The sequence below is a fragment of the Vibrio sp. MACH09 genome, from assembly GCF_033238805.1.
Taxonomy (GTDB): domain Bacteria; phylum Pseudomonadota; class Gammaproteobacteria; order Enterobacterales; family Vibrionaceae; genus Vibrio.
Window position 1 is genome coordinate 518114 of the sequence record NZ_BSFZ01000002.1, and the last position, 57389, is coordinate 575502.

The 57389-nt window shown below is 42.3% G+C and carries 61 protein-coding genes (2 of these 61 running past the window's edge); 22 read left to right on the forward strand and 39 right to left on the reverse strand.

The window, feature by feature from the left end:
* The 5 genes from CHJ_RS17545 to CHJ_RS17565 form a co-directional block, all read right to left on the reverse strand.
* On the reverse strand, window positions 1-905 hold the beginning of the coding sequence (locus CHJ_RS17545; protein WP_171753365.1) for a methyl-accepting chemotaxis protein. 1000 nt of this gene lie to the left of the window's left edge; only the first 905 of its 1905 coding nucleotides appear in the window; it begins with the start codon at window positions 903-905; its stop codon lies off the left edge, out of view.
* 409 nt (window positions 906-1314) lie between these two features.
* Window positions 1315-3270 carry a methyl-accepting chemotaxis protein gene (locus CHJ_RS17550; protein WP_317918450.1) on the reverse strand — a complete coding sequence of 652 codons (1956 nt, stop codon included), beginning with the start codon at window positions 3268-3270 and terminating at the stop codon, window positions 1315-1317.
* Between the two features lie 125 nt (window positions 3271-3395).
* Window positions 3396-4580 (reverse strand): diaminopropionate ammonia-lyase, encoded by a 1185-nt coding sequence (gene dpaL / locus CHJ_RS17555; protein WP_171753367.1) that lies wholly within the window; start codon window positions 4578-4580, stop codon window positions 3396-3398.
* Window positions 4581-4641: 61 nt separating this feature from the next.
* Window positions 4642-5028: a RidA family protein gene (locus CHJ_RS17560; protein WP_171753368.1), complete on the reverse strand. Its 387-nt coding sequence runs from the start codon at window positions 5026-5028 to the stop codon at window positions 4642-4644.
* A gap of 24 nt (window positions 5029-5052) precedes the next feature.
* Window positions 5053-5733 (reverse strand): transcriptional regulator, encoded by a 681-nt coding sequence (locus tag CHJ_RS17565; protein ID WP_171753369.1) that lies wholly within the window; start codon window positions 5731-5733, stop codon window positions 5053-5055.
* 328 nt (window positions 5734-6061) lie between these two features.
* Between CHJ_RS17565 and CHJ_RS17570 the strand changes: the two genes are divergently transcribed.
* From CHJ_RS17570 to CHJ_RS17580, 3 genes are all read left to right on the forward strand, one after another.
* Window positions 6062-7225: a M24 family metallopeptidase gene (locus tag CHJ_RS17570; protein ID WP_317917873.1), complete on the forward strand. Its 1164-nt coding sequence runs from the start codon at window positions 6062-6064 to the stop codon at window positions 7223-7225.
* An 18-nt stretch (window positions 7226-7243) separates the two neighbouring features.
* Window positions 7244-8821 (forward strand): BCCT family transporter, encoded by a 1578-nt coding sequence (locus CHJ_RS17575; protein ID WP_171755147.1) that lies wholly within the window; start codon window positions 7244-7246, stop codon window positions 8819-8821.
* Between the two features lie 105 nt (window positions 8822-8926).
* The gene (locus CHJ_RS17580; protein WP_317918451.1) at window positions 8927-10075 is read left to right on the forward strand and encodes a M20 aminoacylase family protein; all 1149 of its coding nucleotides are present in this window, start codon (window positions 8927-8929) and stop codon (window positions 10073-10075) included.
* A 63-nt stretch (window positions 10076-10138) separates the two neighbouring features.
* On the opposite strand, the gene CHJ_RS17585 is transcribed toward CHJ_RS17580, so the two are convergent.
* Together CHJ_RS17585 and CHJ_RS17590 are read right to left on the reverse strand one after the other, a co-directional pair.
* The gene (locus CHJ_RS17585) at window positions 10139-11230 is read right to left on the reverse strand and encodes a mechanosensitive ion channel family protein (RefSeq protein WP_317919207.1); all 1092 of its coding nucleotides are present in this window, start codon (window positions 11228-11230) and stop codon (window positions 10139-10141) included.
* Between the two features lie 98 nt (window positions 11231-11328).
* Window positions 11329-11850, reverse strand: coding sequence for an NADPH-dependent FMN reductase (locus tag CHJ_RS17590; protein ID WP_171755144.1), 522 nt, complete (start codon window positions 11848-11850; stop codon window positions 11329-11331).
* A 146-nt stretch (window positions 11851-11996) separates the two neighbouring features.
* Here CHJ_RS17590 and CHJ_RS17595 point away from each other — a divergent pair, with 146 nt between their 5' ends.
* Window positions 11997-12896, forward strand: coding sequence for a LysR family transcriptional regulator (locus tag CHJ_RS17595; RefSeq protein WP_317918452.1), 900 nt, complete (start codon window positions 11997-11999; stop codon window positions 12894-12896).
* 11 nt (window positions 12897-12907) lie between these two features.
* Here CHJ_RS17595 and CHJ_RS17600 read toward each other — a convergent pair whose 3' ends face one another.
* Window positions 12908-14056: a PLP-dependent aminotransferase family protein gene (locus CHJ_RS17600; protein ID WP_317918453.1), complete on the reverse strand. Its 1149-nt coding sequence runs from the start codon at window positions 14054-14056 to the stop codon at window positions 12908-12910.
* Window positions 14057-14176: 120 nt separating this feature from the next.
* On the opposite strand from CHJ_RS17600, the gene CHJ_RS17605 reads away from it, so the two are divergent.
* The gene (locus tag CHJ_RS17605) at window positions 14177-15049 is read left to right on the forward strand and encodes a GyrI-like domain-containing protein (RefSeq protein WP_171755141.1); all 873 of its coding nucleotides are present in this window, start codon (window positions 14177-14179) and stop codon (window positions 15047-15049) included.
* Here CHJ_RS17605 and CHJ_RS17610 read toward each other — a convergent pair.
* Window positions 15046-15924, reverse strand: coding sequence for a LysR substrate-binding domain-containing protein (locus CHJ_RS17610; RefSeq protein ID WP_171755140.1), 879 nt, complete (start codon window positions 15922-15924; stop codon window positions 15046-15048). The genes CHJ_RS17605 and CHJ_RS17610 overlap by 4 nt on opposite strands.
* A gap of 211 nt (window positions 15925-16135) precedes the next feature.
* Between CHJ_RS17610 and hisC the strand changes: the two genes are divergently transcribed.
* The gene (gene hisC, locus CHJ_RS17615) at window positions 16136-17197 is read left to right on the forward strand and encodes a histidinol-phosphate transaminase (protein ID WP_317918455.1); all 1062 of its coding nucleotides are present in this window, start codon (window positions 16136-16138) and stop codon (window positions 17195-17197) included.
* A gap of 35 nt (window positions 17198-17232) precedes the next feature.
* Window positions 17233-18000, forward strand: a complete 768-nt coding sequence (locus tag CHJ_RS17620; RefSeq protein ID WP_171755138.1) for an ABC transporter substrate-binding protein — start codon at window positions 17233-17235, stop codon at window positions 17998-18000.
* Window positions 18001-18077: 77 nt separating this feature from the next.
* Here the strand turns inward: CHJ_RS17620 and CHJ_RS17625 are convergent, their stop codons facing one another.
* A complete protein-coding gene (locus CHJ_RS17625; protein ID WP_317918456.1) occupies window positions 18078-18677 on the reverse strand; it encodes a LysE family translocator in 600 nt (199 codons plus the stop codon).
* A 177-nt stretch (window positions 18678-18854) separates the two neighbouring features.
* Between CHJ_RS17625 and CHJ_RS17630 the strand changes: the two genes are divergently transcribed.
* On the forward strand, window positions 18855-19337 hold the full coding sequence (locus CHJ_RS17630; protein ID WP_317918457.1) for an Lrp/AsnC family transcriptional regulator: 483 nt from the start codon (window positions 18855-18857) through the stop codon (window positions 19335-19337).
* 118 nt (window positions 19338-19455) lie between these two features.
* Here CHJ_RS17630 and CHJ_RS17635 read toward each other — a convergent pair whose 3' ends face one another.
* The 22 genes from CHJ_RS17635 to CHJ_RS17745 form a co-directional block, all read right to left on the reverse strand.
* The gene (locus tag CHJ_RS17635) at window positions 19456-20721 is read right to left on the reverse strand and encodes a cysteine desulfurase-like protein (protein WP_317918458.1); all 1266 of its coding nucleotides are present in this window, start codon (window positions 20719-20721) and stop codon (window positions 19456-19458) included.
* Window positions 20699-21337 carry a 2OG-Fe dioxygenase family protein gene (locus tag CHJ_RS17640; RefSeq protein ID WP_317918459.1) on the reverse strand — a complete coding sequence of 213 codons (639 nt, stop codon included), beginning with the start codon at window positions 21335-21337 and terminating at the stop codon, window positions 20699-20701. The genes CHJ_RS17635 and CHJ_RS17640 overlap by 23 nt, the downstream gene beginning before the upstream one ends.
* Before the next feature lie 265 nt (window positions 21338-21602).
* On the reverse strand, window positions 21603-21962 hold the full coding sequence (locus CHJ_RS17645; protein WP_317918460.1) for a DUF952 domain-containing protein: 360 nt from the start codon (window positions 21960-21962) through the stop codon (window positions 21603-21605).
* A 19-nt stretch (window positions 21963-21981) separates the two neighbouring features.
* On the reverse strand, window positions 21982-22398 hold the full coding sequence (locus CHJ_RS17650) for a VOC family protein (protein ID WP_317918461.1): 417 nt from the start codon (window positions 22396-22398) through the stop codon (window positions 21982-21984).
* Between the two features lie 54 nt (window positions 22399-22452).
* The gene (locus tag CHJ_RS17655; protein ID WP_317918462.1) at window positions 22453-22977 is read right to left on the reverse strand and encodes a GNAT family N-acetyltransferase; all 525 of its coding nucleotides are present in this window, start codon (window positions 22975-22977) and stop codon (window positions 22453-22455) included.
* 92 nt (window positions 22978-23069) lie between these two features.
* On the reverse strand, window positions 23070-23705 hold the full coding sequence (locus CHJ_RS17660) for a CatB-related O-acetyltransferase (RefSeq protein ID WP_317918463.1): 636 nt from the start codon (window positions 23703-23705) through the stop codon (window positions 23070-23072).
* A 261-nt stretch (window positions 23706-23966) separates the two neighbouring features.
* On the reverse strand, window positions 23967-24182 hold the full coding sequence (locus tag CHJ_RS17665) for a DUF6500 family protein (RefSeq protein WP_171755129.1): 216 nt from the start codon (window positions 24180-24182) through the stop codon (window positions 23967-23969).
* Between the two features lie 79 nt (window positions 24183-24261).
* Window positions 24262-24738 (reverse strand): GNAT family N-acetyltransferase, encoded by a 477-nt coding sequence (locus CHJ_RS17670; RefSeq protein WP_317918464.1) that lies wholly within the window; start codon window positions 24736-24738, stop codon window positions 24262-24264.
* 130 nt (window positions 24739-24868) lie between these two features.
* A complete protein-coding gene (locus tag CHJ_RS17675) occupies window positions 24869-25408 on the reverse strand; it encodes an isochorismatase family protein (RefSeq protein ID WP_317918465.1) in 540 nt (179 codons plus the stop codon).
* Window positions 25409-25502: 94 nt separating this feature from the next.
* On the reverse strand, window positions 25503-26009 hold the full coding sequence (locus CHJ_RS17680) for an AAA family ATPase (protein ID WP_317918466.1): 507 nt from the start codon (window positions 26007-26009) through the stop codon (window positions 25503-25505).
* Between the two features lie 215 nt (window positions 26010-26224).
* Window positions 26225-26650, reverse strand: a complete 426-nt coding sequence (locus tag CHJ_RS17685) for an N-acetyltransferase (protein ID WP_171755125.1) — start codon at window positions 26648-26650, stop codon at window positions 26225-26227.
* 169 nt (window positions 26651-26819) lie between these two features.
* On the reverse strand, window positions 26820-27434 hold the full coding sequence (locus CHJ_RS17690) for a LysE family translocator (RefSeq protein ID WP_171755124.1): 615 nt from the start codon (window positions 27432-27434) through the stop codon (window positions 26820-26822).
* A gap of 30 nt (window positions 27435-27464) precedes the next feature.
* The gene (catB, locus tag CHJ_RS17695) at window positions 27465-28094 is read right to left on the reverse strand and encodes a type B chloramphenicol O-acetyltransferase (protein ID WP_317918467.1); all 630 of its coding nucleotides are present in this window, start codon (window positions 28092-28094) and stop codon (window positions 27465-27467) included.
* A gap of 119 nt (window positions 28095-28213) precedes the next feature.
* The gene (locus tag CHJ_RS17700; protein ID WP_171755122.1) at window positions 28214-28795 is read right to left on the reverse strand and encodes a DJ-1/PfpI family protein; all 582 of its coding nucleotides are present in this window, start codon (window positions 28793-28795) and stop codon (window positions 28214-28216) included.
* A gap of 111 nt (window positions 28796-28906) precedes the next feature.
* A complete protein-coding gene (locus tag CHJ_RS17705) occupies window positions 28907-29248 on the reverse strand; it encodes an SH3 domain-containing protein (protein WP_317918468.1) in 342 nt (113 codons plus the stop codon).
* A gap of 144 nt (window positions 29249-29392) precedes the next feature.
* Window positions 29393-29782, reverse strand: coding sequence for a hypothetical protein (locus CHJ_RS17710; RefSeq protein WP_005500319.1), 390 nt, complete (start codon window positions 29780-29782; stop codon window positions 29393-29395).
* A gap of 108 nt (window positions 29783-29890) precedes the next feature.
* On the reverse strand, window positions 29891-30289 hold the full coding sequence (locus tag CHJ_RS17715) for a DUF6678 family protein (RefSeq protein ID WP_317918469.1): 399 nt from the start codon (window positions 30287-30289) through the stop codon (window positions 29891-29893).
* Window positions 30290-30358: 69 nt separating this feature from the next.
* Window positions 30359-31018: a hypothetical protein gene (locus tag CHJ_RS17720; protein ID WP_317918470.1), complete on the reverse strand. Its 660-nt coding sequence runs from the start codon at window positions 31016-31018 to the stop codon at window positions 30359-30361.
* Between the two features lie 142 nt (window positions 31019-31160).
* Window positions 31161-31745 carry a hypothetical protein gene (locus CHJ_RS17725; protein ID WP_317918471.1) on the reverse strand — a complete coding sequence of 195 codons (585 nt, stop codon included), beginning with the start codon at window positions 31743-31745 and terminating at the stop codon, window positions 31161-31163.
* Between the two features lie 102 nt (window positions 31746-31847).
* Window positions 31848-32282, reverse strand: coding sequence for an SMI1/KNR4 family protein (locus CHJ_RS17730; protein ID WP_317918472.1), 435 nt, complete (start codon window positions 32280-32282; stop codon window positions 31848-31850).
* A 140-nt stretch (window positions 32283-32422) separates the two neighbouring features.
* Complete coding sequence (locus tag CHJ_RS17735; protein WP_317918473.1) at window positions 32423-32701, reverse strand: hypothetical protein; 279 nt, start codon at window positions 32699-32701, stop codon at window positions 32423-32425.
* A 164-nt stretch (window positions 32702-32865) separates the two neighbouring features.
* Window positions 32866-33324 carry a GNAT family N-acetyltransferase gene (locus CHJ_RS17745; protein WP_317918474.1) on the reverse strand — a complete coding sequence of 153 codons (459 nt, stop codon included), beginning with the start codon at window positions 33322-33324 and terminating at the stop codon, window positions 32866-32868.
* A gap of 237 nt (window positions 33325-33561) precedes the next feature.
* On the opposite strand from CHJ_RS17745, the gene CHJ_RS17750 reads away from it, so the two are divergent.
* Window positions 33562-34527: an integron integrase gene (locus CHJ_RS17750; protein ID WP_317918475.1), complete on the forward strand. Its 966-nt coding sequence runs from the start codon at window positions 33562-33564 to the stop codon at window positions 34525-34527.
* An 84-nt stretch (window positions 34528-34611) separates the two neighbouring features.
* On the opposite strand, the gene CHJ_RS17755 is transcribed toward CHJ_RS17750, so the two are convergent.
* Both CHJ_RS17755 and narQ read right to left on the reverse strand, forming a co-directional pair.
* The gene (locus CHJ_RS17755; protein ID WP_171753380.1) at window positions 34612-35241 is read right to left on the reverse strand and encodes a response regulator; all 630 of its coding nucleotides are present in this window, start codon (window positions 35239-35241) and stop codon (window positions 34612-34614) included.
* Between the two features lie 67 nt (window positions 35242-35308).
* Complete coding sequence (gene narQ, locus CHJ_RS17760; protein WP_171753381.1) at window positions 35309-36994, reverse strand: nitrate/nitrite two-component system sensor histidine kinase NarQ; 1686 nt, start codon at window positions 36992-36994, stop codon at window positions 35309-35311.
* Window positions 36995-37244: 250 nt separating this feature from the next.
* On the opposite strand from narQ, the gene napF reads away from it, so the two are divergent.
* The 8 genes from napF to CHJ_RS17800 all read left to right on the forward strand — a co-directional run bounded on the left by napF (window position 37245) and on the right by CHJ_RS17800 (window position 43630).
* Window positions 37245-37760: a ferredoxin-type protein NapF gene (napF, locus tag CHJ_RS17765; RefSeq protein ID WP_171753382.1), complete on the forward strand. Its 516-nt coding sequence runs from the start codon at window positions 37245-37247 to the stop codon at window positions 37758-37760.
* Window positions 37744-37995, forward strand: a complete 252-nt coding sequence (locus CHJ_RS17770) for a chaperone NapD (RefSeq protein ID WP_253822083.1) — start codon at window positions 37744-37746, stop codon at window positions 37993-37995. Before napF ends, CHJ_RS17770 begins: the two co-directional genes overlap by 17 nt.
* Before the next feature lie 10 nt (window positions 37996-38005).
* A complete protein-coding gene (gene napA, locus CHJ_RS17775; protein WP_171753384.1) occupies window positions 38006-40492 on the forward strand; it encodes a nitrate reductase catalytic subunit NapA in 2487 nt (828 codons plus the stop codon).
* Between the two features lie 23 nt (window positions 40493-40515).
* On the forward strand, window positions 40516-41286 hold the full coding sequence (napG, locus tag CHJ_RS17780) for a ferredoxin-type protein NapG (protein WP_171753385.1): 771 nt from the start codon (window positions 40516-40518) through the stop codon (window positions 41284-41286).
* Complete coding sequence (gene napH / locus CHJ_RS17785; protein ID WP_171753386.1) at window positions 41287-42141, forward strand: quinol dehydrogenase ferredoxin subunit NapH; 855 nt, start codon at window positions 41287-41289, stop codon at window positions 42139-42141. It abuts the gene before it with no gap.
* The gene (locus CHJ_RS17790) at window positions 42131-42565 is read left to right on the forward strand and encodes a nitrate reductase cytochrome c-type subunit (RefSeq protein WP_171753387.1); all 435 of its coding nucleotides are present in this window, start codon (window positions 42131-42133) and stop codon (window positions 42563-42565) included. The genes napH and CHJ_RS17790 overlap by 11 nt, the downstream gene beginning before the upstream one ends.
* Before the next feature lie 8 nt (window positions 42566-42573).
* Window positions 42574-43155 (forward strand): cytochrome c-type protein NapC, encoded by a 582-nt coding sequence (gene napC, locus CHJ_RS17795; RefSeq protein ID WP_171753388.1) that lies wholly within the window; start codon window positions 42574-42576, stop codon window positions 43153-43155.
* 166 nt (window positions 43156-43321) lie between these two features.
* Window positions 43322-43630 (forward strand): hypothetical protein, encoded by a 309-nt coding sequence (locus CHJ_RS17800; RefSeq protein ID WP_317918476.1) that lies wholly within the window; start codon window positions 43322-43324, stop codon window positions 43628-43630.
* A gap of 16 nt (window positions 43631-43646) precedes the next feature.
* Here the strand turns inward: CHJ_RS17800 and CHJ_RS17805 are convergent, their stop codons facing one another.
* The gene (locus CHJ_RS17805) at window positions 43647-44786 is read right to left on the reverse strand and encodes a GGDEF domain-containing protein (RefSeq protein ID WP_317918477.1); all 1140 of its coding nucleotides are present in this window, start codon (window positions 44784-44786) and stop codon (window positions 43647-43649) included.
* A gap of 310 nt (window positions 44787-45096) precedes the next feature.
* Here CHJ_RS17805 and CHJ_RS17810 point away from each other — a divergent pair, with 310 nt between their 5' ends.
* Window positions 45097-47457: a Lon protease family protein gene (locus tag CHJ_RS17810; RefSeq protein WP_171753391.1), complete on the forward strand. Its 2361-nt coding sequence runs from the start codon at window positions 45097-45099 to the stop codon at window positions 47455-47457.
* Between the two features lie 123 nt (window positions 47458-47580).
* Here the strand turns inward: CHJ_RS17810 and CHJ_RS17815 are convergent, their stop codons facing one another.
* Window positions 47581-48333 (reverse strand): flagellar brake protein, encoded by a 753-nt coding sequence (locus CHJ_RS17815; protein ID WP_411861572.1) that lies wholly within the window; start codon window positions 48331-48333, stop codon window positions 47581-47583.
* Window positions 48334-48767: 434 nt separating this feature from the next.
* Here CHJ_RS17815 and CHJ_RS17820 point away from each other — a divergent pair, with 434 nt between their 5' ends.
* A complete protein-coding gene (locus tag CHJ_RS17820) occupies window positions 48768-49745 on the forward strand; it encodes a diguanylate cyclase (protein WP_317918478.1) in 978 nt (325 codons plus the stop codon).
* On the opposite strand, the gene CHJ_RS17825 is transcribed toward CHJ_RS17820, so the two are convergent.
* The 3 genes from CHJ_RS17825 to CHJ_RS17835 form a co-directional block, all read right to left on the reverse strand.
* A complete protein-coding gene (locus CHJ_RS17825; RefSeq protein ID WP_317918479.1) occupies window positions 49738-50787 on the reverse strand; it encodes an endonuclease/exonuclease/phosphatase family protein in 1050 nt (349 codons plus the stop codon). The two genes, CHJ_RS17820 and CHJ_RS17825, sit on opposite strands and share 8 nt — an antisense overlap.
* 160 nt (window positions 50788-50947) lie before the next feature.
* Window positions 50948-52630, reverse strand: a complete 1683-nt coding sequence (locus CHJ_RS17830) for a glycoside hydrolase family 13 protein (RefSeq protein WP_317918480.1) — start codon at window positions 52628-52630, stop codon at window positions 50948-50950.
* Between the two features lie 43 nt (window positions 52631-52673).
* The gene (locus tag CHJ_RS17835; protein WP_171753394.1) at window positions 52674-53714 is read right to left on the reverse strand and encodes a LacI family DNA-binding transcriptional regulator; all 1041 of its coding nucleotides are present in this window, start codon (window positions 53712-53714) and stop codon (window positions 52674-52676) included.
* Window positions 53715-53996: 282 nt separating this feature from the next.
* Between CHJ_RS17835 and CHJ_RS17840 the strand changes: the two genes are divergently transcribed.
* The 3 genes from CHJ_RS17840 to CHJ_RS17850 form a co-directional block, all read left to right on the forward strand.
* Window positions 53997-55346 (forward strand): ABC transporter substrate-binding protein, encoded by a 1350-nt coding sequence (locus tag CHJ_RS17840; RefSeq protein ID WP_317918481.1) that lies wholly within the window; start codon window positions 53997-53999, stop codon window positions 55344-55346.
* Window positions 55347-55441: 95 nt separating this feature from the next.
* The gene (locus tag CHJ_RS17845) at window positions 55442-56452 is read left to right on the forward strand and encodes a carbohydrate ABC transporter permease (RefSeq protein WP_171753396.1); all 1011 of its coding nucleotides are present in this window, start codon (window positions 55442-55444) and stop codon (window positions 56450-56452) included.
* Window positions 56453-57389, forward strand: the 5' portion of a protein-coding gene (locus CHJ_RS17850) for a carbohydrate ABC transporter permease (protein WP_317918482.1). 227 nt of this gene lie beyond the right edge of the window; only the first 937 of its 1164 coding nucleotides appear in the window; the start codon lies at window positions 56453-56455; its stop codon lies off the right edge, out of view. It begins immediately after the preceding gene.

A 57389-nucleotide genomic window follows, 5' to 3' on the forward strand; every position in this document is an offset into this window, starting at 1 on the left:
AGAAGTAAGGTATAAATGATCAGTGAAACAATCAGTGACACCAAAGTACTAATGATGGCGTTGTTTCGCGCTTCAGAAAGCTTGGCAAAAGCAATGGATTTGTCTAACTCGATTGATAGATACCATGTTTTATCACCGATATTGATTTGGTGAGAGAACAAGGCTTTATCTACATCATCAATGGTGTATTCCGTCGCGAGGGTGTTATTGCTAATAATATTTTGAGCCAGAGCTTGGAAATCGCTGTTTTCCGACAGAATAGAGGTGTTTTCAATCGCCGGGTGGTTAGAGGCTAGAACCGCGCTGTTTTGGTCAAGAATAAAGGCTTTTGCCCCTTCAATATCCACAGAGTCAACAATTTCGTTCAACTTCTCTAGAGTAATATCGGCGATAAGCGCACCGTTGGGGATTTTTTCCGCCACGCTGACCATGGTGGTGTTTGTCGTTTCATCTACATAGATGTCGGTAAATATAGGGCCAGATGCTCTTTGGGCATCTTTATACCAAAAACTGTCAGCAGGCTTATAGCTCTCAGGACCTTTGCCGTTATCCCAGCCATCAACATTGAGATCGTTGGTATAAGCGCTATTGTCACTATACCCTGAGGTAAGAATTTCAATACCACTCGCTCGACCATAAGAGATAAGGCGGTAAACCTCTCCCCCTTGGTAATCTTGGTTTTGGCGATAATCTTCTGCCATACCGTGGACAGAGTCAGCGATGGATTGCATAAAGTCTTTTACTTTCGCACTTTCTGATTTCGCTCTTTTTGCAGTAGATTCCGAGATGGCTTCTTTTAAAGAATCCCTTTCATTGCTGTAAGAGACATAGTTTGCTGTACCCACCGATAGTGTAAGTAGTACAGAAGAGGAGACAAGCAGCGCTTTTTTAAATCCTAATTTCATTATGATACCGTCGAATTTTTAGCGTGATAGAAAGCGAACGCATGAACTGCTAAGTTTCGCCCGAAGAATTTTCTGGAGTGTAACGTAAATGGCAATAGATTCTGTTATATGACTCGCATAAGATGAGATATGTGGCCCAGCTAGTATGTGAGAATTGTGATCAGAATTACAGTTCCTCGAAAAACATCTAAATCTTACACAACTGTCTGTTTTAAATGAAAGCTCATTATTTTCTCACTGGCTCATCCCTTTATAGGCAGTTTATTATTCTATTTAGAAAATTCGCTACATTGGTGGCCGTGGGCTGCTGAATCAATCATTCTGAGACCAATTTGTCGGGAAAATAAAAAAGAGGCCAGTAATAAATACTGACCTCTACGGTGTTTTTACATTGGATTATAGTGAAGGTTTACGTTCGAAAACGCGCAACAATGGTATTTAGTTGCGAAGCGATTCCACCTAACTCTTCAGAGTTTCCTTTAGCTCTTTTAGACATATCTTCTACCGCAACGGCATCTTGATGTATCTGATGAATATGGTTGTTAATATCTTCCGCCACTTGGTGCTGCTCCTCGGCGGCGGTAGCAATTTGTGTGTTCATTTGATGGATAACATCCACTGACTCAGAGATACCTTGGAAACTGCCTTGAACCGATGAGGTGATCTCTACGGTTGTCTGAGAGGACTCCAAGCTTCGATTCATGTGAAGTGCCACGCCTTTCGTCTGTTGTTGCAGACGTTTTACCAGCTCATCAATCTCTTGTGTAGAGTCAGATGTGCGTTTCGCTAATGCTCTAACTTCATCGGCAACCACTGCGAATCCACGTCCTTGCTCTCCTGCTCGCGCAGCTTCTATTGCAGCATTAAGAGCAAGTAAGTTTGTTTGATCGGCGATTTCACGAATAGTATCTAAGATAACGGTAATACTTTGGCTATCTTGCTCTAGGTTTTTAATTTCCAGAGATGATTGGCTTAGTACTTCAGCTAACTCATTTACGCTATCAACCGCTCGATTGATATGCTGCTGTCCTTGGTCAACCAAATGTTGTCCTTCGTTAGCAGAATTTGCGGCAGCTGTACATGAGTTAGAGACTTCATTTGCGGTGGCAACCATTTCATTGAAGGCGGTAGAGACCAGTTCAACAGCCTGATTTTGTCGCTCAGAGGTGTCTGACATTTCTTGGGCGATAGAGATCGCTTGTTCTGATGCTTGAGACATCTGCTGACCTGATTGACTGATCTGCAATACGATTTGTTTAATCGCGTCTAAGAACTGATTGAAATATAGGGCTAACTTTCCGGTCTCATCTTTTGAGTTTACCACGATGGTTTTAGTCAGATCCCCTTCACCGGATGCGATATCTTGCAAGCTACCGGAAACGACTTGCAAAGGCCCTGCAATACGGTTGGCAAAGAGTATTGCACCAACAATAAATAGCGCAGTCATAATGACGACCGTTATTATGATCAGCTGTATCATGTCATTACGTGATTGCATCACTTCATCGACGCTGATTAAACCGATAAATTTCCAGCCCAGTTTTTCTGACTTATAGATATTGGCCAGATAGTTCTGGTTGTTAATATTAACCTCAACCAATCCTGCATTCGTGTTGTTAAGCAGTTGGTAACTGTCGTTTAAATCGGACAGTTTCTTAAAGTTATTATCGGGTTGACCTACATCCACCAAAATGTTGCCTGACTCTTCAACCATCATTAAGTAACCATTTTGGCCGAGTTTAATTTCTTTAATGATATCGGTAAGGGTATTTAGTGAAACATCAATGGCAATAACACCATTGCTTTGACCATTTCGATCGCTAAAAGTCGTCGTGGTGCTTAAGATAACGGCATCATCTGGTTCCCAGTAATAAGCTTCACCGCGCTTAATGGATCCAAAATTATTGAGTGCATCTTTGTAGAATGGTCTGGTGCGAGGATCGTAATTTGCCGGACTTGAACCTGTTGGCCACTGCACAAATCCACCATGTTTTGTGCCCATGTAGATGTAAGCATAATCAGGGTGCGTTTGACCCATTTTATTGAATAATGAGTAGATATCTTGTTCAAGCCCCCCATTTCTCTCTGGTGTCATTTGAACACTATCTTTATCCATGTAATCGGTGATGCTGCTGTCCGCATCCAGCATAGAAGATTGTTCGGTAAGATAGGTTAAGTTCTCTTCTATGCCTTTAAAATAGAGAGCAATAGCGTTATCTACTTGGCGAATCTCGTTTCGGCTGCTGTTGGTAAAATTATCAAGTGCTTGGTTTCTTAAAACGTTAACAACAAAAGACGAAACAACAAGGATCGGAATAATACTGGCTGCAATAAGTGCAAGCAGGAGTTTTTTCTTAATATTCATATAGCCTTCTAATTATTCTAATAATTGGGATGGGACACATTAAGTGGTGGTGAAAGAAAAAATTCCCCTTAGTGTCGAAACAAAAAGGGGAATTTAAGGGCGTTTGTTACATTACTGCTGAGCGATTATTGCTCTAGCGGTAATTTGCCTTCCCACACTATTTGACGGTAGCGCTCAGGGTTGGTGTCACCTTCGGTGTTAAACACCATAACTATGGCGTTCTCGTCTAAACCAATCTCTTTTGCCGCTTTAATCCCATCTGGGTGTGTGGCTAATAGATAGAGTAAACCGGTTGTTATTGCTCCTGATTCACCACTGACTATTGCTGGGTCACCAGCAAGAGGGTTACCCAACATTCTCATACCTGTTGCCGACACTTTGTCGTCTACAGAAGCGAATTGTTGTGTACAGTCTTTTAGGATTGGCCAAGTGACAGGGTTTGGTTCACCACATGCTAGACCCGCCATAATCGAGTTTAGATCGCCAGTAACATTCACCATCTCACCGGCTTCGCTGGTGCCTGAACGGTAGATGCAGTCTGCGGCACTAGGTTCTGCAATAATGGTTTTAAATGTGTCGGAACCAAGTTTGTCTGCAAGGTAACCTAAAACACCACCAGCCATAGCGCCAACACCAGCTTGTAGTGCAACGTGAGTCGGCAATAATTCAAGCGCTTGTGCTTGTTCGACCGCTTCAGTGGCCATGGTCATATAACCTTGTGAAATCCATGTTGGGATCTTATCGTAACCTTCCCAAGCGGTATCTTGCACAAGCATCCAACCATTTTCGTTGGCAGTTTGGTTAGCTAGACGTACAGTATCGTCATAGTTAACATCAGTGACGATACAATCTGCACCCAAGCCTTTAATTCGCTTAACGCTTGCTTGAGAAGAGCCTTTTGGCATGTAGACAACGGCTTTTTGACCCATTTCACGAGCAGCCCAAGCGACACCCGTACCATGGTTACCCGCGGTTGCTGTAGTGAACACGAGTGGTTTGTCTAATTTCGAAGAGACGGTTTTTAGATTGATTTCGGAGATATCTTCCCCAAGGTGCTCTGCAAGCACTTTGCCTAGCGCGTAAGAGCCGCCAAGTACTTTAAAAGCATTCAATCCAAAACGCTTAGATTCATCTTTTACTAGAATCGCTTTTACGCCAAGTTTTTCTGCCAATTTTGGAAGAGAAACTAACGGAGTTGCTTGATAACCTTCAATTTGTTTATGGAAATCACGTACTTCTTGAGCAATTGCTTCATCAAAAAGTGGCGATGTTTTACCGGTATAAAAGGTGTTGTTTGATATTTTCAGCATAGTGAGTACTTTTAAAGAGTGGAGATAAAAGGGCCACTTTTCGTTGTGACCCAATCAGAAATTATTTGTTGATGTAAGCGATAGCTTCAACTTCAACAAGCGCGTCTTTTGGTAGGCGTGCAGCTTGAACACAAGAACGTGCTGGTGCATTCTCAGTACCAAATACTTCTGTGTATACTTCATTAAATGCAACAAAGTCTTCCATGTCAGATAGGAAACATGTGGTCTTTAATACGGTATTTAGAGAAGCGCCGCTTTGCTCAAGAATGGCTTTTAGATTTTCAAGTGATTGACGAGCCTGCTCTTTAATTCCACCTTCAGGAAACGCCATTGTCTCTGGAACTAAAGGAAGTTGTCCTGAAGTAAATACAAGTTCCTGAAACGCAAGTGCCTGAGAATATGGGCCAATTGCTGCTGGAGCGGAATCTGTGTGAATTTTAGTTTTCATTGCATTTCTCTCTGGTTTTAATTACTACGATCTGAACTCGCGGTTGTACTTGTAGATAGCATGGCGAGTTATTCCAAGGCGCTCAGAAACTAGAGCTGTTGCCTCTTTTAATTCAAATATGCCGTTATCAAACAGAAGTTTAGTAATGGCCTTATTTTTACCTTTTAAGTTGATCGTTGCATCGTTTTCAATTTCGAGAATTGCATTTTCAAGTGCATTCTCAATCACCTCAGACGGTGATGAGCTAAAGTTCTCATGAACACCTACATGAGTGCTCGTTGACATATCTGGCATCAATGTTTTGATGATGTCAGGAAATGGATGAGACAGGTTCATGTTGATACAGAACAGTCCAATAGCTTTGCCATTTTCACCCGCAAGCACACAAGTTGTTGATTTTAATAAAGCGCCATCTTTAGCGTTGGTAAAGTAACTTTTTGGCGTTACGTTCCCAGTCTTCTCGAAAGCGTTGAGCATTTTTAATCCCATATCGGTAATAGGGGAGCCGACTTCTCGTCCGGTATGGTGACCGTTAACGATTTTCACTACAGATTTTTCAAAGCTTTCGAATGAATGGATCACCACTTCACAGTGGGGACCAATAAACTCTGCAATGGTCTCTGCGAGACGAAAATTGGACTCTAAATACTCTCTATCTCCATCTGTAAAAACAATATTGAATGATTTATATGCGGAAGCGTTCATTTCAGGCCACTAATGTTAACTGTATCTGATGAGCATTGTCTTAATTTCACGCTCAAATTGCAACTAAACGATCAACTCTTTAGAGCTATATCACTACACTTCCGGATTCAGATCAAGATCAAAGTTACCTAAATGGAACTGAATGTGACAAATGTCATTCTTTTAAGCACTGAAATTGTATTTCCGTCAACTAATGGTAACTTTAAGGGGTTGGTCACATTAATTGGGTGAATTATCAGTAAGAATGTTCACCGTAGCGTAAACAAAATTTAACTAAAAAGCTTTTTTGCTTATTAGCTGAGCCAAATAATATAGATAAGAGGTTTTAATGGATTTTCTAAACAGAGGCTTTGAACAAGCCGAATTTGAAAACAGAACACAAAGAGCTCAAAAAATCATGCACGAGCAGAAGCTAGATGCGATGATTTTTACCACTGAGCCGAACGTTCGTTACTTTACCGGCTTTCATACGCAATTCTGGCATAGCCCTACTCGTCCTTGGTTTGTTGTGGTTCCAGCTGAAGGTAAACCTACCGCTATTATTCCTGAAATCGGCGCAAGCGGCATGGCGGGAACTTGGATTGATAACATCATCACTTGGCCATCACCACGTCCAGAAGATGACGGTATCAGCCTAGTTGCAAGTGTATTGAACTCACTACCATGTAAGCACGGTCGTGTTGGTGCCACTCTTGGTATCGAATCTCACCTACGTATGCCAGTGAACAACTACCTTGCGTTAACCACTATGGTGAAAAAAGAGTTTGTTGATGTTTCTCTTGCCGTTCACGAGCTTCGTCAAATTAAATCTCAAGCTGAAATCGAAAAAACACGCGAGATCTGCCGCATCACTAACGTGGGTTTTGCAAAAATTCCAGAATACGCCAAAGCGGGTATGTCTGAGCGTGAAATCTGTAAGCAGTTCCGTATTGATATGCTTTTAGAAGGCGCAGATGAATGTCCGTATATCATTGCAGGCTCAGGCCCAGATGGTTATGACAGCATCATAATGGGTCCAACTGATCGCGTTATTGAACACGGCGATGTGCTTATCATTGATACGGGCGCAGTACGTGATGGTTACTTCTCTGACTTTGACCGTAACTGGGCATTTGGTGACGCAAGCGAGCAGACCAAAGCCGCTTACCGTGCAACGTATGAAGCGACGACGAAAGGCTTTGAAGCCGCACGTCCGGGTGCAACAACAACAGATATCTACAACGCAATGTGGAAAGTACTGGAAGCCAACGGTGCACTAGGTAACGACGTAGGTCGTCTTGGTCACGGTTTAGGTATGGAACTGACAGAGCGTCCTTCTAACACCGCAACAGACAACACTGTGCTGAAACCTGGCATGGTAATGACACTAGAACCAGGCATGGTGTACGCACCTGGCAAGTCTATGGTTCATGAAGAGAACATCGTAATCACAGAAGATGGTGCGGAATGGTTAAGCGAGCGTGCTGAACCAGAACTCATCGTAATTAAATAATTCGCAGGAGAACTGATAATGTCAGCGAATCAACCACAACTAAAACAAGGCCGTATGCTGTTCACCAGTACTATTGGCTTTATCTTGCTTATTGTAGCAGCAGGTATCTTATTCCCAGATAAACTGTACTCAGTAGGTATTGGCACTATGAACTATCTAACGGATACATTTGGTTGGATATATATGGCCGGCTCATTTGCTTATGTAATGCTAATGTTCTTCTTCGCGTTCAGTAAATACGGCAACATCAAGTTTGGCCCAGATGATGCTAAACCTGAATTTAGCACCTTCTCATGGATCGGTATGCTGTTCTCCGCTGGTATGGGTACAGTAATGCTTTACTGGGGTGTTGCAGAACCTGTTTACCACTATATGAACCCACTATCTACAACAGGTATTGACCCACAAACAGCTGAAGCAGCTGAGTTCGCAATGAAGCAAAGCTTTATTCACCAAGGTATTCAAGCTTGGGCTGCGTTCTCTGTTGTAGGTCTTGTTCTTGGTTACCTTATGTACCGTAGAAAAGAGAGTGGCCTAATCAGTAACATTCTAATCCCTTGGGGTCGTGGTAAAGCGAACGGCAACTTAGGTAAAATTGTTAACCTTATTTGTGTATTTGGTGCGATTGCAGGTATCTCTACGTCTCTTGGTCAAACAGGTCTGTCTTTAGGTATTAGTTTCTCTTACCTATTCGGTACGCCGGATGCTCCATGGGTTATCTTCCTGCTTGTTGGTGTAGTTGCGTTAATCACGATTATTTGTACAACGACGGGTCTAGAAAAAGGTATCAAGCTTCTTTCTGACTACAACGCATACTTGTTGGTTGGTTTGATTCTACTTGTTGCGATTGTTGGTCCTACTACAACAATGATCAACGTTTACTTTGATTCGATTGGTAACTACCTAAATGACTTCTTCCAAGATGGTCTAATGCTACCTACGTTTGCAGCAGAAGAAGAAGCGGGTTGGATCCGTGGCTGGCCTATCTACTACTATGCTTGGGCGATTGCATGGGCACCGTTTGTAGGTCCGTTCATTGCACGTGTATCTAAAGGTCGTACAGTACGCGAATTCGTACTAGGCTCTATGATTATCCCATGTATCGGTATCTTCATCTGGGTTGCGTTCTTCGGAACAATTGGTATCCAGTCTGAGCCGGAAGTACTGAAAGCTGCTGCTGCATCGTCTAAAGCCGCTACATTTATTGTGCTTCAAGATTACCCAATGGGTACAGTTATCTCAATTGGTGTTGTTATTGCTCTATTTACTTGTTTCATCACATCGCTTAACAGCTCAACGTTTACGTTGGCAAGTATGTGTGAAGATGGTTCTGAGAACCCAAGTAACAAAATGAAAATCATCTGGGTTATCGCTCAGTGTGCAATGGCTCTTACACTGATGATGACAACCAAAACAGGTATCGACATGCTGCAAAGTATCAGTCTGATATTTGCTCTTCCACTGATGTTTGTACTTTTCCTATGTATCTGGAGTACATTCAAGATGTTCCGTGAAGAGTTTGCTGATGAACCAGTACAAGTTGCTGCTGACGAGCAAACTAAAATTGAGTTAGAGAAAGCTGATCAAGTAGGCTAATTACTAATCAGTTATAAGACATAGCCCCTGACTTTTTAAAGTGCAGGGGCTCATTTATATCTACAGTTATTTATACATATAACGACATCTATGTGAGAGGTTCGGATGACAATTGAACAACAAGTTATCGAATGGCGTCACCATATTCATAAGCACCCTGAGTTTGGTTTCGAAGAAGTGCTAACATCTGCATTTGTTGCTGAAAAGCTGGAAGAGTTTGGTCTGGAAGTACATCGCAACATTGGTAAAACAGGTGTGGTAGGGATCTTAAAGTGTGGCGATAGCGAACGCTCTATCGGTCTTAGAGCCGATATGGATGCGCTTCACATAGAAGAGAAAAACACTTTTGATTACGCCTCAGTACATGAAGGCGTTATGCATGCTTGTGGACATGATGGTCATACGTCAATGTTACTTGGTGCGGCAAAAGTATTATCGGAATCACGCAATTTTGACGGTACGGTTTATTTTATCTTTCAGCCGGGTGAAGAACACGGTGTTGGCGCTAAAGCCATGATTGCTGATGGGCTATTTACACGCTGGAACATTGATGCAGTTTATGCGATGCATAACTTACCCGGAATTCCTGAAGGGAAGTTCGTCACTCGTCCTAGCTCTATTATGGCCAGTGAAAGCAGTTTTGAGATAGATATCATTGCCACAGGTGGACACGCTGCTCTACCACATATGGGAACCGACCCTATTGTTGTCGGTGCGCAAGTCGTGACGGCAATTCAAACCATTGTCTCTCGTCATCTTAGTTCTATTGATGAAGTTGCGGTTATTTCGGTGACGGAATTTGCCACCAATGGCACCGTGAATGTTATTCCATCGCGCGTAAAAATTAAGGGTGACACTCGCAGCTTTACGGATACGGCACTTCATAAAATTGAAAAGGCGATCGAAAGAGTGGTTGCTGGTCAATGTATGTCTGCTGGTGTGGAGTACGAATATGAGTTTATTAATACTTTCCTATCTACCATTAACACTCCGGAAGAGACAGCTCATGCTGTGAAAGCGGCTGCGGCGGTGGTGGGAGAAGAGAATGTTGTTGATAACTGCGACCCGTTTACCATTAGCGAAGACTTCTCCTTTATGCTGAGAGAAGTGAAAGGCTGTTATATTTTGGTTGGAAATGGCCAAGGAGAGTGCGGTGGTACAGCACTACATAACCCGCATTATGACTTTAATGATAACATCCTTGTTAAAGGGGTTAACTACTGGAAAACGCTGGTTGAACAACAGTTAAAATAAGCAAAAAATAGATAATAAAAAGCGCCCAACGAATCGTTTCGTTGGGCGCTTTTTGCTTTTAATCTACTGCTGCATCAAGGTTTGCGGTTCAGGTGTCTGCTCTATTTTCAGAGTCTGCGTCGGGAACGCAACATCGGCGTTGTGCTTATGAATAATTGCCATGATTTCTAGTAGCACATCTTGCTTTACTTCATGAAAGCGAACCCAGTTGACCGTCTTGGTAAAGGTATAGACAAAGAAATCCAAAGACGATGGGCCAAACGCGTTAAAATTAACGATTAGGGTCTGCTTCGAGTCAATATCAGGGTGGTTTTCTAGCATCGATTTTACATCTTTAATTATCGCATCGATCTTATGGGTATCATCATAGCGTAGGCCGATGGTTTCATATATCCGGCGATTGAGCATGCGAGAAGGGTTCTCCACCACAATACTACTGAATACGGAATTAGGCACGTAAATAGGACGTTTATCGAATGTTCGTATGATGGTCATTCGCCAACCAATGCGCTCCACCGTTCCTTCAATCTGTCTATCGGGCGAACGTATCCAGTCGCCAACCTTAAAAGGGCGATCAAAATAGATCATCATGCCGCCAAAAAAGTTAGAAAGCAGATCTTTTGCGGCCAAACCGACAATCAAACCACCCACCCCACCAAAGGTAAGTAAACCTGACAGGCTTAAGCCTAGAGTCTGCATGACAGAGAGGCAGCCCATCACGATAAACAGTAAACGAATTACTTTAGCAATGGCCTGTACGGTCGTTTCATCGCGCTTTTTTTCTTTAAGAAACTGTTCTTCGATATTGTTAACAAGGCGAATAGTTATCCAGATGAAGATAACAATCACCAGCAGGATTTTTAAGGTGCTCAGCCAATCGAGGGTGTGATTGACATAACTTTGCAATATCAGGCCAATGGATACCGTGGCAGGCCAGAGCCAAATTAAGCTACTGATGGGGGTTTTTAGGGAGCTAATTACCACGTTATCCCAGTTAAGTTTGGTCTTTTCGGCAATCAATTCAAGGCGGCTATAGAGGATTTTCCAACCAATCCAAGCAACGAAACTGATGCAAGTAATAACGAGTACGTCATTCCCCCATTGGTTTTGTTGAAGCGAGAAGTATGCCTGAAGTTGTGTAATGAGCTGATCCATCATAATCCGTTATTTTATACTGATGGAGTAGAAACTAGCAGAAATTGAGGCGCTTCTCTATAGCAAGCGCCATTCACTTATCATTGTCGAGAGAGCGGTTAGATTTCTGAAACAATCGCCTTTAGCTGTTGTTGTAGGTCCGCATTGGTGAGTTGGCTCGTTTCCATATCAAAATTGTCGTAGAAACTTGGTACTGATAGCGCTCCTTTTACTTCGGCAGCGAAATAGGGCGCAGAGCCTTGCGCGGCGGCAAGAACATTAGCAGCACCACCGGGACCTGGAGAGGTCGCAAGCAAAACCACTTTTTTGTTTTGAAACACTTTTTGATCAATTCTGGATGTCCAATCAAATAGGTTTTTATACGCGGCGGTGTAAGAGCCGTTATGTTCTGCAAATGAAATGACCAGTACATCAGCTTGACCAATTTTGTTGAAGAAAGCGTGTGCCAATTCAGGTTGACCCAACTCTTTCTCTCTATCTTCGCTGAAGATAGGCATTTCGTAGTCGTTTATATCAAGTCGTTCAACATGCGCCCCAGCAATTTGCGATGCGGCGTAATTTGCTAACGTTTGGTTAATGGAGTTTCTGCTGCTGCTGGCTGCGAATGCGAGTACTTTCATATTAGTCACCTTTGTAAAAAATTTTTATATTGAGCGTTTGTGTGAATACACTATAGACTTAACTCAATTTGTTATTAATATGGCAAATGAGGAATGATTATTTCCATATGACTCGGAATGGCACTATCTGATGGGAGAAAATACGCATGGCGCAGAGAAATTTGCTCGATGGCATGGTGATATTTACAGAAGTGGTAAAAGCGGGCAGTTTTACCCTTGCGGCAGAAAAAACAGGCCACTCAACCTCATTTATCAGTAAAGAGGTGAGTAAGTTAGAGGAGAGGCTAGGGGTACGTTTAATGCAACGAACCACCAGAACGCTGAATTTAACACCTGAAGGACAACTGTATTATCAACAGTGCCAGCAAATCATTGAAGATGCTGTACAAGCGGAGAATGCGATAAGTGGCAAGTATGGTGAGCCGAGAGGAACATTAAGAGTGAGCTGCCCGGTGAGTTTTGGGGTCTCAATCTTGCGCCCGGTGCTGGCAAAATTTACTGAAAAATATCCCCGAATCTCTTTAGAGATCGACTTAGATGATCGCAAGGTTGATATGGTCTCGGACGGTTTTGATGTGGTTATCAGAGCGACGGCTCAGCTAGAAGACTCAAGTTTAATCAGTCGACAGATTAGACGTTCAACAGCGCTGACATTAGCATCACCAGATTACCTAAAAAAGCATGGCACTCCAGAGACGCCTTATGACTTGGATCGACACAAAGTGATGAGTTATAGCAATCTTAGGCAACCGAATGTATGGCAATACTACGATAAGGATGGTCATTCGATTCAGGTTCATGTTGATGGTCATGTATTGACCAATAACTCTTCCATGACGTTGGCCTTGGCTGTTGCAGGTCAGGGGATTTGTCGACTGCCCTGTTTCTGTCTCAGTGATGAGATAGAAACAAGACAATTGGTTGAGCTACTTGCTGATTATCCTAAGATTGAGATTGGTATTTATATGGTCTACCCAAGTCGTAAGCATATGTCGGCTAAAGTACGTAGCTTTATTGATTTCGTTATGGCCGAACTTGGAGAGTAGATCACTAAGTATTACCGATGGCTTAATACCGTGGCCAAACTCTCTACTGCTTTGGTTAACTCTTCTGAGGAAGAGTTAGTAAAGTTAAGTCGCAATGCCGCCTGATCGTCAACATTAGCAGGGTAAAATACACGACTAGGAACCACGGCGACTTTATTGTCTAAACAGCGTTTAGCCAGCTGCAAGGTGTCGCAATCTGGAATGGTCAGCCAGACAAACATACCACCTTCTACAGCATTGAGATTACAGCCATCAGGTAGACTGTTGTGTAAAGAGGCTACCAGTTGCTCATATCGTGACTGGTACAGTTCTCGGATTGACATCAAGTGCTGTTCAAATTGTTTGTTTTTTAGTAAACCCAGCAATAGAGCTTGCATAGGAACGCTGGAATGAAGATCGGCTCCTTGCTTTACTTTAATCATTGGGTCTATGAAACGGGCTTTCCCTGTTGCGACGCCAAGACGTAAGCCGGGGGAGGCAATTTTAGAAAATGAACGGAGTACGATAGCGTGATCAGGGCAGAAGCTGGATACCATAGGCAGCGCCTCCCCAGTAAACCTTAGCTCTCTGTAGGGGGCGTCTTCAACGAGCGCGACGTCATATTGAATACACAGCTGCGCTACTCGTTCTCTCACCGCGAGAGACCAGCACACACCGGTTGGGTTATGAAAATCAGGAACCGCATAGAACAGTTTAATATCATGTTGGCAAAATTGTGCCTCTAGTGCCTCCAAATCAGGACCATGATGATTTTGTGGCACGGTTAAAATATCGGCTTCAACCAGACCAAAAACCTGCATTGCACCTAGGTAGCTTGGTGCCTCCATTACGATTTTGTCACCGGGGTTTATATAGGCTCTAGCAATAAGATCAAGACCTTGCTGAGAACCTGTACATACAACGGCTTTATGATGCTCAGGCAGTTGATATAAGTCCGTTAAGTAATCCAACAGTGGGGCATAGCCTTCGGTATTTCCGTATTGAAACACCTCAGGGGTACTTGTAAGTCCTGCTAGTACGGGTTGCATGAGTTCAATTGGGAAAGTTTCAGGATCAGGCAACCCTCCTGCAAGAGAAATAACACTTTTGTCACTGGCGGCTTCTAAAATTTCCCGAATATAAGAAGATTGAATTTGTTGCAATGAGCGTGCTATTTCCATTTTGAGTTTCCACTAAATTGTTTTTATTAGAATACTATTACTATGTCAGTAATACATGTCCATTTATGCTATAAATATTGTCCGTTTATGCTAAATATCACCACGGACGAGTAACAAACTATGAGCGATTCAATACAATTAAGCCGAATTAATGATGTGCTATTTTACATTCATCAGGATATCAGCAGAGAGCTTAACGCGGGTGAGTTAGCAAAACGTTCTGCTTATTCTGAACAGCATTTTCATCGCGTATTTAAGCTGGTGGTCGGAGAGCCTGTACATCAGTATATTCGCCGTACACGATTAGAGTACGCGGCCAACCAGTTGATGTTCGATACTAAGGCTACGGTGGTGGACATTGCTAACAAGTCGGGTTTTAGTTCAGTCTCATCATTTAGTCGTGCATTTAAATCTCAGTTTTCTATGTCACCGGGAGAGTGGCGTAAATACGAACCTCAGGAAGAGAGTAAGCCCTACTTATCCGACCCAGAGATAGCCGAAAGTTATCAACGTATTGCCGTGGATAGCTTACCCAAAGCTCGTATTGTCGAGGTTCCTGAAAGGTACGTTGCTTATGTGCGGCATACTGGTTATGGCCGCTCAATAAAGCAGGCTTGGGATTTGCTGCTTGCGTGGGCGAAGAGTGAAGGGCGCAGCAGTCGCTCTCAGTTTGGTCTGCATCATTCAAATCCTGCATGGGTTGATCTACAGCAGTGTCGTTACGTGGCCTGTATCGCTATCGATAAACCTATTTATAAGCGAGGCATTATTAATCAGTTTACGATTCCCGGCGGCTTACATGCGGTATTTCGGTTAACCGGAAAGTATGGTGAGTTATTGCCTCAACTCAGTTTGATCTTAGAGCACTGGCTGCCAGCCTCAGGTTTTAAAATGCAGACCACACCTGCTTATGCCCACTACTTGAAAAATCATTTTATCGAACATGATGAAAAGTTTGAGATCGACTTTTATTTACCGATCAGCTTTTATTAAGGTTGCGGTGACTGCAGTAACCATTTAATCAGCAAATTTAGTGAATCGTTATTTTGAGTTTTAGGCTGCAGTAGATAGTAACTGTTTCCGGTGGCAACAGATTGTGGATAGGGTGCGATTACTCGACCAAGCTCAAGGTCATTTTTGGCCAACGTTATGTCACCAATTACCACTCCAAACCCTTGCATAGCAGCATTCATTGCTTGATCCAAAGTAGAGAATACTTGGTTGTTTTTGCTGGTTAAATCCGTTCTTGCTAAATGACTTAGCCATAAGCGCCAATCACTTTGCTCAGCATTGGAGTGAAGCCATGTATAGCGCGATAGATCGTCATCACTTTGATGAGAGTTGGAATCCCAGACATCGGTGCGACAAATGGGAGTAAGATGTTCATCAAACAGTAAATGACACTTTATCGAAGGCTGTTTTGGCTCTTTGCCGTATACAATTACCGCGTCAAATGGATCAAAGTTGGGCTCATATTTATGATTAATGGTTGATGTGAGTTCCACGTCGATCTTGGGTTGCTGTTGCTGAAAGGTCATTAGTCTAGGGAGCAACCAAGAGGTAATGCAGCTAGGCGCATTGAGGTTGATTTTAGTTGGAGACGATGAAACCAGAGCCAGTGAGTGGTGGAGTGATGCTAGGTTTTCTTTGATTAATGGCAGCAATACCGCGCCTTTCTGAGTTAATGATAACCCTCTTGCATGACGATAAAACAGTGCAGTACCGACATACTCTTCTAAGGTTTGAACCTGACGACTAACTGCACCTTGCGTTAAATTTAATTGCTGCGCAGCGTGGGTAAAGTTGAGGCTTTCTGCTGTGACTAAAAAAGCATGCAGCGTTTTAATTGCAGGGAGCGAACGGTTCATTGTTTATCGGTGCCTTACTCTGTCACGGTATCGGGAAATGCATTACTTAGCTATGAAAATAATACATGGCTAGTATGTATTTAAATCGTTTCATTTTTCAACAAGTATTTGTTTGAATGTGTTATCTATATTCATTTATTGCTATTAAACTCGCTAGAAAGTGAAAAAATATTAATAAATAGTGACTAATTATTTTGATGGGGTGATGAATTTGTTTTCATTAGCAAGCCGTTTAGTACCAGAGTCCGTAAAAAAATTAATACCATACCAATCCGCTCGGCGTATCGGTGGGGCAGGGAGAATTTGGCTGAATGCAAATGAACTCGAAACAGCGATAGGGTACGATGATTCGGCAAATGGTTATCATCGTTATCCCGATTTTTTACCACAAGATATTGCTAAAGCATACCAAGGTTATACCAAGATAGATAAGCCTACGGTAGCGGTACGTGGTGCTGATGAAGCCATTGATCTTCTTATTCGGGCATTTTGTCAGCCCGGGCATGATCAGATAGTGATTTGTTCTCCGACATACGCCATGTATGAGTTTTGTGCCGACGCATTAGCGATTAACACGATCGACGTTCCATTGCTGAGGGATTTCAGTCTCAATACAGAGGAAGTGATCGCAGCGGCTAAAAACGCGAATTTAGTGTTCCTCTGCTCGCCCAATAACCCCACAGGTAATGTTATTGCCCACGACGATATTGTTCGTGTATTGGAGGGGACAAGAGAAGAAGCATTAGTGGTGGTTGATGAAGCGTATATAGAGTTTGAACTAGAAAGTAGTGTACTTTCATTAATGGATCGTTACCCAAATTTAATTGTTATTCGCACTTTATCAAAAGCGTTTGGATTGGCAGCAGTGAGATGTGGGTTCATTATTTCTGATCGCAGTGTCATGGACTATGTTGAAAAGCTGATACCGCCATACCCGATCCCTGACTGTTCTGCGCAAATTGTATTAAAAGCGCTCTCTAGTGAAGGTTTATCCACGGTTGCTCAAGTCACCAAGCAGTTGATTAAAACCAAAGAGTGGTTTGCACAAGAGTTAAGAAAAATAGACACCATAGAGACGGTGTATTCATCATCAACAAACTTTGTGTTGTTGCGAGCAAACGCAGGTGTTGATCTGTTTGAATACTTGAAACAACAAGGAATTGTAACGCGAAATCAGCATCATGAACCTGCGTTAAGAAATTGTGTACGTATTACTATCGGTACAGAAGAGAGTATGAAAGAGCTCATAGATGCTCTTAAAAAATACAACTAGATCAACGGTTATAGATATATTCAAAGGAATTGAAAATGAAAAAGATCACCATTATTGCTGCTTGTGCGGTTAGTTTATTAAGTTCTGTTGCTGTGGCAAAAGAAGTGAGACTCGCTTCAGATTTTACCTATCCTCCATTTAACTATAAAAATGCACAAGGTACCCCTGTTGGTTTTGATATAGAAATTGCCGATGCGCTTTGTGCTCAAGCCAAACTGGAATGTACTTGGGTATCTCAAAGCTGGGATGCGTTGATTCCGAGTTTGTTGGCGCGTAAATCGGATGTCATTATGGCGTCGATGCGTATTACGGAAGAGCGTAAACAACGTATCTTATTTACTGATAAGTACTACCAAACACCGGCAAGATTTGTGGCAAAACAAGCTAGCCAAATAGAGATCAGTAAGCAGGGATTAAAGGACAAAGTGATTGGTGTGCAGCAAGGCACTATTCATGATCGCTATGTGACGGACAAGTTTGCGGATGTGGCTGAAATTAAACGTTATACAGGTCAGGATGAAGTCTATCTTGATATGCAAAATGGTCGCTTGGACGTCACATTTGGTAATTCCGATCAGCTTGCATTAGCTTTCCTTGAGAAAGAAGAAGGGAAAGGGTTTGAGTTTAAAGGAGAGCCAGTGACCGATAAAGCCTATATTGGTGAAGGAACAGCACTTGCTCTAAGAAAACAAGACAAACAACTTGCCGAGAAGTTTAGTAAAGCAATTGCTGAAATCCGCGCGAATGGTACTTACGACAAAATAGCAGCCAAATACTTTAGCTTTGATATTTATGGCGAGTAAAGCTGCATAAAGTTTTTTGCGTACGGTTATCGTTTCGATATTGTCGCCTACAACGCTATCAAAGGTTGTAGGCTTTTTTATATTGGTTGGCTCAACATAGATAGCACCACTAATACTAAGGTTCCTCCTAAGCATCGATTGACGATCACCATCTTTTTTTGACACTGTATAAAGCCTTTTATCATGCTGCCAAAGTAGGCCCATAAAACCATACTTATTAAACCGCACATCATCATGGTGGTAATAATGATCAACACCTGTAACAAATAGTTATCTGTTGAAGAGATAAACTGAGAGAAAACAGTCAATGCGGCAACCCAACCTTTCGGGTTGACTACTTGAATGAATACTCCGGACAAAAAGCCGGAAGGGTGGCTAGAATTTGACGTATCTATTTTTTGCTTACTGATAGACCACGCTAAATACAGTAGGTAAGCCGCTCCAACGATTTTTAAAATAGCATGCAGCGAAGGGTAGACGGTAAATAGTCCGACCAAACCGACGCTCGATCCTGCAAGTACGATAATGATTCCGACTGCATTGCCTAACACGAATGGCATGGCAGCGGCAAAACCATATCTGCTTGATATCCCTAGCAGTGCAATATTTCCAGCACCAGGTGTGATGGAGATAGAAATAGCGAACAGCACAAGCGCCGTCATTAGTTGAGCACTCATTGGTTTACTCCTTGTGAGTCAGTTAATCGCTCAAGTGACCTCAAAATGTTGTGTTGAATCCTGCACCTTGAAGCTACCGAATATAAAGTCCAATAAGTGTACAGAATACGGCAGGAATTAAATTGCTAGTTGCGCTACCATATGGCATGTATTGAGCAAAATATTTCTGGATTGACTATGAAAAAGAAAGAATTCCCTAATGATGAGCTGGATGATTTGGATATCTCAATTTTAAAGAATATCCAACACGATGGGCGCATGAGTAATACCAAGTTGGCAGAGAAGGTTAATTTGAGTGAAACGCCTTGTTGGCGACGTTGGAAAAGGATGGAAGAGGCAGGTTATATTGACGGCTATGCTGCGTTGATTAATCGTAAAAAAATGGGCTTTCAGGTATCTGGTTTTACCTTGGTGACATTGGGAAGTCATGAAGTGCAAAACACCGATCCGATTGAAGAGTTTATAAAGGAAACCGACTGGATATTAATGGGGAACTGTATCGCAGGAAGCGCCGATTATATCGTACAAGTGGTCGCACGAGATTTGGATGAGTATTTCGAGCGTATTAGTGCATTAAGGCGTGTAAAAGGAGTGAGCGCAATTCAGTCCAATATCTCGGTTAAAGAGATTAAAACGGGTACCCAGTTGCCCTTGGGCTAGCGTTTTGTTTATCGATTTTTATTAAAGCGAGGGGATCTTGTCTTGACCCTAGTTGGCGATAATACACACTGCTACAAATAGGTGTAGCAGTGTGTAATTTATAATTTTATTGATTGTTCTATACGGTTGCTAACGCCTTACGCAAGGCAGTAAAAAACAGATCAATTTCTTGTTGGCTATTGTAATGCATTAAGCCCACCCTAAGTATTCCACCTTTATCGGTTACATTGAGTGCGTCGGTTAATCTGTCCGCGTATAAATGGCCACTCCATGTGTATATCTCTTGCTCACCTAAATGAGCGGCAACCTCCGCGGGGGAAATATCTCCAAAACGAAGAGCGAATGTTGGCGTTCTATCACTTTCTGTTTGCTGACCAAAAAGCTCAATAGTTAAAGATTCATTGGCACGGATCTGCTCTAAATGCTCAAGGAAATAGGCGGATAGGGACGTTTCATATTGATGGATATTTAAGTAAGCCGACTCAAGCTGAGAACGCAAATTGTCTCCTTCACCCAGTGAGGCGAGATAATCAATCGCTTTGGAGAAGGCTGACAGAGCCTCAAAATTCAACGTTCCTGTTTCCCAACAGTTTGGCGCGTATAACGGTGCTGGTTCTACTTTGTATGGTTGGTATTTTTCTAACAAAGCCTTACGACCATACAGTACCCCCAAATGAGGCCCAAAAAACTTATAGGCAGAACCTGCTACAAAGTCAGCGCCTAATTTTTGTACGTTAAGAAGTTGGTGCGGCAGTAGATGAACCGCATCAATAAAGACTACAGTGCCATGTGCTTTCGCAAGCTCAGTAACCTTCTCTATATCGACAATTGTGCCCGATAAGTTACTTGCAGCAGTGATGGCCACAAGGCGTGTTCTCTCATTTAGCAATGAGTGCAGTTTATCCAGATCTAAGTTACAACGGCTGTCTTTAATTGGTAAGTAATGTACTTTGACCCCTTTATCTTCCGCTGCCATTGCCCAAGATGAGCGGTTTGCCCCGTGGTCCGCATCACTGAGAATAATCTCGTCACCTTGTTGCCACTCTTGGCTAACGGCACGGCTCAAGTGAAACGTCAACGTGGTCATGTTTGCACCAAACACCATTTCATCTTTTGAATGTGCACCAAATAGGGTCGCGGCTTTTTGTCTACAGGTATCCACCAAGTTAACGGTATTTTCGCTTACTGAAAATTGACCACCCAAATTGGAGTTCCCTTGACTAAAATACGCCGCAAAACCGTCAATGACCGATTGCGGAAGTTGGGTTCCACCCGGGCCATCAAAATAGACAGGAGAGAGTCCATTGTTGATGGCTTGTAGCGCCGGAAATTGTTTGCGCAGGGCAGTGACGCTCTCTTTATTAAGCGGTAAATACGAAGACATCACGTACTCCTTTTTGGCCAGCTTCACTGGAAAGGGTTTCAGATATATGGTGGAAGAATCGTGAGTCATTAAGAATGACGAATTGGTTCTCTTCTAACACGGTGTTTAAATGAGGATGTTGCTCGACTGGCGACATGAAAATCTGCGTAAATCCACCAGTGATGTTTTTTCGCTGTACACAGAAAATACCCACGAACCGATAACCATCTTGGTGGATACCTTCTGGAGCAGGGGCGCTTGTCGCATCGGAATCGCAGGTGACTCGTATTTGATGGACGTCTACGACAGAGTGATCTTTATCTGTTCCTGTGCGCTGCATAAATGATTTTAAGATATGCTGAAAATACGGTGTTTCTATCATCTCATTATCCATTTCGGCAAAATCTCTCTCTACATCTCCGACAATTCGGTTAAATTTTGACGATTGGATAAATGTACTATGCGGTAACCTTGTTAATGTGCTATCGCAGACTTGAAAGCGGGCATAAGCGCGATAGCGGTGATCGCTATCAACATATTTGTCGGTAGGTAGGTTGTCAAAGTAAGGGGAAAGCTGAGGAGCAATGCTTTCAGGTGTTTGAAACGCTTCTATCAGAAACTTGTTTTCCATGTCCATAACGATTCCTTGTGTGTTTACACTTTTAGCTTAACAATGTATTAACATTAGGCTAATTATCTCGCATATTTGTATTTTTTCAATTCATATGACCATAAATGATCATATATTCTAGTTTTAAAACCTGCGTGAATTAAAAAGTGAAACTAATGGCTAGAAAAAGTAACAAAGTTAGGAAATAACACTGAACAGATGAAGGATTTTAGTGAAGGTGCCTATTTAGCTTATGATCTTAACCTCTTTGGTTCGTTACTTTTGCTTGCTCTCAGGAGCAATCCACAACATTTTCTGTTTGAAATTGTCCCGTGGAACTAATGATTAGTTTATAAACTGAACATAGCGCCTTTGTTTGAATTGGGCCATAAAGGTGAGGGTACAGATTGCCATCATTTTCTATTCCTACTGGCGCTTCATCCTTAACATCGAAGTCGAGTTTAGTTGGATCTATTTCAAGTAAACATATTCCCGTTGCTTCGGGGAAGAATTGGCTCAGAATCGTTTCTAATTGATGGTAGTAGGCGAGGTGCACAAAGCCTTCAGTACTGAGACTATCGGGTGTATAAAGCTTGTTTTTAAGTATGTTATCCAGTTCACTCTGGTTGATAATATGGTACAACTTTTTCATCGAGTCTCGCCTATTGAGGTTATCTGTTTGCCATTGGGTGATCAGGATTTAGTTGGAGAAGATCCCACTGGTTGCCATAAAGGTCTTTAAACACGGCAACGGTCCCATAATCTTGTTCTTTGGGAGCACGAACAAACTCAATACCTTCGGCTTTCATGCGTTCATAATCTCGCCAGAAATCATCAGTATTAAGAAAGAGGAACACGCGTCCACCCGCTTGGTTACCAATAAAATCCAACTGCTCGGGCTTTGATGCTCTTGCTAATAGTAACGCTGTCCCGTGTGAGTTTGGTGGTGCTACCACAACCCAACGTTTGTCCTGCTCGGGTTGATAGGAATCTTCAATCAGCTCAAATTTCAGTTTGTTTACGTAAAAGTCTATCGCTTCATCGTAGTCTTTTACTACCAACGCGATATGTACAATATTTTGCTTCATTTGTTAACCTTAGTTGATGGACTTCACTTGTCTCTGTGCTGTAACGATATTTTTTTATTCTTCGCTTGCTACACTCCAAACATACTCATTTGCATCCACATGACGACCATTTAACAGTGCGTAATTTTTGATGAATTCTAGGGGTTTAAATCCACTCTTTTCTAGCACCTTAATAGAGCCGAGATTGGTTGTTAATGCTATGGCTCGTAATTCCGTTACCTCGGTATACTCTACGATATACTCCTGAATCAATTTAACCGCTTGTGTTGCTACGCCTTGGCGGGTATAGGCTTCTCCTATTCGGTAACCTATAACCCCTGTATTTGATTGCGTTTTATTGATATGTAAGTTTAGACGTCCGCAAATTTGCCCTTGCTCGGTTCGTAGTAGCATAGGAACCATCGCTTCTTGTTCATATAAGTCGAGGAACTCCTGTATTTGAGACTGTACGCCAGCCAGCGAGTAAAAGCTCTCTAGTCGCGGAGGGATCTGTTTTTCAAACCATTTACGGTTTATAAGTTCAAAAGCCAGCAGCTCTGATGTATCCGACTGTTCAATTAAATTTGCAGTGACTATCAAACCTTCTCCCGAAGCAGCAATGCAGGTCGAGATGTGACCTAGCTGTTCACCAGAGCCAAGCCTTGGCTTTGATTTGACTCTGGTATGTTCTGCTATTTTTCGGCCTCATAGGCTAAAATAGCGCTTTTAAGTTGTTGAATATCTGAGCCACATAAATGCCTTTTTAATGCCTCAAATTTTTCTACAGGCCAATTATAGACCTCAAGCTGTAATAGTTCTTCGATGATCGATGACTCAAAGCGAAATTTAACCAGTTTTGCCGGTGAGCCGCCAACGACACTATATGGAGCAACATCTTTGGTTACCACACTATTGGCAGCAATGATTGCGCCTTCACCAATGGTGACTCCTGGCATGATCATCGCCCTCATTCCAATCCATGAACCGTCGCCAATATGAGTGTCACCTTTGCCAATATAGGCCTCGTCGATGAAGTCCATAAATGGGTATAAACAGAACCAATCAGCACGATGAGTATGGTTCCCCCCCATCAGGATGACGGCTTCGGCGCCAATACAGACATAGTCACCAATATAAAGTTTATCGACTTCCCATCTGGGTTGCCAATTGCGGCTGATTTCATCACCGTGTAAATACCTAACTACCGACTCTTCAAAACCGTTGTCCCAGCAGTCACTATAGTAGCTGTGTGTCCCTTTTATTGAGATGTTCGGGTTTGTTACGACTTGGTGTAGTAATTGGAATGTTGACCAGTGTTTTTTTTGCATACTTGACCTCAAGCTAATGTTAAATAATAAGAAACTATTGAAATAACATTGTGTTCGTCAGGAGATGCGAGGCTGCTTTAATAAAGGAATAGGTTGCATGATTGTGCTCTAATATTTGAGATGTTAGATGATAACACATAGTGTTCTGTTAAGTGGTGAGCAACGCATTCAACTCCACTCGATCTTAATGTCCAATTCCATATGGCTATCTGTCTCTTTTCCTATTACGCAGTATCTGGGTAAACACAAGGTGTGCCATGACTATTCTGATTTAATCAACGCCATGATCTTATGTGCTTTTTCAAAGTGATCAAGTTTGTGAGTTTTAATCCACCATGTTGCAGCTTCCATCAGCAATTCAGGATCATCATTTTTATTTGCAAAAAATGCGTAAAATGAGACGCCGACATTATCGCCTTTCTGTTCAATTTTTTTATTACATACTTCAATTATTTTGCTGCGTAAGGATTCTCGCATTATCTATTTCCCTTCATATTGAAACCAACTAACCGTGATGAACAAGCCAACACAGGTTAATAATATGCATACTATCTTGCTATAACTGTTTTTCCATCAATAAAAGATGCCAAACCTCACCATCAAATGACCTTGTGCCCGACTCATGTGATGTGACTTGAAAGCCGAGTGATTGATAACAGTTTTTGGCCACCGTGTTGCGCTCAAAAACAGCTAACGACAACAATTGAGCATTGTGTTTGGTTTGAGCTAATGTCATTAGCTGCTTTAACATGACTTTTGACATACCTTGACCACGAAAGCAACGGGAGATAAACACGCGACAGATACGAAAGTGCGATTCTGATAGTTTGAATAGCTCAACATAACCCGCTTTTTTACCCTCAGAAACAAGGATAAACGGAATGACTTCAGGTTTAGAACAGTGGTGAGTTATCTGCTGGTGATTTAAAGGAAAACGAAAATGTGGGCCTCCCCATTGATAGTTCAGTTTGTCGGAATCTATCCAATCAATGAGTAGTTTGTAGTCTTCCTTTTCAAATGGTCTCAGTTCCATGATTATCTCTAAGGTTATAGCATCGCGTTAAAGTAATGAGCCATGTGGCCAACTTATCCAATCTAAACCATTATGACCGTCAACGTGAAGCTTCGTCTTTAAATGGGTATGCCAAGTGCTTTAAACGGCTTTAACGAATGAGATTTAATATCTGCTTAAACTCATTGGATCTACAGTCTTTCACCAGTTGATATAAACACATTTCTAGTCCCGTGATGGCAACGCCACTTTCTTTTAAGCGGTTTATGCCTAGTTGCATATTAGATAAAGTGCGAGAGGAGACACAGTCACTCACCAGCTCTACTTGAAAACCTAAATCTGTCAGTCCTTGCGACGTTTGGTAGACACATATATGCGCTTCAATACCACAAACTAACCAAGACTCTACATCCATGGTTTTGACAGCGGCTAGAAAGTCGGGAGACTCACAAGCGTTAAACGTAAACTTTGATATTGGTTTGACGTCTTCAAGGTGAGCCGTTAGCTCTTCTACTGTGCGGCCCAATTTGTCGGGGTTTTGTTCGAGAAGGATAATAGGTAACCCAAGGGCTTTGGCTCCTAAAATCAATTTTTCACAATTGGAAATTAGCGTTTGGCTATCATGAACTAATCGAGCAAGCTTACCTTGCACATCAACGACGATAAGTCCTGTTTTATCTGGGAATAACATTTACTATCCTTAGTTTGATGCAGCGTTTATAGCTGGGGTTGCATAATGTTTAATACTAGTTTGGTATATAACCAAGTAACCTCAAAATACCGTCTTAAACACCTAGCTTCTCAACAAGTTCCGCAAACGATGATTGGATGCTTTTTCCTGCTGTATCGATGTTAATTACTTCCGTTTCCCATGGTTCATAGTGACGGTTTTGCACTTGCTGCCAATTGGGTAGTTTTAGGTTTTCGACGTCACTTTGACGAGCGCTCACTCTTTTCTCATGCTCTCGACTATCTGAACAGCTTACTTCAATATTGATGAAGGTTGCATCAACACTTTCCGCTACCTCTTGCCATTCATTTCGCGTTAGTTCAATGGGATTGCAAGAGTCAGAAATACAGCTAATACCAAGTTCTAAATTGTCTTTAATGATTTTGTAACTAAGGCGGTAGCCTTCTCCTTCAACATTGACATTGCAGAGATCTCTAAGCGCCTGTTCTACTGTATCAACACGTACATACATGGAACCTGTTTTAGCGGATAGTAATTTGGCAAGTGTCGATTTCCCGGAGGCAGGGAGGCCAGAAAAAATGTATAAAGTAGCCAAACTCACATTGTTCACCAGTTCCTCGTACACAAACTGTACGGATAAATTAAATGTTTAGGACAAGCCGCTATGATTTTACAGTAAGCCTAAGATAGGCGCTTTAACGGCTCATCATGTACATAATGTTTGCTATTTTTTCCTTGGCATTTAATGCGGTAAATGCAAAACCCAACGATGGAACTAAACATACCAACCGTTGGGAATCATTTTCAACCGCTTTGTTATGCGTTGATACTCATAGCGTATTCGGCACAGCCAGTATGCTCACATATATGCTCATTATCCACCTTAAATCCTTGGGACAGATAGAATTTGTAGGTTGCGTCATTGTCTTTATATACGTTCAAGGTTAACGCTGAACATTGTTCTTTTGCATGAGCCATGAGTTGCTTACCAATACCCTGACCTTGATACTCTGGCAGCACAAAAATTGCCGCTAACAAGTTGTCGTATAGTGAGTAAAATCCGACAACTTTAGAGTCGATTTCAAATAGGTAATTTTTTGATGCCGGCAGATAGGTGTCTCGCATATTGGTTTGCTGTGATTGCCAAAATTCTGCTGCTACAAAATCGTGAGCTTTTATTGATGCCTTAAGCCAAATATCCAGAACTGGCTCAATGTCTGTCGGTGTGTATTGTCTGATCATGTTTGATTCAACCGCTTGTTTATCGAAAATATATAGCCGAAATTATGATGGCTTTTAGCGAGGAATAATTGAATATTTACGACAATTTATACTGGGAACATTACTCGTACACTTTACCTTTGTGTTTTAGCCAACCATGAGCATGATGGCTCCAAATAATCTTTCCACTCTACTGACGACTAACCAACAAGTTTGCACCCGATACGGCTAAAAAGGTGGCACATGCTCGATTAAAACGCTTCGCCATCTTGGGTTTCGTGAACCACTGTCTTAGATATATTCCGAATACGGCGTAGATAGATATTGCCCCCAATTCCAATATTAAGAAGGTGCTTCCGAGAACGAAAAACTGTTCATTGACACTGGCTGAAACATCAACAAATTGAGGAAGAAACGCAGTAAAGATTAAAATGGCTTTAGGATTGCCTGCTGCTAATAAAAACTCTTGCTTAGCTAACCCAAAACGACTGCGAGTACTTTCTATTCTTGTCACTGGGCTGGCTTCTGAACGCCATAGATTGAAAGCAATCCACAATAAGTACGCCGCGCCGACGACTTTAATTGTGAGGAATAGCGTCTCAGAAGTGTAAAGTACAACCGCTAAACCTGAAGCGGCTAATGCGATCATGATAGAAAATGCGGCAATTCGACCTAGACCGGCGATAAAAGCGGACTTAAAACCGTAACAACGCGCATTATTCATAGACAATAGATTATTTGGGCCAGGCGTCATATTGAGTGCAAAACATGCGGGTATAAAGAACAGTAACTTCCATAATTCCATAACGTTTCCTCCTTGGTAATTAACGCCTTGTTATGTGCGCACGTCAGATTGCCAATATTTATATAGATTTTCAACATCAGATGAGCATAGATGCTTCATACAACCTTTTAGTTTGGGCTCTGGCCAGTTCCACCATTCCATCTCGAGTAACATAGCTATCTGGTGCTCTGTAAAACGGAACTTAATATGTTTAGCTGGGTTTGACCCCACCACTTCGTACGGTGCTACATTCTTGGTGACGACAGCACGACTGGCCACGATTGCACCATGCCCAATTTGTACACCAGACATAATCATAGCCTCAGATCCGATCCAAACGTCATGACCAATGATAGTGTCTCCTGCACACTGAAAACCATCGTCAGCATGATTAAAGTTTTCATTATCCTGATAGAAAAATGGAAAGGTGCTGATCCAGTCATTTCGATGGCCTTGGTTGCCCGCCATCATAAACACGGCTCCCGAGCCGATCGAGCAGTAATTGCCAATTATAAGCTTATCAACATCCTCTCTGTCGGGATTAAGATAACGAGCACAATCATCAAAGCTATGGTTGTGGTAATAACCGGAATAATAGCTATGTTCGCCAACGATGATATTAGGGTTGGTCACCTGTTTCTTTAGCGGGATACCTGAAAAAGGAGAGTCAAAAAAGTTCATGATTTTAATTTTTCCTATAAGCCTATAAGGCCGGGTAAAATGGCGTAATGCATTGTGCAGTAAATACTAAAGTTGATTCATACCCAAAATGCCAATCGTTGGGAATGACTTTTAACCGCTTATTGTGTGCGATTTTGCCAGTTGTACTCCATTTGCCTTGCTACAGTCTGTGCAAACTCTAAACCGTGATGTTTAGATATAAGATGTAAACTCATATCAATACCTGCGGATATCCCTCCTGAAGTCGTATACTTTCCTGACGTTACCCAACGTCGATTATCAATGACCTTCAAGTTAGGGAACTGAGAAGATAAATCCGGGATATCTTCCCAGTGAGTAGTAACAGTATGACCATCAAGTAAATCAGATTTAGCGAGAAGGAATGCTCCAGTACAAACAGACGCAACTTCATTTGCTTGAGGAGCAATAGATGCCAACCAACTCAGTATGTTAGGCTTACACATTTCAGTGGTATGAACCCCACCAACGACAACCAATAGATCGATTTGAGGGTGGTTCTGTATCGTATAGTCAGGCAATACTTTGAATCCACCACGAGCAAAAACAGGTTCATTACTTTCTGACACGAGGAATACGTTTAAACTATCAGCCCCCAACCTTTTTGCAGTGCTGAAAACTTCAAATGGGCCTGCAAAATCAAGAACTTCTGCTTGATGGTAAATATAGATGCCTATGTTCATTGTGCCTCCTTGCACATAACGCTGCTAAATGGTGAACAACGCTGCCAACGAAATTAAAACAAAACACTATACTGAAAATGCTACGTGTTGCGAATCTGTCTTAAGCGTTTGTTATGTACGTTGTACCGAACGCACTGGTACCCAACCAATTTCACCCGTTGACCTCGAAACTCGATACCACTCATTGAGTTCAAATAGCACTGACAACTTTTCACCAATGACAGTATTGAGCTCAACATTGTCATAATCTTCAAGCAACAGACCTTCAGAGCTTCCTTCAATCTTTTCGATATATTGAACTGGAGCCCAACCCTGCTCCCCTTCACCACTGGTTATAAAAACCCAATTGGGAAACTCATTGTCAATTTCACCTAGAGCTACTTTATCATCTTGCTTCAGATAAAACGGGTTAGGATATTCTGATACATGTTTTTCAGTGGCAACTACTTCCATATTTTCTCCAAAGTACATAACGCCCTGTTAAGGTGTGAGCAACGCAATACCGATGCTTCCGCATACCACCTTAACCACCAAACACAACGCATAGTAAAAATGCCACGCGTTGCGAATCACTCTTAAACAGTTTGTTATGTGTTTTTACATGACGTGGCAATCATCCAAAATCACCTTCAGGTCTTCACCATGCTTTAAGAAGTCGAAAAGAAGCGTGAAATCACTAACTACACCATTAAGCGGCAAATCATACTCAACTCCCCACCCAGAGCCGTTGTCGTACTCGAAGATGTCGTTTCTTAGAACCCCTGTGACTGTTAAAGGACTTGTTATAACTGGGAGCTGGTTGTCGCCAAAATGGTCAAACCTGACCATTTCAAAATCTTCTAAACTCCACTTGCTTCTAGAGTTATCCAATGGTTCATCAAGGAACGAAAAAGCATACTCTGCTTCTCCTGACGCGCATAAATCTATCCAATCTCGAACAAACGCTATGAGCTCCTCCTGGCTGGATTCAATCGTAGGCTTTTTCATTGACGACTCCTTTTTGTGAGAAACACATAACGCCGCCATAACCGGCAGCCGTGCGCAAAGCGCGCTTTAGGCTGTCCAGCCACGAAGTGGCGTTGGTTGATGGCCTTGTTAGGGCTTATAGCCATAGACTGTAACACCCTCTGAATTTACGTCTAACTCAAAACTCCCTATAGAGCTTAGCTGTTCAATTATTGTGGAAAACTCCTGCATTTTAAATTGAGTTGGTGCCTTCTCATATGGCTTAAATCCAATGCGAGTTGGTAATTTAAGCCATTCAATACGTTTAAACTCAAATGGCCCATTTAATGCGCCACAATCTCCGACATAGTCTTCGCCAAGTTGGCCGAAATCTGGAACGAACCCACTTTTCGGTTCAGCCTCACCAACAAGTTTCCAGACACAATTAGGTAGCTTCAAATTGGACTCATTGACCACACTAAAAAGTTTTCTCCATTTAGTATTGGACATACACGAATATGAAAACTTAGCGATTTCTTTTTCTAGCACTAATCTCTCCAAGAGCTCTAACGCCCGCATAAAGCGCGCGAGGCACGAGCGTCGCCTTTGATGCGCTTGTTAACCATTGACTACGTAGCGATCGACTTTTTTCAGAGTAATTCCTCCGTCATCAAACACAAAGCCACGTTTGAATAGAATTTTTTCCCCTGTAATTGTTTGCCCAAATACAAAAAGGCAGAAATCATTGGCGTAATCATCATTAATAGATAAGTGCCCATGAAGTTTTTCAGTGCCATTATATTTTTCAGATAAAGACTTACATATTTCTTCTTTACTCTGATAAGTATCTCTTGCCGTGTATATATACTCAGAAGATCCTTTTTCACAGCTTACAACGCCTGTCTCACCAAAAATGTAATTTTTGGTAAACCCGTCGTATATTACTGCCTGCAAATCAACCGCAACATTATCGGCTGAGTTCTTAAGAGAAATCTGAAATATTTTGACATCTTTATTTATCAGTTTTATATATTCATTTCTAAATGCAGGTGGCAAATATGTGTCGTTCTCAAAAAATTCAATAGCCGAATTATCTTCACCTTTTTGAAATAAAGTCACTCCTGCGCTTATCAGAGGGCGACTAGATAGCTTCTGTGACTCTCTAATCTCTCTAAGCTGGTCCTCAGCAGCAAGCCTCATCTTTCTGGTTTCAAAGGTGTACCACAAAATCACTAATGAAAGAGCGATTTGTACTACATAGTAACTACTTTCAATCATTCGCTGTAATTCCTAAAGATGGTTAACGCCCTGTTAAGGGGTAAGCAACGCATCTACCCAACCTAAAGCATTGTGCCATAAACACTAAATTTGAAGTAGAAGCAAAAATGCCAAGCGCTGTGAATCCCTCTTAAATTGCTTGTTATGTATTGGGATTCCAACCTGAAGCTTTGACGAGCTGTAATAACCTACCAATTTCAGATGAAGCCATCGTGGTACCTAAGCTTGGATACAATTTGTCAAGAATGTCGGAAAAAGTTAAAACTTTAATTGGGCCTCCAATAGAGTTCAAAAATTTAGGATACTGTTCCCACACAGTTCGATCACCCTTTAAAAGAGTAACTGCTGTAACATAGGTGAATTGTTTCGAACCTGTAATGTCATAGACAGCTTTCTTAAACGCTTCGCTCCACTTGGGCTCCGTAAGCTCTCTAAATCCCTTCCAAGCAGCCCGCCCACTGACTGTTTTATTCTCTTCAATCTGCGTGATTTTCTGTTGAGGGTTAAACCCTTTTTGCCAGCTCTTACAACTAACCGCAATAACCTTTTCAGGGCCAGATGCTAAAGGATTTATAGCCAATACATCTATATCGCTATGATTTGAATCTAGGTTTTTGACATAATCAGGGTGATCTAAACGAGGCTTAAATTTGATATTATGACGGGTAAAGTAACCTTTATGCTGCAAGTAATCATCGACTAACTGTTCTAATATATCTTCTTTCATCCACCATACCTCAAACCATATACATAACGCCGCAATAAAGGGCCGGCGCGGAGCGACGGTCCAGCCAAACTTGTTGGGCGATCTTTGATTACTTTGTTATGCTTAGACATTGATTTTACCGGTAATCATCCATTCAACATATCTTTTCAAACTGGGAGCCACCCATGCTCTGCTGTCTTCTTCGTGATTCCATACAAACACATCTTCGCGCCTGATCTCTCCGCCCTGCATCGGGAAAAAGAATTGATCTCCATTACCCGCATCAGCGAAGAATAGAACAGAATCAAATGGCATGTATAACTCAACGAAATCAGAGTTAGATCGAAACTCAATATTGGTGGATACAAGGCGTTCGACCGACCAAACCAGCCCTAACTCATACTCACCATATATACCATTTGATTCATAAAGACACTCCTTTAGATCTTGAGGTAAACCTATATTGAGTTTTACTTCGGCCTTAGAAACCTCAGTCTCACTAGCACCGGATTCAAACCTACAACCCTTTCCTAAATTTTCAACTAAAGATTTCCACATCACTCTATTCCTTTAGAAGCATAACGCCGCGTTAAGGTGTGAGCAACGCAATACCGCTGCCGCCGCATACCACCTTAAACACCAGACTAAACGCATGGTAAAAATGCCACGCGTTGCGAATCACTCTTAAACAGATTTTGTTAGGCGATTTTATCGAATCCAGTGGTTCTTAGCTTTTCCCAATAATTTTGATGTATTGAAATGCTCGCTTGTCGCAGTTGCTCACCAGTGACGCCTTCAGCCAATTCAATAACTACACTGTTATTATCCTCAAACGCATTATCGACAATTTCAAGGTTATTAAAATCAGCTACAAAAGCTTCCACATACATCGGATAATCTTCAGGTTCTGGCATAAACGGGCAATCGACCCTGATATCGGACTCAGCAATCTCTCTCAAACCTAATCTATATTTCATAACTATTCCTATAGTGTATTTAACTCGCTTGTCGCCTAACGCCCTGTTAAGGGGTGAGCAACGCAGTACCGATACCGCTGCATACCACCTTAAACACTAAAACCAACGCATAGTGAAAATGCCACGCGTTGCGAATCCCTCTTGAACAGTTTGTTATGTGCGTGCTAATTGAGGTACTTTTGCCAATGCTGCTGCCCTTTCAAAACTACTCTGTAATCTTCGTAGTCCAATGAGCTGTAGAGCTTTTTAGCTGCAAAATTATTATCACCGACCTCTAATGTGATTTTGAGGTAATCATTATCACGACAATACTGTTCGATACCGTTCAGTTGCGCCTTGCCAACCCCCTTACCACGAAAGTTGTCCGACACCATAAAATCATGGATATTCATCACTCTTTGCGCACGATAAGTTGAGAACGATTCAAAGCAAACCGCAAAACCAGCAGGCTTATTGTCGACAAAACTGATAAATCCGTGGAAATAAGGCAACGCAAATAGCTGAGTAATTACTGAGAGATCTAGTTCAACTGAGAATCCAGATAGATACTCTTTGAACAGAGTCTCGAATATACTTTTGTCTTCAATGCTTTCTGTTTCAATACGCTTGATTGTGATTTCCATATTCATTTTCACCAAAGCCCATAACAATTCTTATACGACAAAATGTCCATATAACATATTTCTAAATTGTCGTATATTAATCTAATTTTATATAACCTATCACAAAACCATATATAGAACATTGCGATAGCCATTTATTGTTTTTGAAGTTGATCGAAAAAAGAGACAGTCGTTTTAGAAACTGGACATTAGGTGAATTCTACTCTTTCTGTATATAAAAACAGCTAAGGTTGCTTAATGAAAAGTTTATTTCTGCTTAGTTTAAAAGAACATATGATGGCGCGGCATTATGCCAAAAGAACAATTAAAACGTATCTGTTTTGGGTTGTGCAATACATTCGCTTTTTTAAGTTAAAACATCCAAGTGTGCTTACTACACAACACGTTGAACAGTTTCTTAACCATTTAGTAATAGACAAAAATGTTTCTTCCAGTACACAGGCTGTTGCGCTTAATGCTCTTCGATATTTATATATTGAGTACCTTCAAGTCGCAGACTCATTCGAGCTTAACTATCAATACGCGAAACGAGCAAGGAAGCTCCCAACGGTGCTTACGCATGTTGAGGTTAAACAATTGCTTAGCCACTTAAAACCAACACTTTCATTGCCTATTAAGTTGATGTACGGCTCGGGGTTAATGGTGTCTGAATCTATACGTCTTAGAGTTCAAGATATCGATTATGACTATTTAGCAATTAAAGTTTGGCAAGGGAAGGGCAATAAAAATCGCATTGTGACTTTGGCGCCAGAACTAATCGATGGATTGAAGTTGCAAACAGAAAACGTCCGACATTATTTTAATATAGATCTGCTTAATGCTAACTATGCTGGAGTCTGGATTCGTCCATCGTTGCGCCGTAAATATCCTTTGGCTTCAACAGAGTTTGGTTGGCACTATCTATTTCCTAGCGGTAGGTTAAGTCTCGATCCTGAGACAAACCTATTGCGACGGCATCATATAAATGAAAAGAGTTTGCAACGGGAGCTTAAAAGGGCGGCCAACATGGCAAAAATTTCTAAAAATGTCACTTGTCATACCTTAAGGCACAGTTTTGCAACTCACCTTTTAGAAAGTGGTGCGGATATTCGTACGGTTCAAGAACAGCTTGGCCACCAAGATGTGAAAACAACTCAAATATACACTCATGTTTTACAACGAGGGGCACATGGAGTACGTAGCCCTTTGTCATCGCTGATTTAGCAAGGTTTACGTTGGGTAGAAGTTACCTAATACCGCACTGCATTGATTACTAACAGTTTGGTATTAGGTCAGAAAGGAAATAACTTAGGCTTTACCTTGGCTCTCCAAGTAAAGTACGGTGGCTGCCACTCGTGATTTTACTCTTAGTTTCTTAAGTAAGCTTTTAATGTGCACTTTTACCGTTGCTTCTGAAATAAAGAGTCGTTCGGCAATTTGGCGGTTACTGTAACCACGAGCTACCTCAACGAGTATCTCTTTTTCGCGTTCAGTTAATGAGCTAAACATGTCATCGGTTTTGGATTGATCGCGCATCACATCAAGTACCACCTGACTGTATGCAGAGCCAGTGTCCATGGCCTTTTTCAGTAGCTCGACAAGTTCATCCGGTTCGGTATCTTTTAGAAGGTAACCGTCTGCACCGGCTTCAATGAGTGCGCGGATGTCTTGGCTGTTATCAGATACCGTTAGGACGATAACGGTTGATGTTACCCCTTCTTCTCGCAGAACTTTTAGGGTATCCAGTCCAGACATGCCCTTCATGTTTAGATCAAGCAATATAAGGTCAGGCTCATTCTTGCAAGCCAGTGTAACCGCATCGGCCCCATTACTTGCTTCGGAAATATCAGTAAACTCTTCTTCATATGAGAGCAGTTGACTAATACCACGTCGCATCAGTGGGTGATCATCAACAATAAGTACGTTCCAGTTTGACATTCGTTTTTCCTGTTATCTATCAAATCTTGTACAACAAAATTATTACCATTCGTTGTGAGGCTTGATATTACATCTGTAATGGGAAAAGTAGCTGAATTGTGCAGCCTTCTCCTGGTTTACTATTAATATGTAAATCGCCCTGAAGGCGATCTGCTCTTTCTGCCATTATAGTTAAACCATAGTGATTTAGCTTTTCCACTTCGGTGCAGAACCCGGTGCCGTTGTCAGTGATATTGATATTTACAATGCCACCTTTCTCTTGGCAACTTACTCGAATATTTGACGCTTGGGCATGCTTAATAGAGTTAAGAACGGCCTCTCTAATTAACTGAATAACATGCACTTGATGGTTGGCCCTCAGCGAAATGGACGCCAGCTTATTATCCAATGTTATCTTAGCATCCGTCTGTTCTTCTAATGGTTTAAGCAATTCTTGCAACGCCTCGCCCAAATTTGCTTTGCCTATGGTCAATCTAAAGGTGCTAAGCAACTCTCTTAACTGAGTATAGGTTGCGCTAAGCTGAGTATCGATCTCTTTAGCAGTGTCGCGTGCTTGTGGGATGTTCTCTTTGGCAATGCTGCGATTGAGTAACGTGGTTTGAATTTTAAGATAAGAGAGTGATTGAGCGATGGAGTCATGCAGCTCTCTGGCAATGGTGGCGCGCTCTTCCATAAGCAGTAATTGTTGAGTCTGCTTTTGGGCATTGTTGTAGTATACGCCGCGCGACATAATGTGAGAGACATTGGTGATCAGCTCTTGATCAGGGCAGGGTAGTATAAACTGCCATTCCAATCTTCCTAACACGTCATCATCCAGTTTTAATGGCTCTGAATGCCACTCGTCTAAGGTTGGTGTGCCCGTCTCGATTGACCATTTTGCGTTTGACTCTTCTACCGTCATACGAACGGCGGTGATCCCTTCGGTGGCTTGTAACAAGTCGAGCATATTTCTAAAATTTTGCTCGTTCAGCTGACTGGCGGACAACTCTTGCTGACAACCGTATAGAACCTCTAGAGAATTTTTGGCATGTTCGAGGCGGTGGGTTTTTTCCGCTACCTTTTGCTCAAGCTCCAAGTAGTGCTTCTCTAACTCAGAAGACATGCCATTGAAGGCGTTGCCTAAAATACCTAATTCATTTTGGCTATCTAGCCGTACTTTAAAACCAAAATTACCTGACTGAACTTCGCTACTTGCCACCATTAATTGTTGCAATGGCTTTACCACTTTACGTTGTGAAAAGTAGATCACATAAAAAGCAGTAACCAGTATCAATGAAAAACCAAACCCATAAGCGAGTGATAGAAGCTGTAATTTGAGTTGAGAAAATTCCTGTAGTTCGTAAACAAATCGATCAATTTGGTTAACAAATTCAGCCACACCGACTAAGTAAACATCCTTATCTTCTGATTGCAAGGCAGGTTGTAGCGCTCTCCATCTGGCCAGAAGTTGATGATAGTTTTCGACTAATGAGCTGGGGGTAAACCATTTATCAATCCCACTCAGGGTTGGCGAATAGAGTGAGCGTTCATAGTGAATGAGATGCTCAACAAACTGCTCTGAGTGTGTCTCAATATCGAAGGCTAACCGGTAGCTTTGCATCCTTAAAGAACCCGCAATATTAATCGCTTCGGCGTCGTCGAGGTTGGAGTAGAGCGAGTAGAGAGTAATGCTGGTGGTTGTCACTGACAGCAGAAGAATGAGGGTCATTGCTCTTGCGATAGTTTGAGTGATTGATTTTTGTGCTTTCCGCAAGACGCTTCTCCTATCCGTTTTAGAATTGCTTATTGTGTGAACTAAAGCCACTTCAATTATTGATCTCGCTCAAGTCTATATCTTATTTAACCCTTATGGGGTATTTATTCACGCAATGCAAATCTTAGACTAAAGTTATTAACAATAAGTAAAAAAATAATGAAGTAAGTGGAAAAAAGTTGTTTTGTTTTAAATCACTTACAAGATGTAAATAACAATACTGTAATTAGAGCAGTTACCGAGGAAAGCATTGGTTGATCTAGCACGACGCCGTTTGTTTAGCAGAGCACCGAAAACTCATATTGATATTGCAGCGCCACAACGTATGCCATGGCTTGTAAAAGAGCAAGCATTTATTGATGGGTGTACTCGATGTGGTAAATGCATCGAAAACTGTGAAACCGCCATCATTTTTAAAGGTGAGGCAGGGTTCCCTGAAGTCAATTTCAAACTGGGTGAATGTACGTTCTGTGAAAAATGCGCGGATGTCTGCCCTGAGCCTCTCTTTCTCTCCCGAACTGAACCTGCATGGTCGCAAGTTGTTGCGATTGATGACAATTGCTTAGCCAAAAAAGGGGTTGAGTGTCGGGTGTGTGGAGAGATGTGTGACTATGCAGCTATTCGTTTTAAGTTACAGATAGGTGGTACCGCTCAACCTATTTTAAATGAGAAAGATTGTTCAGGATGTGGTGCTTGTATTAAGCCATGTCCTTCGAATGCAATACAGGTTAAACAAACAGGAAGTGAAAATGAGTTATCACGTTAGCAGTTTGGCAGTTCACGCTGCGGCAGACCAACTCGAAACGGTAAAGTCCGCCATCGAGCAGATGCCGGGTGCGGAAGTACCGGGTACTAGTGAAGTGGGTAAGTTAGTGGTTGTCATCGAAGGTGATAGCCGTGACAGTCTCGCGGATCGTTTTGAAGAGATTAAACAATTGCCAGGGGTGTTAGCAGCAACCTTGGTTTTCCATCAAATGGATGAGCAAGTTGAGCTTGACTGAGGAAGCAAAAATGAGTGTCAGTAGACGAAGTTTCTTGAAAGCAAATGCAGCAGTAGCTGCGGCATCGGTCACGGGAGTTGTGCTTCCTACATCGATCGCTCAAGCCGCTGGAAAGGATAATGAAGTAAATTGGGACAAAGCACCCTGCCGATTCTGTGGTACGGGTTGTAGTGTTCTAGTAGGTACACAAAATGGTCGCGTAGTGGCGTCTCAGGGTGATCCTGATGCACCTGTAAACCGTGGTTTGAACTGTATCAAGGGTTATTTCTTACCTAAGATCATGTACGGACAAGACCGTTTGACTCAACCATTACTGCGTAAAACCGATGGTGTTTACGACAAAGAAGGTGAGTTCACCCCAGTGAGCTGGGATGAAGCCTTTGATGTAATGGCGGACAAATTTAAGAAAGCGCTGAAAGAGAAAGGGCCTACTTCTGTTGGTATGTTCGGTTCTGGTCAGTGGACAGTATGGGAAGGTTATGCCGCGGCAAAACTGTACAAAGCCGGTTTCCGTTCTAACAACATCGACCCGAATGCTCGTCACTGTATGGCGTCTGCGGTAGTTGGTTTCGGCCGTACTTTCGGTATGGATGAGCCAATGGGTTGTTATGATGATCTTGAAAAAGCCGATGTGTTCGTGCTTTGGGGATCAAACATGGCCGAGATGCACCCAATTTTGTGGTCACGTCTAACGGATCGTCGTTTGTCTGATAAGAATGTACGTGTAGCGGTACTATCTACCTATACACACCGTTCTTATGAGCTAGCAGATAATCCAATCATCTTTACCCCACAAACTGACTTGGCGATTCTTAACTATATTGCGCACTATATTATTTCTAATAATAAAGTGAACCAAGACTTTATGGATAAGCACGTTAATATCCGTGAAGGTGAAACAGATATCGGTTACGGCTTACGTCCAACTCACCCACTTGAGAAAGCGGCGAAAAACCCAGGTAGCAAAAAGTCTAAGCCAATGAGCTTTGAAGACTACGCTAAGTTCGTTTCTAAGTATGATGCAAAGTACACTTCAGAACTATCAGGTGTGCCTATTGATCAACTTGAAGAGTTAGCGGAAATGTACGCGGATCCAAGTAAGAAAGTAGTTTCTTATTGGACAATGGGCTTTAACCAGCATACTCGTGGTGTATGGGCAAATAACCTTGTTTATAACATTCACTTACTAACCGGTAAGATCTCTAAACCAGGTTGTGGTCCGTTCTCGCTAACAGGTCAACCATCAGCATGTGGTACCGCTCGTGAAGTTGGTACGTTTGCTCACCGTCTGCCTGCAGACATGGTGGTAATGAACCCTAAACACCGTGAAATGTGTGAAACTAAATGGAACATTCCAGCAGGAACCATTCCAGCAAAACCTGGCTATCACGCAGTACTTCAAGACCGTATGTTGAAAGACCGTAAGCTGAATGCTTACTGGGTTCAATGTAACAACAACATGCAAGCGGGTCCGAACATTAACGAAGAGCGTTACCCTGGCTACCGCGATCCAGCTAACTTTATTGTTACTTCAGATCCGTATCCAACCGTCACGGCTATGGCATCTGACTTGATTCTTCCTACAGCTATGTGGGTAGAAAAAGAGGGTGCTTACGGTAATGCAGAGCGTCGTACTCAGTTCTGGCGCCAGCAAGTATCTCCACCGGGCGAAGCTAAGTCTGATATGTGGCAGGTAATGGAGTTCTCCAAACGCTTCACAGTTGAAGAAGTTTGGCCGCAAGAGTTGATTGACAAAAAACCAGAATTAGCCGGCAAAACGTTATTTGAAGTTCTGTTCGCTAACGGTGAAGTTGATAAGTTCAGCACGGATGAACTCGCTGAAGGTCAATTGAACGATGAATCTCGTGATTTCGGCTTCTACGTACAGAAAGGTCTGTTTGAAGAGTATGCCTACTTTGGCCGTGGTCATGCGCACGATTTAGCACCGTTCGATATGTATCACCAGGCACGTGGTCTTCGTTGGCCTGTGGTTGATGGTAAAGAAACACTATGGCGTTATGCTGAAGGGTATGATCCATATGTAAATAAAGGTGAAGAGTTCTCGTTCTACGGTAAGAAAGATAAGAAAGCGGTTATTTTCGCTCTTCCTTACGAACCAGCAGCGGAATCACCAGATGAAGAGTACGACCTGTGGTTATGTACCGGTCGTGTTCTTGAACACTGGCACACAGGTTCTATGACACGTCGTGTACCTGAGCTATATCGTGCTTTCCCAGATGCAGTAGTGTACATGCACCCACTGGATGCGAAGAAGCGCGGACTACGTCGTGGTGATGCAATTACCATTGCTTCGCGTCGTGGTGAAGTTACCAGCCACGTTGAAACACGTGGACGTAACAAGGTGCCACAAGGTCTGGTTTACATGCCATTCTTTGATGCCGGTCAGTTGACTAACAAGCTAACCCTTGATGCAACGGATCCGCTATCGAAAGAGACCGACTTTAAGAAATGTGCTGTTAAGGTAATGAAGGCTTAGTTGTTGTCAGGGAGCAGTGAAGAATGAAAATCTTACATTCTTTACCATCGGCCAGTAGAAGGCGTTTCATGCGAGACGCTCTTCGAACAGCAGTTGGGGTTGGTGCCGCAACGACAGTGCTTGGCCTACAGACCAAACAGAGTAAAGCGAATACATCGGGTGTGCCAATTCGCCCACCCGGTGCATTAGATGAAGAAGAGTTTCTAAATTCATGTTTACGATGTGGTTTGTGTGTTCAGGCATGCCCTTATGACACCTTAAAGCTGGCGACGATGATTTCGCCAGTAGCAACAGGGACTCCATATTTCACCGCGAGAAGCATACCGTGTGAAATGTGTGAAGATATTCCTTGTGTCGTAGCTTGCCCAAGTGGCGCGCTCGATAAAGGTTTAACTGATATAGAAAAATCGAGAATGGGAACTGCGGTTCTTATCGACCATGAGACATGCTTAAACTGGCAAGGGTTGCGTTGTGATGTTTGCTACCGAGTATGTCCGCTGATAGATGAAGCCATTACTCTTGAACCGATACGAAATCAACGTACAGGAGTACATGCTAGCTTTATTCCAACCGTTCAATCGGATAAATGCACCGGTTGCGGAAAATGTGAAGAAGCGTGTGTGTTGGAAGAAACAGCGATCAAGGTTGTTCCAACCAGTTTAGCGAAAGGTGAGCTTGGTCATCACTATCGCTTAGGCTGGGAAGAGAAAGCCAAACATGGTGGAGAAAGCTTGATTCCAGAGCAATTAACACTACCGACTCGTAAGCCGGAAGGCTCAAAGGGAGGTTTGTAAATGGCTAAGAATCATGCGAAAGATGCAGGCAAAGCAGCAACAGAAGAGTTAGGTTGGTGGATTTCACACCGTTTTCTCATTCTTCGTCGCTTATGCCAACTCTCGGTAATCGGTTTGTTTATTATGGGCCCAACGTGGGGAATCTTGACCGGGAACATGTCATCCAGTGAATTGCTGGGCGTCGTTCCAATGACAGATCCTCTACTATTGCTCCAAACGATCGCAACGGGTTATTGGCCCGAAACAACAGCCATTTTAGGTGGTTTAATCGTCGCAGGGTTTTATGCGATTGCAGGACCAAGAATGTTCTGCGGTTGGATTTGCCCTATGAATCTGGTAACGGATTTCGCGGCATGGATACGAAGAAAAACAGGGCTGAAAGCAAGCTATCAATGGCCATCATCGCTGCGCTATTGGTTGCTCGCCGCAATCCTAGTGGGAAGTGCCGTATCTGGCACTCTCTTATGGACATGGTTAGATCCTGTCTCTGCATTACACCGAGGTCTTGTCTTTGGTATGGGTGCAGGCTGGGTATTAATCTTACTGGTGTTCCTTATCGATCTGCTCCTTGTTGAGCATGCTTGGTGCGGTCACTTATGTCCACTAGGGGCTACTTATGGTGTTATCGGTCGCTACAGTTTATTGCGAGTAACTGCGACTAATAGGGAGCAGTGCAACAACTGTATGGATTGCTACAACGTTTGTCCGGAACCGAAAATATTGAGACAACCGTTGAAGCAAGGTGACAGGAAAGTCATGAGTCAAGATTGCATTAGTTGCGGTCGCTGTATTGATGTCTGTGCTGAAAAGGTATTCGAATTTAGAATAAGAACTGGAGCTAAATATGAAGAGTAAGTTTGTCGTGTCTGCAATGCTGGCGGCTTTAGTAAGTACGGCAGCATTCGCCGAAGTGACATCACTTCGAGGCGATCAGGGTATTAGTGATAATAATGAAATTGCAAAGATCAAAAAAGTGCCAAAGAGTCAGGATAAGTTAGGGTTGGACTATGTTCATCAGCCACCACTTATTCCACATGAAACTGGCCAAGTGCAATTGAATCCAAGTAATAACGGCTGTTTAGAATGTCACGATGTAAGTACTTATCGTAAAGCAGATGCGCCACGTGTAAGTCCTACTCACTATATGGATCGTGATAATAAGATCCTGACGGAAGTCGCACCGCGTCGTTATTTCTGTCTACAGTGTCACGTGACTCAAGTAGATGCAACACCACTGGTAGAGAATGAGTTTAAGCCAGCTGGTAAATTCGGTCAGTAGGGGGCTCTATGGGAATGCTAAAACGCTTTTGGGCGTGGTTCAGTAAACCTAGCCATTTGGCTCTGGGTACGCTACTGGTCATTGGTTTTGTAGGTGGCATTATTTTCTGGGGTGGTTTTAACACCGGCATGGAAATGTCAAACAGAGAAGAGTTCTGTATTGGCTGTCATGAAATGGAAGATAATGTTTACGAAGAGTATGTAGGAACGATTCACTACACTAACCGCTCTGGAGTACGTGCAACCTGTCCGGATTGTCACGTTCCTAAAGAGTGGGGGCCGAAAATGATCCGTAAGATTCAGGCAAGTAAAGAACTTTATGGGAAAGTGTTTGGCACAATTGATACGCGTAAAAAGTTTGAAGATCATCGATTTGAAATGGCGTCTCGAGAATGGGCCCGTATGAAGGCTAATGACTCGCAAGAGTGTCGTAACTGTCATAACTTTGAGTTTATGGATTACGTAGCTCAAAAGCCTGTGGCGGCGCAGATTCATGATAAAGCTGAAGATCAAGGTCAAACTTGTATTGATTGTCACAAAGGTATTGCTCACGATTTGCCGAAAGGACATACGATATCTAAAGAGTTGTAAATTATCACAACGCTGACATTGATGAATACCCGGTAAGCTAGTCTGACCGGGTATTTTTTTGCCTTGATTTTATTGCAGATTATCCTGAGGTATCATGGATGGGATTTTCTGACTATAATTTAATCAGGTGTCGCTAAGTAAAGGGGGGATGATGGCAGTTACAAGAATGCATACTGATCCAGGTAAAAGTTATGATCCAAATAAGGAACTGACTAACAACCAGCGCCGACGATACTCAGATGTCGCCAATAAAGCAGAAGAGCGCAGAGAGCAAAGAGAGCTGTACAAAGCCGCGTTAAACCCACAATTGAAGAGAGCAGAAGCGATTGCTAAAGCAAAAGCTGAGCTAAAGAAACAGCAAGATTTGCAGACAAAAAGGCGCATGCCTGAACTGTCATTCTTGAGAGTGTTAATCTGGTCTCTAACGTTAGGTGCGTTTTGGTTGTGGGTAGCGTTTATGTTCCCGAGTGGTTAGCCAGTCGCTTCTTCATTTACATTATATGTAAATGGGATATAGGATCTTTGCTTTGCTCGTTTTGTGAGGATTGATAAAAACGGAATCGATTCTTACCCAGTTTTTTGGCTTCATACATCGCCTTATCAGCACATCGAATTAACTCTTCAAGTTCATCCGCATCTTGTTTATAGACTGCAATGCCAATACTAAAGGTTAGATTCGCGTCATAATTATCCTGCTTTAAATCGTCTTCAAATAACGTGTTTATGCGATGAACAATGGCTCTTACGTCATCCATGGTCGGAATGTCATATAGCAGAAGCATAAATTCATCCCCCGCATAACGAGCCACGGAGTAATCTTGTTCCTCGGTTTCTCGATCTCTGTGGCGCATGTTGCCAGATAGGCGAGTAGCAAAGTGCTGCAATAACTTATCACCTGTATCGTGACCATAGGTATCATTAACAAACTTAAAGTTATCAATGTCTAAAAACAGCAGAGCCGATATTGAATCGCTTGATGCCTGCTCAATGAGCTTCTGTTTCGCCCATGTTTCAAAACTCCAACGGTTTGCTAAGCCTGTTAAACGATCTCGATAAGCTAATTGATCTATCCCTTCTTGGTACAGTCCTTGTAAGTAGTCTATTGCTTTGTAGTAGTAGTAGTTGGAAACCAGCGCGATAAAACACATCACGGTTAAACTAAAAATGAATCTATCTGCAGGGAGACGATGGGTGCTGAAATTCACCCAGCTAAAGTCATTAAAGTATAAGTAAACGGAGGAAACTGCGATAAAGGAGGTACTGGTTATTAATGCCTGTTTAAAATCGTTAATGATGATCACCCCTGCGAGAATGGGAAATACCCAAAAAACAGTACCTTCAGGGAAGATTAAGTTAACGGCAGCATTCAGCAGCATCGCAATGTTGAAGAGTGTTGGGTGGTGATCGCTGTATTTTTTAACGCATAGGTAGCCAAAGTACACGGCGCAAAGCAGCGCTCCGGCAAAGTTAGTAATGGCAAAAATTTCACGGTCTAGTAGCCAGTTGATACAACCATAACCCGCCAGAAAAACCACAGACACAGAACTAAACATCAACCGAAATTTCTTTTTTCGGTTTTGGTTAATGTCTGCCATATCTTCAAGTTTTATGCCGGTTAAAAATTGTCGCATCGAAATTTAAGTGGTCTCTAGGGGGAATTTTAAAGAGGCTATATTGTATATGTCTAGTATAAAATGTGAACAATAAACACTATATATAGTGTGATCTACTTCAATCTCTAACAAAAATATGGAGCAAGATCACATTAGATCTTTTGCTAGAAAAAGGATCCTGTTGTGGTGAATTGCTCATCTTCTGCGCAGTTAAACAGTAATTGCACCTAAATCACTAAAAAATATAATAATTACCACTACACTGAAGGTATGTCTTTGTGCTTTCGCCATTTATTAATGAATGGAATGGCTATTTCTGGAGGTGATAATGCCGACACTCTCGTTGACTCCACAAGATCTGTATTTTGAAGCAAAACTAGAAAACTTGCCGTGTAAATCCACAAAAGAACTCAGCCCTATTGATGAGATCGTTGGACAGGAACGGGCACAAAAAGCCGTTGAGTTTGCAATGTCCATCAAGGAAAAGGGGTACAACATTTACGCCATTGGCAGAAACGGTCTTGGTAAGCGGACGATGATTTTGCGATATCTTAGCCGCCACCAGCATGAAGCCGACTCATTATATGATTGGTGTTATGTCGCCAATTTTGATGATATCCGTACACCTAAAGTGCTTAAGCTACCATTAGGGATGGGCAATAAGTTTAAGCAAGACATTGAAAAGTTATTAGTGAAGCTAGTGAAAGCACTTCCTCTGGCCTTTGACAATGAAATGTACTTTACTCGAGCGGAAAAGCTAAAGAGTCAATTAGCGCATAAGCAGCAAGGCGAGCTAGAAGTCATTAGCAAGCAGGCGAAAGAAAAGGGCATTAGCTTAACATTAACCACCCAAGGTGATTATCAGTTTATCGCCATGAATGGTGAAGATCTGCATACGGAGGAGAGCTTTGATGCGCTCTCAGCTAAAGAACAGTTACTGTTTGGTGAGAACATTGATGCGCTAGAGATCCAACTACGAACGATGGTGCGTCAACTGACCGAGTGGGAAGAGAAATACAGCGAAAAAATACAGAAGTTAAATGATGAAGTGACACTAGAAGTGATCACTCATTTTATTAAGGAGTTGAAGAAGAAATATCTCGGTTATGGTGCCATTAAAAAACATCTTACCGACCTACAGAAAGATATTGTTGAGAACGTTGAAATCTTCTTAGAGGAGGGGGATGAGCAAGGGGAAATTGCTTCTGCTTCTCTGGAGAAAAAGCTTCCTCGTCGCTATAAAGTTAACGTGCTAGTGAGTCAATCTTCAGATGAGTTTCCAATCGTTGTTGAAGAGAATCCCAACTACCATTCTCTCTTTGGCTATACCGAAACCGCAACGTTCAAAGGTACGGTGTTTACCGATTTCTCTCTTATTCGTCCCGGCAGTTTGCATAAAGCAAACGGCGGTGTTTTGCTTATGGATGCCATTAAAGTACTTGAGCAACCATACGTGTGGGATGGTCTTAAAAGGGCACTTCGTTCTCGTCAATTGAGCTTAACTTCGTTAGAAAAAGAGCTAACCTTAACAGGGGCGGTTTCGCTTGACCCTGAGCCGATTCCACTCGATGTTAAAATCATATTGTTTGGTGACTATCGAACATATCAACTGTTACAGCATTATGATCCAGAGTTTAGTGAACTATTTCGGGTTACGGCTGACTTTGAAGATGAGATGAAACGAACAGAGGAGTCGGAACTGCACTATGCCCGCTTTATTTCAAGCATTGTGCATGATAACGGCATGCTTCATTGTGATAAAAAGGCGATTAGCCGAATTATCGAACACAGTTCACGCATAGCGGGAGATCAGAAGAAGCTCTCTTTGCATTCTGCCCACATTGCTAACTTGCTGCGTGAATCCAATTATGTTGCTAAAAATGCTAGGTCTAACTTAATTCGGGCGAGTCATGTTGAACAAGCTCTAGATAATCAGCAGATGCGAGTGGGTCGGTTACAAGATCACGTGATGGAAAGCTTCCATAATGGCACCACGCTTATTCATACTTCAGGCGATGCCATAGGGCAAGTGAATGCACTGTCCGTCTTGTCCACCAGTGATCATATGTTTGGTGCACCTAATCGTATTACTGCAACAACAAGCTATGGACAGGGTGAGGTGATCGATATTGAGCGTAATGTTGACCTTGGTGGCAGCATTCACTCCAAAGGCGTGCTGATTCTGTCTGCTTATTTGGCGTCTGTTTTTGGTAAAACCGCCAAAATCCCATTAACAACAAATATCACATTTGAGCAATCATATGGTGGCGTAGATGGGGATAGTGCCAGTATGGCAGAACTGTGTGCTGTCGTTTCTGCTTTCTCTAAACAAGCAAACCGACAAGATATTGCCATTACCGGCTCTATGAACCAGTTTGGTGAATCTCAACCCATAGGTGGCGTCAATGAGAAGATAGAAGGTTTCTTTGATGTTTGTACCATAAAAGGTCGTTGTCAGGGGCAAGGTGTAATTATTCCTAAGTCCAATAGTCAGAACTTAATGTTGAGAAAAGACATTGTTAAGGCGGTAGAAAAGGGAGAGTTTCATATTTGGGCCATTGACCATGTATCAGAAGCGATTGAGCTCTTTACAGGGAAAGCTGCCGGTCAAGCGAGCGAAGAGGGAAGTTATCCTATTAATACTGTGTTCGGTATAGCTCAGGCTAAACTTAACGCATTAAGAAAGTAAGTGGTTACTAACTTTACTGAAGAGACAAAAGTTAGAAACTAATAGCAGTAGGGGGACAGTGTTCTCCTGCTGCTATTGTTGTTGGAGGTTAAATATTATTGCCAGCGACATAACCGAAGATAGTTACAGTTTTAGTGACAGTTTTACCCCATCAAATTTCAAGTGACTCAAAATACCTTGAACATTCTTAAGGCCTTCTTCATCAAACTTTAAACCGTACTTTGCGTAATGCATCGATGACTGAAGGTTACATATGGTTCCAGAAAGTGGTGAGAGTTGTACTTTAGAACCGTTAGGAGTGGGGATATTAACGGTAATATAATCCCCGACATCAAAGTGCTTGGCTAGAGGGCTAGTGATAAATCGGCAGCCCCCTTTGGATAGGTCACGAATTTCGCATTCAAGTCTGAGTGACTCGGTGACAGCGTGCGCTTTGAGGTTGACGTCGTAACGAGGTTCTTTACGTAACTGGTTAATTTTCATCATGCCGGGAATGGAGATCATAATGATTGGCACAGGCTCAAGCAAAATATGCATGATTTGGCTACGGAAATGTATTAGCGCCCCTTCTCCTTTTTGAGAAATGGCACGGACATTCATCCAAAAGCCTTCTTGAAAAAAGAAGGCAAAGTCATCATCGGAGAGTTCTGGCACTTCTAACAGCATAAAGTTGTCAGAATGGGTTCCAATAAACTTGGTTTTACCTAAATATCGAATGCCAACAGGGGTTGTTAGGTTGATGGTTAATTCGCTGCCATGGCTAACCATATCAATAGCATCAGTACTGTTCATGGTACTTTCTGTGCCATTAATAGCAGGCTCGTTCTTAACATCGATTCGATTTTCTCGTTTTACCATGCTTGCTCTCGCATTCACCTGCCAACTCCTGAAAACTCTGTTTTTATAATAGTATGTAAGAATTTATTAATATAGTAATCAGAGTTTACCTATAATTGCTTTTCTTTCAAAGCTCTAATACATAACACAATGTGATTATTGTTATAAATATCATTCATAACAAGCTTGCAACAAGTATTTATTGTTTGCATGAATGTTTAATAACATTGCTCATGGGCATATATTTTGTAATTGCAGCACAATGCTTTGGTAAAGGTAGCAAAATAAAATGTCGACAGGTCACTTGAGTATAGCCTGAGGCTCGATCTCATTTAGCTGACATTCACCGCAGATAATGCTGTAGTGTGTGATAAGGAAATGTTAAAAGTTTGAACTAGATAAAAAAGTGAGTGAATTTTAAGCTAGTAAGTTATCTTTACCGATGATAATCTTTCGCAAATTAGCGAAATCTGATGCATATAGGGAACATGGATAGCTCTTCTCAACATTTAGTTAATGAATTAACTATTCAATCTACAGAGATTTTTAACGCCATGCCGGAACCTGCATTCTTACTGAGTGAGGATGGTGTTTACCTGAATGTATTTGGTGGAAAAGATGCTGAGCGCCATCATGATCCTGTCGTATTGAAAGGAAAATCTTTGTTTGATGTTTTTCCTGAGAAACTGGCATCACTATTTTTGACCTATGTTAAAGAGGTGATAGAGTCCGGTATCTCCAGAACGTGCCAATATACTATGGATTTAAGTGATATTGATGCGTTTAAAGATCAGACCGGTCCAAAGGGTGTTCGCTATTTTGAAGGATTTCTCTGTCGCGTATCGGCAGGTAATGATCGTTTCGGCGTGCTGTGGACGGTGCGTTGTATCACTGCTTATAAAAGCCTGATATCAGAGCTTAAACAGCAGAAAAAAGAGTTAATGAACGTTTCTCAACGGGATCATTTAACGGGTGTCTACAATCGAGTGGCGTTAGAGAGTGTGTTGCCTAATATTCTGCTCAAAGCGGAAAAATCTCGCAGTAGTATTTCAGCATTAATGATTGATATTGACTACTTTAAACAGCTAAATGAAAAATTTGGTCATATAAGAGGTGACAAAGCCTTGGTTCAGCTTGGCGATATGCTGAATACGTGCTTTTATCCGGATGGCTACTGTTTCCGCTATGGCGGTGATGAATTTTTAGTTGTGTTGCTAGACCACACCATAGATCAAGTTCAACAGCTTGCCGAGCAATTTCGGATGGCTGTTTCCGATGCGAATATTGCTAACCCAGACTCACCCGTTGCCAAGTATTTAACGGTGACAGTTGGTGTCTATTTTAACCAGCAAACAGATGCGAGTCTTGATCCTGATTATCTCGTTCATTTGGCAGATAAAGCACTTATTAACGCCAAAGCAGATCAAAAAAATACCACCTATATTATTTAATAATACCAATCTCTATGCGCACGGCAGCATGGTCACTTGATAAATGGTCAGTTTGATAGTTTGGATTGATGATATGTTCATCGTAAGTGTGATACTGATTAACCGATAAATATCCACCACTGTTTGGTGCGAATTCATTACTCAGTAAGATATAGTCTAATACTTTTCCCATAGCCCCGTAGTAGTGCGTTGCAGGTCGAGACCATTGCAGATTTGCCGAGTCAAATTGCTCACAATAGAGCTCCCAGCTATCACAGAAGTAAAGCTGATTGAGGCTCTCATCGTTTCGATTTCTGTGAGAAGGATGTTGAGGGGAGAGAGCAAAAAAGCAGTCAAATTCTATACTGCTGATGGTTTGGTTAAAGTCACCTAAAATAATGCAGGGCCGACAGGTTTTTGCTCTAAATTGGCTGAGCATACTGTAAAGAACGTTGGCCTCGAATCCTCTTTGACTGGCTGAGCGCCATATCCCCATTATATTCTCTGTGTAGTCGTTCTCGTTTGTACATCCCGGATTCGTTTTTGATGTAACCTGACAGAGATCAGGCGGAGTGAGCGTTGGCCGTTGAGATTTAAAATGGACAACAACAAAATCTATGATACCCAGTTGGCCGAGCTGTATGGAGACCAGCAAAGGCTGTCGACTAAACTGAAAGTCTTGAGTTAAATCTTGATGGTGGAAAAGCGAGCGATCTGCTGTGAGTAATTGTGCATCAAGAATGGGGTGTTTGGATGCCAACGCCAGTACGGGGTCAGAGTATTGATAGCCATCCCTAACCGAAGGACTATCTAAACAGACAAAATGCGGGTAGCCAAGTTGATTCAACTGTTGCTTTAATATGTCGGGACTAAAGACTTCTTGGAAGGCAATAACGTCTGACTGTAGTTCATTAATACAGTTAGAGAGCCAAGTCACCTTTCTTTGCCACTCCGTATCGCTATATATATTATCAAATTGATAAAAAGCGTTGGGGGGCTGCAGATAATTGAACAAGTTTAGTGTGCTAATGTTAAATGTCGAGGCGCAATTAAGTCTATTCATAAGTTGCCATTTAAAATGGGGCCTATGTTTAAAGAATATCCTAGATCATCAATAAATAAAGAACCGCCTTGTTATTTACTGATTAACAAGGCGGTTGTCGTCTCTGTTGAGAACGCTTCACAAAGTGGCGTTATCTCATGGCTATCTAGCCGATGAAATGTCAGCTAATTTCAATAATACTCGCTTGATACGGCTGTAATTGCATATTTTCCAGCGAGTGAATCTCTTGAGAATAGTTGCTGAGCGCGGTTTTGATTACTTTTCCAGAGTAGCTCCGTTGTTGAATCTCTCCACTGAAGTTAGCAACGATTAACAAGGTTTTACCTTGATACACTCTTTGATAGGCGTAGACATCACTATCATTGGCGTCGAGTAATTGGTGACGACCATAAACAATAACATCGCCATACTCTTCGCCTTGACGTAGTGCGATGAGTTTTCGGTAGTGATTAAATACCGAGTCGCTATCCAAAACGGATGCTTCAGCATTAATCTCTTTATAATTCTCATTGACGGCTAACCAAGGTGTTCCGCTAGTGAAGCCTGCGTTGTGTGAGTTATTCCACTGTACGGGAACTCGAGCGTGATCTCGGGAGAAAAAGTTCAAAAAGTCTAACGCCGCTTGTGGCTCTACACCTCTTTCGAGCATTTTCTGGTAATGGAAGTGTGCCATTAAATCATCAAACTCACTGATGTCAGCAAAATGCTTGTTTGTCATGGCAAATTCTTCACCTTGGTACACATAAGGCGTACCGCTCATCATATGTAATACCGTTCCCAGCATTTTTGCGCTAATGACTCTATTTTCACCTTGATCGTTACCAAAGCGTGACACAGTACGGGCTTGGTCATGATTACTCCAATAGAGGCTGTTCCAGCCTTTTTGGTATAGGTCATCCTGCCATTTAGCCATAATGGCTTTATACTCAACTAAGTTGAACGGCTTTTTAACCGCATTATGCTCTTCACGGTCGATACTCATATGCTCAAACTGAAAAATCATGCTGATTTCATGACGTTTTGGATTTGAATAGAACTGACCATCTAGCGTCGTGGTAAAGGGCGTTTCACCTACCGTCATTACATCATAATGAGAGAGGACTTGTTCATTCATCTCTCTAAGGTATTGGTGCACTAGCAAGTTATTTGACCAGTGTTCCCAACCCGCAACGCCGGAGTCGAAAATAGTGGCGTCTGGATAATCTGACGGTTTACCAATCATATTGATCACGTCCATGCGGAAGCCACCAAGGCCCTTTTTAAGCCAAAAGTGCATCATGTCGTAAATCGCTTGGCGTACCTCGGGATTAGCCCAGTTGAGATCCGGCTGCTCCTTGGCAAACAGGTGGCAATAGTATTGGCCACTCTCTTGGTCGAGAGTCCACGCTTTTGGGGTAAAAAATGATTCCCAGTTATTTGGCTCACTGCCATCTTCTTTGGCATCTTTCCAAATATACCAATCTCTTTTGGGGCTGTTTATGCTGCTTTTTGACTCGATAAACCAAGGGTGTTGATCTGAGGTATGGTTAGCCACTAAATCCATTACAATCTTGATGCCACGCTGGTTAGCTTGTTCAATCAAGTTGTCCATATCTTGCATGGTGCCAAATTCAGGAGCGATCTCAAAATAGTCAGAGATATCATAACCATTATCATTCATTGGCGATTTATAGACAGGGCTTAGCCAAATAACGTTGGCACCAAGCTGTTTAATGTAATCAAGTTTTTCGAGTATGCCGACAATATCACCAATACCATCACCATTGGAGTCATTAAAACTGCGAGGATAAATTTGGTATACAACGGCATTATGCCACCAACGTTTCTCTATAGGGTGGGTCATTATATTTACTCCTTAAATAAGGGCTAGATATGCTTTTGGTGAATTAACTGCTCTGTCTGAGTTGGATTTTCTCTGCCAACTCAACAGATTCATACGGTAATATGCCTAAGGCAATTTTAGCGGCGATCCGGCCTTTCTCTGCGATAGGTTGATGCACGGTTGATAGCCCAGCTCGCTCTGCTTGGGGAATATCATCAAAACCAACAATTTTTAGTTGTTGCGGCACTTCTATCGATAACTCTTTCGCTGCATCTAATGCCGCAAGTGCGATGCGATCACTCATACACAGCAAAACATCAATATTGTCTGGAGCCGTCAGAGCCCCCCTCAGTACAGCTTTCATCGCATCATGCTCTAAATGGTGGATCTGCCATACATGATGAGTTTCTAATTCTATTCCCACCTCTTTCATGGCTTTTTTATACCCTTCTAGGCGACGTCTAGAGATGCACTCTTCCGGTGTGAATAGCTTGTCAAACGAGCTAAATGACAGCGCATTAGATGGCTCAAGCCTTAAACCTAATATGAGTAACTTTTGTTCGGCGTGGTTAAGAACATTTGAGGCAATTAAGTAAGCCGATTTTTCATTATCGATACTCACTGAAGGGGTTTTCGGCAGGTCAAAATCAACCGTTACTAACGGTTTGCCTTGTTGTTGTAGCCGCTCTAGAACATGTCTGTCTGCGGGTTTACCGTAAACAATAAAGCTGTCGGGTATGGTTTCTGCTTGGGTACTTTGATAGTTCTCCGTATTAGACGGAAGAAGCAGCATATTAACGTGTTGCTCATCTAAGGTTTCAGATATGCCGGCCAAAAACTCGCTGGCCACAGGATCGGTAAAGCTATACGAGAGGTTGTCAGCAAGTAATACGCCAATTACACCGGTTTTACCTGTACGTAAGCTTCTGGCGGTCAAACTCGGGCCGGTATAACCAAGTTGTTGACACTGTTCTAAAATTTTAGTTTTTAGAGAGGCGGATAACTGATCCGGTCGATTAAATGCATTAGAGACAGTCGCAGTAGAAACCCCAAGTTGTTTCGCCACATCTTTAAGTGTTGGCTTTTTCACTGTATGACTTTTCATTGGGACATTTCCTTGAAGTAATAGCAACAAACAAAAGCATTTTCTGAATTCTAGAACGATTAAGAAGGCATAAGAAATACTTTACCTCTATTAATGGTCAATATTTGACGCTGAGTCATAAAAATGAGTAATAAATAGTCATTAATATGATCTAAATAACAACTTCAGCAGCTTAATTGGTCGAAACTATTTTTGGGAGCTATGGTTCCTCTATGGACTTAACCGATTAAGTCTTTCGTGAAACAGTAAAATAAAAAACAGAAATACATGGAGTTCGAACTGATGAAAACTACCCTTGTTACTAGTGCAGTCGCTCTGGCGATACTCTCATCTTCTGCAATGGCCGCCGATCTTAAATATACACCCGGTGAAGATAACCGTTTTAACTGGCCAAGCTATGAGGCACTAAAAAAAGTAGACCTAACTGGTGAAACCGTCACCATAAGTGGCCCTTGGCTTGGCCCAGATAAAGCCTTGATTGAAAGTGTGATTGCGTATTTTGAAGAAGCGACAGGTGCCGATGTTCAGTATGCCGGTTCTGACTCTTTCGAAACTCAAATTGTCATTGATGTACAAGCAGGTAGTGCGCCGAATATTGCTATTTTCCCTCAACCAGGTTTGGCCGCGGATCTTGCTTCTAAAGGTTTCTTAACACCGTTGAAAGGTGATTGGAGCTCTTGGATTGAGAAAAACTATGCCGCAGGGACATCTTGGGTTGACCTAGGTACCTTTGACAATAAACAAGGCCAGAAAGATCTGTTCGGTTTCTTCTATAAGGTCGATCTTAAATCTTTGGTTTGGTACGTTCCAGAAAACTTTGAAGATGCGGGTTATGAAGTACCGAAAACCATGGAAGAGCTAAAAGCGTTAACTCAGCAGATGGTCAAAGACGGTGAAACGCCATGGTGTATCGGTCTGGGAAGTGGTGGCGCTACAGGTTGGCCTGCAACTGACTGGGTTGAAGATATGATGTTGCGTACTCAATCTCCTGCCGATTACGATGCATGGACTAAGAATGAGCTGAAATTCAACGACAAGAAAGTCGTTGGCGCTATTGAAGAGTTTGGTTGGTTCTTGAACGACGATTATGTTGATGGTGGTTCTCGCGCGGTTGCCGCAACAGATTTCCGTGATAGCCCTAAAGGCATGTTTAGCTCTCCAGCTAAATGTTACATGCACCGTCAAGCTTCGTTTATCCCTAGCTTCTTCCCTGAAGGTACAGTATTGGGTGAAGATGCCGACTTCTTCTACTTCCCTGCTTATGAAGGAAAAGATCTAGGTAAACCTGTATTAGGCGCTGGTACCGTATGGAGTATTACCAAAGACTCAAAAGCGGCACAAGAGTTCTTGAAGTTCCTTCGTCTGCCTATCGCTCATGAAGTATGGATGGCTCAATCTGGTTTCTTAACGCCATTTAAAGGCGCGAACCTTGATACTTATGCCAATGACTCGTTGAAGAAACAGGGTCAGATCCTATTGGGTGCGACAACGTTCCGTTTCGATGGTTCGGATCTAATGCCTGGTAAGATTGGTGCGGGCGCGTTCTGGACTGGTATGGTGGATTATAGCGGCGGAAAATCTGCACAAGATGTTGCTAATGATATCCAAAAAACGTGGGACGCTTTAAAGTAACTCGTTAGTGATAAAAGGTCAGTACCGTGGTACTGACCTTCTTTTTATTCTCGATAGTTTGACTGTTAGTATTTTCGATTTATTGTGAGGTTTTCATGGAGCAATTGTATTACTCCCTTTTTATCATGATCCTCGGTGTAGCTGGTTGCATAATCTATTTTGTGGGTAGCAACTTCCTACTTACTCTGATTTTCCCCTCCCGTGGTGTTTCAAATGAGCAGAAGGCAAAAAACATCAGCCGCGCTGCGTCGGTTCGACCTTGGCTGTTTTTAGGTCCTGCGCTGTCATTTCTAGGGCTGTATTTGGTTTACCCAATTTTTGATTCTTTCATGCTCTCTTTACATGACCGAAGCGGCGATGTTTTTATCGGAGCAGATAACTATGTCTGGCTGTTGAATGACAGAGAGTTCTTAGAATCACTACTGAATAATATGTTGTGGTTATTGGTTGTGCCGGCAATGTCGACCTTCTTCGGTTTAGTTATCGCTGCGATGACTGACAAAGTGAGTTGGGGAAACATCGCTAAGAGCATGGTCTTTATGCCAATGGCTATTTCCTTTATTGGCGCGTCGATTATCTGGAAATTTGTATACGACTATAGAGCGGAAGGTTCAGAGCAGATCGGCATACTTAATGCGATTGTAGAAGCCCTTGGTGGTACGCCAGAGGCATGGATAACCATACCGTTTTGGAACAACTTTTTCTTAATGGTTATTTTGATTTGGATCCAGACCGGTTTCGCTATGGTTATATTGTCTGCCGCGTTGCGCGGTATTCCTGAAGAGACCGTTGAAGCTGCAGTGCTAGATGGCGCAAATGGCGTTCAGATATTTTTCAAAATTCTTATCCCTCAGATATGGGGAACCATTGCCGTTGTTTGGACAACCATTACGATTACCGTACTGAAGGTATTTGATATTGTTCTGGCCATGACGAATGGTCAATGGAATACACAGGTACTTGCCAATATGATGTTTGATTGGATGTTCCGGGGCGGCGGTGATTTTGGTCGAGGAGCGGCTATTGCCGTCATAATTATGGTCGCGGTTATTCCAGTGATGGTTTGGAATATTCGACAAGCCAATGCTCAAATGGAGGGACGCTAGATGTCAGATGCACAATTTGGCCTAAGCAAGCTAAGGCGTTCACCTTTAACAATTTTAGTTCACTTATCGGTGTTGCTGGTGGTGATTCTTTGGACTCTTCCTACTGCTGGCTTACTTATTTCATCGTTTCGAGATAAAGAACAGCTTGCTGTGTCAGGCTGGTGGACCGCACTATCCGCTTCAGAACAGAACCTAATCGGAAGGACAGGCCATCCTGATCAACAAGTACAAAAAGATGGTACGTACGTGTTGGAAGGACAGTTAGGCGAAGATGGCAATGCGATAAACGTTAAACGCTTTGGTGCATCATCTAAAGCGCCAACCAAATATATGCCTGGAGAGACGGCACCGATGCGCAAAGGGGCAACCCTGACCGTTAACGAGGATGGCTATTACGTTATGACCTCGCCTGAACCGTTTAAAGGTAGTCGTGGTAAGCGTGTTTTCTATACTTCCGAAGTGGCACCTAAATTTGGCTTAGATAACTATCGTGAAGTATTAACCGCAGAGGGCATAGGACAGTCTTTCATTAACTCGTTAACGGTAACCATACCTGCAACAATTATCCCTATCTTGATTGCTGCTTTTGCCGCGTATGCGTTGTCTTGGATGCGGATGCCGGGTAGACCTATATTGATCGCTCTGGTTGTTGGACTATTGGTTGTACCGTTACAGATGTCGTTAATACCGCTATTGAGGTTGTACAACGAGGTTGGTGCTTTCTTTGGTGTTGGTGCCAAAACATATTTGGGGATATGGCTTGCCCATACCGGTTTTGGTTTGCCGTTAGCCATTTATTTATTGCGTAACTATATTTCTAGTTTACCAAGAGAGATCATTGAGTCGGCTCGTGTTGATGGCGCGACTGATTTTGAGATATTTGTTCGAATTGTTTTACCACTTTCTTTCCCTGCATTGGCGTCATTTGCCATCTTCC

What these genes read in the sequence shown, in the direction of transcription:
- CHJ_RS17570 (WP_317917873.1), top strand. Translation starts at nt 6,062, where the DNA reads ATGGATTTTCTAAACAGAGGCTTTGAACAAGCCGAATTTGAAAACAGA.
- CHJ_RS17700 (WP_171755122.1), bottom strand. Translation starts at nt 28,795, where the DNA reads ATGAACATAGGCATCTATATTTACCATCAAGCAGAAGTTCTTGATTTT.
- CHJ_RS17705 (WP_317918468.1), bottom strand. Translation starts at nt 29,248, where the DNA reads ATGGAAGTAGTTGCCACTGAAAAACATGTATCAGAATATCCTAACCCG.
- CHJ_RS17645 (WP_317918460.1), bottom strand. Translation starts at nt 21,962, where the DNA reads ATGAAAAAGTTGTACCATATTATCAACCAGAGTGAACTGGATAACATA.
- CHJ_RS17845 (WP_171753396.1), top strand. Translation starts at nt 55,442, where the DNA reads ATGGAGCAATTGTATTACTCCCTTTTTATCATGATCCTCGGTGTAGCT.
- CHJ_RS17575 (WP_171755147.1), top strand. Translation starts at nt 7,244, where the DNA reads ATGTCAGCGAATCAACCACAACTAAAACAAGGCCGTATGCTGTTCACC.
- CHJ_RS17750 (WP_317918475.1), top strand. Translation starts at nt 33,562, where the DNA reads ATGAAAAGTTTATTTCTGCTTAGTTTAAAAGAACATATGATGGCGCGG.
- CHJ_RS17600 (WP_317918453.1), bottom strand. Translation starts at nt 14,056, where the DNA reads ATGGAAATAGCACGCTCATTGCAACAAATTCAATCTTCTTATATTCGG.
- CHJ_RS17620 (WP_171755138.1), top strand. Translation starts at nt 17,233, where the DNA reads ATGAAAAAGATCACCATTATTGCTGCTTGTGCGGTTAGTTTATTAAGT.
- CHJ_RS17625 (WP_317918456.1), bottom strand. Translation starts at nt 18,677, where the DNA reads ATGAGTGCTCAACTAATGACGGCGCTTGTGCTGTTCGCTATTTCTATC.
- CHJ_RS17820 (WP_317918478.1), top strand. Translation starts at nt 48,768, where the DNA reads ATGCATATAGGGAACATGGATAGCTCTTCTCAACATTTAGTTAATGAA.
- CHJ_RS17835 (WP_171753394.1), bottom strand. Translation starts at nt 53,714, where the DNA reads ATGAAAAGTCATACAGTGAAAAAGCCAACACTTAAAGATGTGGCGAAA.
- CHJ_RS17675 (WP_317918465.1), bottom strand. Translation starts at nt 25,408, where the DNA reads ATGTTATTCCCAGATAAAACAGGACTTATCGTCGTTGATGTGCAAGGT.
- CHJ_RS17710 (WP_005500319.1), bottom strand. Translation starts at nt 29,782, where the DNA reads ATGAAAAAGCCTACGATTGAATCCAGCCAGGAGGAGCTCATAGCGTTT.
- CHJ_RS17805 (WP_317918477.1), bottom strand. Translation starts at nt 44,786, where the DNA reads ATGCGACAATTTTTAACCGGCATAAAACTTGAAGATATGGCAGACATT.
- CHJ_RS17605 (WP_171755141.1), top strand. Translation starts at nt 14,177, where the DNA reads ATGAGCGATTCAATACAATTAAGCCGAATTAATGATGTGCTATTTTAC.
- CHJ_RS17640 (WP_317918459.1), bottom strand. Translation starts at nt 21,337, where the DNA reads ATGGACATGGAAAACAAGTTTCTGATAGAAGCGTTTCAAACACCTGAA.
- CHJ_RS17585 (WP_317919207.1), bottom strand. Translation starts at nt 11,230, where the DNA reads ATGGATCAGCTCATTACACAACTTCAGGCATACTTCTCGCTTCAACAA.
- CHJ_RS17610 (WP_171755140.1), bottom strand. Translation starts at nt 15,924, where the DNA reads ATGAACCGTTCGCTCCCTGCAATTAAAACGCTGCATGCTTTTTTAGTC.
- CHJ_RS17660 (WP_317918463.1), bottom strand. Translation starts at nt 23,705, where the DNA reads ATGCAAAAAAAACACTGGTCAACATTCCAATTACTACACCAAGTCGTA.
- CHJ_RS17735 (WP_317918473.1), bottom strand. Translation starts at nt 32,701, where the DNA reads ATGAAATATAGATTAGGTTTGAGAGAGATTGCTGAGTCCGATATCAGG.
- CHJ_RS17580 (WP_317918451.1), top strand. Translation starts at nt 8,927, where the DNA reads ATGACAATTGAACAACAAGTTATCGAATGGCGTCACCATATTCATAAG.
- napG (WP_171753385.1), top strand. Translation starts at nt 40,516, where the DNA reads ATGAAAATCTTACATTCTTTACCATCGGCCAGTAGAAGGCGTTTCATG.
- CHJ_RS17830 (WP_317918480.1), bottom strand. Translation starts at nt 52,630, where the DNA reads ATGACCCACCCTATAGAGAAACGTTGGTGGCATAATGCCGTTGTATAC.
- catB (WP_317918467.1), bottom strand. Translation starts at nt 28,094, where the DNA reads ATGAACTTTTTTGACTCTCCTTTTTCAGGTATCCCGCTAAAGAAACAG.
- CHJ_RS17720 (WP_317918470.1), bottom strand. Translation starts at nt 31,018, where the DNA reads ATGATTGAAAGTAGTTACTATGTAGTACAAATCGCTCTTTCATTAGTG.
- napC (WP_171753388.1), top strand. Translation starts at nt 42,574, where the DNA reads ATGGGAATGCTAAAACGCTTTTGGGCGTGGTTCAGTAAACCTAGCCAT.
- napA (WP_171753384.1), top strand. Translation starts at nt 38,006, where the DNA reads ATGAGTGTCAGTAGACGAAGTTTCTTGAAAGCAAATGCAGCAGTAGCT.
- CHJ_RS17745 (WP_317918474.1), bottom strand. Translation starts at nt 33,324, where the DNA reads ATGGAAATCACAATCAAGCGTATTGAAACAGAAAGCATTGAAGACAAA.
- CHJ_RS17690 (WP_171755124.1), bottom strand. Translation starts at nt 27,434, where the DNA reads ATGGAATTATGGAAGTTACTGTTCTTTATACCCGCATGTTTTGCACTC.
- CHJ_RS17800 (WP_317918476.1), top strand. Translation starts at nt 43,322, where the DNA reads ATGCATACTGATCCAGGTAAAAGTTATGATCCAAATAAGGAACTGACT.
- CHJ_RS17560 (WP_171753368.1), bottom strand. Translation starts at nt 5,028, where the DNA reads ATGAAAACTAAAATTCACACAGATTCCGCTCCAGCAGCAATTGGCCCA.
- CHJ_RS17810 (WP_171753391.1), top strand. Translation starts at nt 45,097, where the DNA reads ATGCCGACACTCTCGTTGACTCCACAAGATCTGTATTTTGAAGCAAAA.
- CHJ_RS17565 (WP_171753369.1), bottom strand. Translation starts at nt 5,733, where the DNA reads ATGAACGCTTCCGCATATAAATCATTCAATATTGTTTTTACAGATGGA.
- CHJ_RS17590 (WP_171755144.1), bottom strand. Translation starts at nt 11,850, where the DNA reads ATGAAAGTACTCGCATTCGCAGCCAGCAGCAGCAGAAACTCCATTAAC.
- CHJ_RS17685 (WP_171755125.1), bottom strand. Translation starts at nt 26,650, where the DNA reads ATGATCAGACAATACACACCGACAGACATTGAGCCAGTTCTGGATATT.
- CHJ_RS17825 (WP_317918479.1), bottom strand. Translation starts at nt 50,787, where the DNA reads ATGAATAGACTTAATTGCGCCTCGACATTTAACATTAGCACACTAAAC.
- CHJ_RS17730 (WP_317918472.1), bottom strand. Translation starts at nt 32,282, where the DNA reads ATGTGGAAATCTTTAGTTGAAAATTTAGGAAAGGGTTGTAGGTTTGAA.
- CHJ_RS17650 (WP_317918461.1), bottom strand. Translation starts at nt 22,398, where the DNA reads ATGAAGCAAAATATTGTACATATCGCGTTGGTAGTAAAAGACTACGAT.
- napH (WP_171753386.1), top strand. Translation starts at nt 41,287, where the DNA reads ATGGCTAAGAATCATGCGAAAGATGCAGGCAAAGCAGCAACAGAAGAG.
- CHJ_RS17550 (WP_317918450.1), bottom strand. Translation starts at nt 3,270, where the DNA reads ATGAATATTAAGAAAAAACTCCTGCTTGCACTTATTGCAGCCAGTATT.
- CHJ_RS17770 (WP_253822083.1), top strand. Translation starts at nt 37,744, where the DNA reads ATGAGTTATCACGTTAGCAGTTTGGCAGTTCACGCTGCGGCAGACCAA.
- CHJ_RS17725 (WP_317918471.1), bottom strand. Translation starts at nt 31,745, where the DNA reads ATGAAAGAAGATATATTAGAACAGTTAGTCGATGATTACTTGCAGCAT.
- dpaL (WP_171753367.1), bottom strand. Translation starts at nt 4,580, where the DNA reads ATGCTGAAAATATCAAACAACACCTTTTATACCGGTAAAACATCGCCA.
- CHJ_RS17630 (WP_317918457.1), top strand. Translation starts at nt 18,855, where the DNA reads ATGAAAAAGAAAGAATTCCCTAATGATGAGCTGGATGATTTGGATATC.
- CHJ_RS17840 (WP_317918481.1), top strand. Translation starts at nt 53,997, where the DNA reads ATGAAAACTACCCTTGTTACTAGTGCAGTCGCTCTGGCGATACTCTCA.
- CHJ_RS17755 (WP_171753380.1), bottom strand. Translation starts at nt 35,241, where the DNA reads ATGTCAAACTGGAACGTACTTATTGTTGATGATCACCCACTGATGCGA.
- CHJ_RS17790 (WP_171753387.1), top strand. Translation starts at nt 42,131, where the DNA reads ATGAAGAGTAAGTTTGTCGTGTCTGCAATGCTGGCGGCTTTAGTAAGT.
- CHJ_RS17635 (WP_317918458.1), bottom strand. Translation starts at nt 20,721, where the DNA reads ATGTCTTCGTATTTACCGCTTAATAAAGAGAGCGTCACTGCCCTGCGC.
- CHJ_RS17665 (WP_171755129.1), bottom strand. Translation starts at nt 24,182, where the DNA reads ATGCGAGAATCCTTACGCAGCAAAATAATTGAAGTATGTAATAAAAAA.
- CHJ_RS17670 (WP_317918464.1), bottom strand. Translation starts at nt 24,738, where the DNA reads ATGGAACTGAGACCATTTGAAAAGGAAGACTACAAACTACTCATTGAT.
- CHJ_RS17595 (WP_317918452.1), top strand. Translation starts at nt 11,997, where the DNA reads ATGGCGCAGAGAAATTTGCTCGATGGCATGGTGATATTTACAGAAGTG.